This window comes from Pseudomonas sp. H1h, assembly GCF_000633255.1.
In the GTDB taxonomy this organism is placed as follows: Bacteria; Pseudomonadota; Gammaproteobacteria; order Pseudomonadales; family Pseudomonadaceae; genus Aquipseudomonas.
The window spans coordinates 115,343-170,886 of the sequence record NZ_AYMJ01000001.1; the positions used below are offsets into that span (position 1 = coordinate 115,343).

Here is a 55,544-nt window from a genome sequence, read left to right on the forward strand (position 1 = left end):
CTGCGCAGTGGCAGCGGAGTGAAGCGCAGATTCGGGCAGGCGGCGACGGTGAAGCTCCGGTCGAGTTCGATACGGTTCCAGTTCAACCCGCCGTTCCAGTGGGTGAGCATCTTGAACAGCGGGAAACCGGTGCTCAGGTCTTCGTGAACCATGTCCGTGCACCAGACCTGATGCGGGCAGCCTTCGCGCAGGCTGAGCAGGCCAGTGGTGTGGTCGATCTGGCTGTCCATCAGAATGATCGCGCTGATGCCGGTGTCACGCAGGGCGCGGCCCGGTTGCATCGGGGCGAAGCTCTGCAGTTGCGCGCGGATGTCCGGTGAGGCGTTGCACAGCACCCAGTTCACGCCGTCGTCGGAAATCGCGATGGACGACTGGGTGCGGGCCTTGGCATTCAGGCTGCCGTCGCGAAAGCCTGCGCAATTGACGCAGTTGCAGTTCCACTGCGGAAAACCGCCACCGGCGGCCGAACCCAGAATCTGGACGAACATGAACGCTCCCATCTTTCAACGCTGAAAATAAAACGCCCCGGCGAGCCGAGGCGTTGCACTGCAAGTCTGCGTAGGCAGAACTCAGCGGCTGGCGAAGTACATGGTGACTTCGAAGCCGATACGCAGGTCGGTGTAAGCCGGTTTGGTCCAAGCCATGAGGTGACTCCTTCAAGTGGGTGATGCGGTGGATGGGATAGCGCTGTCCATAGTTATAGTCCACGGCAGCGCAGGGATGTTCCAAATAGTTAGGCTGCTATGTTACTCAAAATTTCCAGATGATTGCCCGTGAATCTTTGAGAAAGCTCCTTGCAGCCTGAGTAATGATCATTTTGCCGCTTGCCACGGTGCGCCCGGTGACGCGCTGCTGGCCAGACAGTGCCAGCCGCCCTCGGCGCCGTTCAAGCGTTGTACTGCCGCCAGCAGTGCCGGGCGCTCCAATTGCCCGATGGCTGCGATCAGTTGCGCCAGATAATCCGACGAGTGGCCAGCGAGTCTGGCCTGCCATAGCAAATCGGCGGCGTCCCTGGCGGACAGATTGTTTTCGTTGAATTGTTCTGCGAGTGACTGGCGCAGTTGCTTGAAACTGTGGTCATCCAGACGTTCGATCAGCCCCGCAATGCTGGCGAGAAACTGCTGGATAGCGTCGAGCAACACCACTGGCGCGGCATCGGGCGATTGCACACCAAACAGCAATCCAGTCTGGCCGTGTATCTGCCGCAAGGCGCTGAACACCGCATAACCCAACTGCAACTCGACCCGCAGGCGCTGATAGAACGGGGTCTGGCACAGCTGCGAGAGCAATCGCCAGGCGGCCTCGTCGGCGATCTCGCGGCTCGCGGTCGGGCAGAACAGCAGCAACGCATGTTCGCTGGAGGCTGTGTCGATGTGGCTCCATACGTGTCGAGCATTGCTGGCGGGCGATACCGGGATTTGCTTGTCCGGGATGCCGGGAATGCGGCTCAGGGCCAGGCCCATGGCGGACTGCGTCTGTGCGCTAAGGCCCAGAGCCAGTCCGTCCCAGCGAGAAGTTGTCCACAGCTGTTGGGCGTCGTCCGATTGCGCCGCCGCTGGCAGGCAATGTTCCGGCAAGGCCTTGAGCAACTGGCGGATCGGTATCAACGCTGCTTCTGGCTCAGCGCTCGGAGAATCGGCGTCGACTTGCGCCAGACATTTCAGCGCATGTTCCAGGACGCTTGGCATCGGTTCTTGCAGCCCAGTCAGTTTCAGCAGCCATTGCGTGCCGCTGGCACTGAGCGACAACTCGATCCCGGCTTGGCGTGCGTCCTCCCGGATTTCCCGCAGACTGCGTTGCAGCTTGCCGTGCAGGTCGGTTGTTGCCGCCGCTTCCAACTGCCAGCGCAGGTAAATCGCCCCTTCATCACCGTTGTCCGCCAAGGCCTGGCTGAACTGCATCGGCGAGCGTTCGCGGCGGCTGCGTGAGCGATCCTGGGCAAATGTGCGCAGGCCTCGATGGGCGCTGGTTTGACCGCGAATCAGCCCGGCATTGGCCAGTGGTTCGCTCGATCCGAGGAAGGGATTGGCGGCAGGCAGATGCCAGTGCGCGCTGAAGTTATCCACAACACCCATGTCGCGCAGGATCTGCTTGAGGGCGACGACGCCGTTTTCCGACAAGCCGTGTTCGAGCTGTTCGCTGTCGAGGCGTGCCAATTGCAACGCGCCGCTGACGTGCTGCTGACGCTCCAGCAGGTTGGCGTACTCCTCGCGCAGCGCTGCCCAGTCCTGCTGTGCGGCGAAGAAGCTCAGCCAATCCAGCACCTGTTGGCCAATAGCCTTCAGCGATTCGGCGGGGGCAGCGAATTGCAGATGCAGCAAGGCTTGCCCGGCAAACTGGTACAGCGGTGTAGCTTTCAGGCTGTCCGCGAGATGTTGTTGGCGCAGATAGGCGAGCAGGCCGCCGGGTTTGGCGCTGTTCAGCCAATGACAGAGAAACGCCAGCGCTTCGACGCAGGTGTCGGGCAGCGCTTCGAAGGCAAACAGCAGATTGCAGTGCTGCCCACCGATCTGTTGATAACTTGTTACTTGCAGTGGCTGGGTTGCGGCTTGCACAACGTTATCCCCAACCGGCAGCGCCGCAGCGAACTGCTGCGCCAGTGTGCGCAGCGCTTCAAGGCTTTGCGGCCCGACCACACTCAAGGTCATTTGCCCGCTGCGATAGAAGCGCTGATGGAAATCCTTCAACGCCTGCTGAAACCCCGTTTGCTCAACCTTCAGGCTGTCGCGATTGCCCGCATGAAAGCCACGCAACGGGTGCGTCGCCGGCAAAACCTCGTACAAGGAAAGTGCCTGCTGCGCGGTGGGATCCTGCGACCACGCGACAAATTCTGCGTCCAGTACTTCGCGTTCACGCAACTGATCGTCCGGATTCATACGCGGCTGGGCGAGCATGTCTGACAGACGCTCAAGCCCGGCGCCGAAAGCCGAGGTCGGCAGTTCAAAGAAGAAATCGGTCGTGCGCTCGCGGGTGCTGGCATTCACCTGGCCGCCATGACTTTGCACGTAGGCCATCAGTGCCTGATCGGCAGGAAACCGCTCGGTACCGAGAAACAGTAAATGCTCGAGGAAATGCGCCAGTCCCGGCCACTCCAGCGGCACGTCATGACTACCGGCGGCCACCCGCAACGCGGCGGCACTGCGCTTCAAACCAGGCACATGACGCAGGGTCACGCGCAAGCCGTTGGCCAGGGTTTCAGTGTGAGGGCGGGGGTGAGTCGGCGCAGGCATGGGCACTTCCAGAACAGTGAAGTGCCAATGCTAGCGGATTGCGTGGGGTCAGCGCTTGTTCAGTGCGTTGTAAAGCTCCGGGCGGCGGTCACTGAGGTAGCGATTGGCGGCGCGAGAATCGACCATCAACTGACGATCCAGCTCGCCGACGATCAGCGCTTCATCAAGGCCGGCCTGGGCGATACGACTGCCGTCCGGCGCGGCGATGCTGCTTTGCCCGCAATAGTGGATCTCGCCTTCATGCCCGCAATAGTTGGCATAGGCCACGTAGCACTGGTTTTCGAAGGCACGCGAACGCACGGTGACGTCGGCGACAAAATCGAACGGAATCATGTTCGCCGTCGGCACCAGAATCAGCTCGGCGCCGGCCAGCGCCAGACGTCGCGCGTTCTCCGGAAACTCCAGGTCGTAGCAGATCAGGAAACCGAGCTTCCAGCCGTTGAGCTCGACCAGCGGAAAATCGTCTTCGCCCGGGCTGAACATTGAGTGATCCAGATCGCCGAACAGATGCGTCTTGCGGTAATTGCACAGGCGCTCGCCGTGCGCATCGATTAACTGCACGGCGTTGTAGATCTGCCCGTCGGCGGTGCGCTCCGGATAACCGTAGGCAATCGCCAGTCCGGCGGATTTGGCAATTCGACCGATCTGTTGCGCCCATTCGCCGTTGTAGACCTCGGCCAATGTGCTAACTGCCTCGGCGCCGATGTTGTAGCCGGTCAGAAACATCTCCGGCAGCACCAGCAGGTCGGCGCCCTTGGCCTCCATCGCCACTTGGTGCAGGCGTTGCAGGTTGGCGGCGGGGTCCAGAGGCAGCGGTGGACATTGGTAAAGGACTACACGCATCGGGGATTCCTCTTACTCGGGCAGGGCGATAGGGCCGATGTCTTTGAACACATCACCCGGGCCCGGGTTCGCTTTATGTGTCGACCCGCCGAAGTGCTTCATGATGCCCCACACCGCGTTGAGCGAGGTCTGCACCGCGCCTTCGACCCACGCCGGCGTCCACGACACGTCGTCACCGGCGATGAAAATCCCGCGCTGCTCGGCTGGCATGTCGTCCTGCATGAAGTGCGCGTACATGCGCTGGTTGTAGCGATAGTGACCGGGCAGGGCACCCTTGAACGCCCCGAGGAAGTACGGGTCGGCTTCCCACGACACGGTGATCGGATCGCCAATGATCCGTGCGGCGATGTCGACTTTCGGGTAGATTTTCTTCAGCGCATTCAACGCCAGCTCTACGCGTTTTTCCACCGGGTGCGGCAGCATCTTCAGCGCGTCGCTCATCCACGAGTACGACAGGCAGATCACGCCCGGCTTGTCGTCGCCGTTATCGAACAGATAGGTGCCACGGGTCAGGCGATCGGTGAGGGTCATGCTCATCAGGTCGCGGCCGGTTTCCGGGTCCTTGTCCTTCCAGAACGGTCGGTCGACCATCACGAAGGTTTTCGACGACTGCATGTAGCGGGTGCGGTCCAGCGCCATCCACATCTTCTGCGAGAACAGGGTTTCATCGCATTCGATCTGGGTGGTCAGCAGCCAGCTCTGGCAGGTAGTCAGCACAGCGGCGTATTCGCGAGTGTCGCCGTTGTTGTCGGTGACGGCGAAACGGCCGTCCGGCGCGTGGGCGATTTTCTTCACGCCGGAACGCGGTGCGCCCCGGTGCAGGGATTTCAGGCTGGTGCCTTCAGGCCAGTGCACGCAGCGCTCCGGCACATGCCGCCAGATGCCTTGCGGCACTTGTTCCACACCGCCGACTACCAAGTGCTGGTGATCGTCGCAGTTGGTCATCACCACGCGGAAGATTTCCAGCATCGAGTTGGGGAAGTCCGAGTCCCAGCCGCCGGTGCCGAAACCGACCTGACCAAACACTTCGCGGTGATGGAACGACAGCTTGGCAAAGGCCTCGGACGTGGCAACGAAGTCGTAGAACGTGCGGTCATCCCACAGCGGCACGAGCTTGTTCCATAGTGCCTTGAGGCGTGGCACATCGCGGTCGCGGATTGCTTGCTGGATATCGGCGAACTGCGAGCCGGCCTCCAGCGCATCCGCCCAGGCGTCAGCCACTTCCTGGAACAGTGCAGGAAGATCCTTCAGGCTTTGTGCGTAATGGGTTTTGCCTTCCAGGTCGATCACGGTGCTGCCGGAGGCCGGCGTCAGCGGGTTCGGGAAGGGTTTGGTCTCGAGGCCGAGCTTGTCGACGTAGTGGTAGAACGCGGTGGAGGACACCGGGAAACGCATGCCGCCCAGTTCCGCGACGATCCCGTCAGTGCCGTTGAATGCTTGCGAACGCAGACGCCCGCCGAGCTTCGACGCCTCGTAAACCACCGGTTTCAGGCCGAGCTTCATCAGTTCGTACGCGGCCACCAAGCCAGCGATACCGGCGCCGACAATCGCCACTTCAGCGCCGTGATGGTGTTCAGGGATGCTGCCGAGACCGGCCGGGTGTTCGATCCAGTCGTCGAAAGCGAAAGGAAAGTCCGGACCGAAAATGGTGACTGGTTTCTTACCGTCTGCAGGATGGCGATTGTTCTTGTTCATGGCTGACCTTGCTGGCGACCCGACGCCGAATGCGCGTCTGAGTATAGGAAAAGATGCCAGCCATTCTAGGGAGCGTAGAACACGTTAATAAGACGCAAAGTGTCGTCGTTTTGCCAATTAACTGATCAATATGACGATTGATGACTGCACACCGACCAAAATGTAGGCGCGAGCCTGCTCCCACAGTGGATTTGTAGCTGGCGCAGATTCTGTGCGTGATCCGGTCAAAAGTGGGAGCGGGCTTGCTCGCGAAAGCGTCTCGTCAGTCGCCATCAACAGTGACTGATCCACCGCCTTCGCGAGCAAGCCCGCTCCCACAATGGATTTGTAGCTGGCGAAGATTCTGTGCACGACCTGGTCAAAAGTGGGAGCGGGCTTGCTCGCGAAGAGGCCCTATCCGCCAACCGAAATGCCACGACTAACATTCAAACCGGCTGCCCGCGATCAATCTTGCTACTCAAAATAATCGAAGTAGTGGTCTTCTCCACCCCATCCACCCCGCCAATCTGATCCAGCAACTGATCCAGCTGTTCCGGCGAGTCGGTGCGCAACCACGCCACGTAATCAAATTCGCCACTCACCGCACACAACTGCTGGACCTGCGCCATCGCACTCAAACGGCGCAGCACTTCCTTGCCGGAGCGCGGCTGCACCTTGATCCCGACATACGCCTGCAACCCGCCATCGACCACCCGCTGCCCCAGCCGCACGCCATAGCCGGTGATCACCTTGGCCTTTTCCAGTCGCGCCAGCCGCGACGTGACAGTGGTGCGCGCAATGCCCAACTGCCGGGCGAGCATTGCCACGCTCTCGCGGGCGTTGATTTGCAGGGCGGCGATCAACTGGCGGTCGATTTCATCGAGCACGGGCGGGCGGATGTCTGGCAAGGGCGGGGCTCCATGGGGCGCGGGTCTTTGGGCGAGCATGTTACAGCGTCAGCCGGCTGGATATGGAAGCCCCTTATCGTAGTCGGGATGAAACGCAGAAACGAAAAAGCCGCGCATTTGCGCGGCTTTCGAATTTGGTGGGCCCACACGGACTTGAACCGTGGACCAAAGGATTATGAGCCCGAGTTAGATTACCCATTCTATTGGGTGGAACCAGCAGTTTCAATGGTTCCAGGATGTGTCTGTGTATATGTGCTGAATACAAAACTGCGTGAATTGGACGGGCGTTGGACGGACAGACGCTGTCCCATTTAGCAAGTAGAACGCTGCCGCAGCCACACTGATCAAACTCAGCAGTGTTGTGCCTGAGAGCATCATCACCCTTAAAGGGTTTGACGTTGCGTAGCTGACGTCAGCGTGTATTTTCAGGTCTTTTACAAGGTTCTCTGCCTTCGACTCGTTGTCTACGATGAGCTGCGTGCAGCTTCCCACCAGCAGGCTGCTCCAGAGGAGAGGACGCGTCGTGTGATGTTTAGAAAGCATCTGGAACGACGTTCGGAAAGCTCTTATACGGTCATAGATGAACGCTACGTCGCCAGCTAGAGCGACCCCCAACAAACCGATTTTTTCGGCATTTGCCTCGAAAATTGGGCTGGACTGATCGGGCATTTCAGCCAATTGCATTGGCTGCCCCTCATCCAGGGATGCTTTCATTCCGTTCAGTCCGGATCGCAGAATCAGTAGCGACGATATTATTGAACCGAGTTCACCAGCCAATGCCGCTGCTATAGCCTTGCTGTCTCTGAATCTACGGTAATCCTCAACGGTGAAATGCCCAAAAAATCCCACCAGAACAGCCGAAGTGAACGCAATCAGTGCCGGCGCAATGTTATCCATAGACCCAGATCCTTTTTATTCAGTTTTGTGAAATTCAAAGAATTGAGTGCAGCCCTTGTCGTTCGTGGCTTTGAGGACGTTCAATCCGGATCCGCAATCGCCCAACTTTGTCTTCACGCAATCTCATCGTTTTTGAAAAAACCCTGAAAATTATGGTTTTCAAGGTTTTTGCTCAATGAAACCAGCACCGCGCATAGCGCGCGTCTGCTGATCATTTTGCACCCCGTCGAGTCATGGCGCTGCATTTTCCTACAAATCGTTGCACAGGATGAAAAGGCGGTGAGCCTACCAAAGCGTATACCCGGCTTATGCTGCAAGCCCGTTTGCATCACCTTCGGTATTGCACAAAAAAAGGACACAAGGCCCGTCGGCGGGAGGGGGATAAGTGCTTTTCCGTGAGGTTTTTTCTTGCCAACGGATTTTTCCAATCGCTCGCCTGCCTGCCATCAGTCGGCCTTCTGGTGCGGGTCAGAAACCTAACCGATACACTGTTCATGCATACAGTAAATTTGATTATGCAGGTGTGACGCAATGAACAGCGATTACGGTGAAATGGAAGCGACGAAGTTTTCGGCGTTGGCAAGTTGGCAAACAATGCTTCGCGATGAAGTTGCACTGCTGGCTATGCCTGGAGCGCACCACAAGGCGCTGCTCAGGCAAGCCAGAGCCTTGCACCAGGACCAGTTGATCGATGCAGATGTTCTCAGCGACTTACTGGAGTTCGCGGACGCGGCACTGGCTTACGCTGTGGAATCACTTCTCGACATCAAAACCGACGAATAAGGGGCAATTCATGCGTGTACTTGTCACACCTATGCGGTTGCGCGGTGTTGCGCTCGATGCCAAAGAGCGGCGTCGTTACCCGGCGATTCGAGGCAATGTAATGGTGAACTCAACAGTCTGTGCACAACTGGGCCGGGCCACCAACATGGCCCGCGTTGACGTGGGAATGCCGCTCGATCCTGACCCTTTGCCACCTTTGCTCGATGCCACCCTTGCAGGGATGGCAGTGACTGGGTTTGTTCTGAGCGGCATCGAGTACATCGATGGCTGCGCCTATGCACAATCTTGGTGGTGTCGTGAGGGGTAACGAGATGTTTCAACTTTGATACAGCAATTCGTTTCGGGGAGAATGCTTGCCGCAAAATGCCACAAGGCCAAGGATCTCAAATGGAAGTCACCCAAATCGCAGCGCTGATCGTCAACCGACTTGACGAGCTCAGCGCCGATATTCAACAGCAATGGAATAACCCCGAGGGCACCCACACGCGCCACTTCGTCGTAGACAGCCTACTCACAGCCGAGATGGCGCAGAACATCTACGATGCGTTTCCACGCAATGCAGACGGGTTTTTCGACCGCCAATCGTTCCGTGAAAAGAAAAAAACACTCACGGATCTGGCGGACTATCCACAGATCCTCAGCGCCATCACTTACGCGATGCAGCACGAGTCGGTCGTAGCCAAAGTAGCGCACCTGGTTGGAATGGAAGACATCGTGCCAGACCCGAGCCTTTACGCTGGTGGCCTGTCGATGATGTTTAAAGACGACTTCCTAAACCCGCATATCGACAATAGCCACGACGGCGCACGCAATCTGTATCGCCGCCTGAACCTGCTCTACTACGTGTCGCCGAATTGGGCACTTGAAAACGGCGGTAATTTTGAGCTGTGGGATTCGAAGGTCAAGAAACAGAAAACCATCGTTTCCCAGTTCAACCGGCTGGTGGTGATGGATACGAATAAATACTCATGGCATTCCGTGAGCGGGGTTCGCGCTGAAACGCCGCGCTGCTGCGTATCCAACTACTACTTTTCGGGAACCTCCCCAGACGACCATGAGTACTTTCATGTGACGTCATTCAGCGGGCGCCCCGAAGAACCAGGCCGGCGTTTGCTGGGCATTGTGGACAATCAGCTGCGCAATACAGTGTCGAAAGTTTTGCGCGTTGGCCGGGGTAAAAAACTGGTCAACAAAGCCCAGGAGTAACCCGGGCAGTTCACCCACACGCAAAAAGCCCGCCTATTCGCGGGCTTTTCACTTCCTGAGTCAAAGCGTGATCGGTTTCAGTTTCAATGCTTGCTGTTTGGCGCTGGTGGAACCTGCTGTAAATGCTGCAGCGTTGTTCGGCGGTGGGCTCGACGCGTGGACGTGACTGGCGATCTGAGTGTTCATCTGATCCACCAGATCGATCAGATCGCATAGCACCTGGAGCACGTTCACCGATTGCGACCCCAACCAGGTCTTAGGTGCCTGCATATGCTGGCTGATCCCAGCCACGCTTTTGCGCAATCCTTGGATCCTCTCCTGCATGTCGCCACCCACCGTGGCGTTGTGCTTCTGCGCCACCACCAGGTTGAGGTCACGACCGGTGGCCAGGTGCAAATCGTCCACGGCCGCCAGGCTTGCGGATCCGCCCGACAGCAGCTTGAGCGCACCCAAAGCTTCGATCTTTTTCACACCGCCTACCGTCTCGGTCGAATGGTCGTCTACCGTACTGGTGTGAATCTGGAAGCGCTCGGTGTTGTCCATGGCCTCCACTTCGCGCTCGATCGCCAGGTCCTGAATCTTGCCGTCAGTCTTCCGCAACCAGTTACCACCTGCGTCGACGCGTTGTTGCACAGCGTCACTGTGCTGCCAAACCTGGTCGCCCTTGGGTACTTTTGGCAAAGTCAGGCCGTGCGGCAGGATGGTTTGAATGTAGGGTTTGTGTGGCAGGCCATAGGCGAAGCACACAACCACGCTGGTGCCTTCCTCCGGAAAGGCGAAAAAACCCATCTCGTCACCACCCACTGGCATGGGTAGCGGAACGCCGGACAACACCGGGAGTGTCGTATCGATTTCGCCGTCCGGCCCCATCACCTGCAGGTCAACTGAGAAACGCGGTCGGAAGTCATCACACAGCCCAGCATTGGCCGGTGCGTCGGCCACAGCCACGACCTTGGCGAATCGCGGCAAGTGATAGCCGCCGGTGAGTTCAGGAAATTGGCGTTCTACGCTGCGCTTTATTGCGTCGTCCATTTGATGGCCATCTGTGTGCCGGCCAACGTCACGTTCGTGATCCGTTCGCCCTCGTTGATTGATACGCCTGGTCGCAGGCCTGGCAACGCGGCGATCATTGCGCTCTGGCTGCCTTGGTAACCATCGAAAAGGTTAACTGGCAGTTGTAGCGGCGATCGAGCGCCGAAGAAGCTGTCAGCCCAGGCGCCCACGTAGATCTCGCCGTCACCCTGTTGCTGCCAGATAAAATCTTTGACCCCGAACACCCGTGCCATGCTGTCCATCGCCTGGTAACCAGCGGCCAGGTTGTAGAAAAACGGTGTTTTGACCCGGGTATAGGCCTGATCCGGAACCCGAAAGCGCAGGCCGGTCTTGCTGCCGATGTCGGCCAGCACCGCACGCAGATCTACATGACGCAGGTTCATAGGCAACGGGTTGGCCAGAACCGCGGCTAATTCGCGACACAGCAAAACTTGCTCGATGCCGTTCGTGGCAGTGCAACGCTCGACGTAGCCAATGAAATGACGCTGCAGCACCGCTTCGTTGTAGCCGATATCGAACGTGACCAAACCTTTAACGGGAACGCCCGCCTTGATCGTGAACGTGGCGCGGCCCGGACTCTTGAGATCCAGACGGACATCGTCGTTGACCAGCGGTAAGTCAACGCCGCCGATTGTCAGCACCTTATGCAGTTTCATGCTCATGCCGCACCGCCCAGATAGGTGTCCACCTTCTTGAGCACCGCTTCAAAGCCGGTCAACTCTTCGGGTGCACCCGACGCCCCCGATCCGCTACCAGCCACGCCATCGCCAGGCGCTGACTGAGTCGTCACCCCGTTGCCGGCGCGACGGTTCTCGACCTTCTCTGGATTGGACAGCTTTTCGCTCAGGGTGAACTGGACGATCCACTGGGCCAGGGTGTCGTCTTCCCGGGCGCTGACCCCATCGGAGAACGTCACCTGCCGGATGCCAAAGGCCTTGGCCGTATCGTTGACGATCCGGTAGGTCTGGAGTTGGCCACCGCCTGCAGTCGCCTCGGCCAGTCGCATGATCGTGCGCAGGTTGTCGAGCGACTTGTATGGGATCGTCAGCGCTACGGTCAGTGTCTTGGGCTTAAATCCCTTGTGCGACTTGTCGGTGCCCGACGTCTGGCCACCCAGATCGTCGGCCTCGATCTTGAGATTGGCCGTCAGCTTCATGCGATGACCGATAATCTGCTCGCCATTGAGTAGCAATGTCATAGGCCCACCAGCTCCCGGACAAAGGTCAGGCTTTCCGCCGATCCGACCAGAAGTGCACCGGCGCACAGCGGCCACTCATGCCCCGGCGCTTCGCCTTCAAGTAGCTCGCGGCGTAGCTGACCAGCGTCACCTGGTCCCAACATCCGGGACTGTATCGATACGTCGTCTGCGCTGTTGGTGAACTGGGCCTTGAGATCGGCCAACTGTTGATCGCGCTCCTGGGCCTGCGCTTTTTTCCGAATCTGCAGGTTGGCAAGGTCGACCATCGGTGAGCTGTCGGCGGCATACCCTTCGAGCATCGCCAGCTGGCCCGCCATGGATTGGCTGGCCAGCTTGGTGATCGGGCAGCGTTGCAACGGCAGCTGACTCCAGAGCGGCATCTGTCCCGCGATCGGCATGACCCACTTTTCCACCTCAAGCCTGGCCAGGTGTTCAGCACGACGTTCGGCGCGCACGAGGTCTGGCATAGGCAGCACAACGTTGAACCGTCCCAACGTCGCCGCAAGCTGATCCAGACGCGTGGCGAGGAAGATCAGTACCAAGGCGCTTTGCTGACCTTCAGGGCGGACAGCGTCGGTGGTGTCGGTCAGCTTGTCTGCCAGCAACTGCAGCAGGTTCGGCGCGGACAGAAAACGCTGGTGACCACCGCTGCCCTGGCCAACCCCGTGCTGGAACGGCGTCACGACGATGCAGGCCGGCACATTCTCGAACTGGTCGGCCAATGCTGTGCGACCGGCGCTGATCGCCGCTTGTGCTGCGCCGCCGATCGGCCCCGGGCTGGTGGTCGCGATGTTGGCCAGTTTCGCGACTCGCTCTCCCGTACTAAGCATTTCGCTCTGAATTAGATTACGGGCGCCGTCCATCTGGTCCATCCATTGCGTGGCTTGCGCTGGCCAGCGCAGTTTGATTGGTGCCCAGTCATTCATCAGAAAGCACCGCGCCAATCCAGACCGGCATGTCAGGCCGGGTCGACTCCATTGGATAGCCATCGACTTGCGGCCACTCACGCACGGCTCGGCGCCACTGCAGCAGCTCTGCGAACCGCTCCGACGTGATCGGAAGGGCTTGGCCAAGGTCGCGGGCATCCCGGTATTCAGAAACGACGTTCTCGGATGCCTTGAGCTTCGTATCGATCCACAGCCTGGCCAAAACAGCCGGATCCGACTCGACAACGATGTCCTCGGCGTAGTCCACAAAGTCCCCTCCGTTGCCTAGGTACTCGCCGACCGCCTCGAAAAGCGGCGCGTTGTAATCGTGAGTAACGTGGCAACGATTGCCTGCTACGGTCACAACATAGGAACCGTCTTTCTTGACGGCCACTTCGCTGAACAGTGCAACCACTGCAGACGGATCTTCAATCACTGATTCGTTTTCGTGCGCAGGAATGGCTGCTGGTGGGTTTTCCAATTGTTCGTTCAAGGTGCGTATCTCCACGCAAAACCGTAAATAGTTGCGCCGCCAGTGAAAGAAATCACGGTGCCTCCTGCAGCCTGTCCGCTCTTACCCACAACACCTTGGCCGGCTGAGTAGTAGTGCATCAGCGAGTAGCACCAGGTGCCGCCAGGCGGAAGCTGCACAGAGGTGCCAGTCAACTGCACAGCCAGAAAATTGTTGGAGTCGGGGCGATAGAAATTGCTTTCGTTCCAAAGAATTCCCATGTCGGTGGAATCGACCTGAGCACGAATCCCTGCGCTGTCGGTAGACCAGCCCAGCCGAATGGTGCTGGAACCTTGTCTGTAACCACTGCCCTGCTGCACGGGCGTGAAGCCCAGTCGCCGCTGCAGGTAGTGAATCGCGCCGTCAGTCCGGCGTCGGAAATAGGGGTACTCTGGGTTGTCACTGGCAAACCCGGCATAGGTCAGCGAATCGCCTACTACGCGAGCGTCAAGATACGAGTTCACTTGTCCGGCGGTGTAACAATCGGTGATGCCATAACCGCCAAGCGTGGTGGCCTTGTTGGCCTTGCTGTTCGGATCAAAGTTATTCTGACCCCAGATCACCCCAAGGTCATTGCCATCAACTGCCATGCGTATAGCAGTACCCGACCAACCAATATTCAGTCGATTGCCTAGTTGATTAGGCCCGCCGCCTTGTTTGATAAACGAGCTGTTGGCTTCGGTTTTTGTGAAGGCGTCAGTGATTCCATAACCGGCAAGGGTGTTTGCCCAATTCGCTTTGCTGCTCGGGTTAAAGTTCGATTCACACCAGACCAGACCAAGATCCGTTGCGTCGACAGTTGCAACAAGGCCTCGACTCGACCAGCCGATATAAACGCTGTTGGTGAGTTGATTGAGTCCACCTCCCTGTTTGACGAAAGCAGCGTTGGCGGCAGATTTGGTGAACGCATCGTTGATGCCGTAACCCACAAGTGTCGTCGGGTTATCGCCCCACAGGACAAGGCCTTTTTGGTTGATGCCGACTCTCGTGTAGGTGCCGGCAGCGGCGCCACTGTCTGCCAGGGTCAGGGTGATATCCGCGTCGGCAGAACCGTCAAAGGTGGCGCTACCGGAGGCCGCTCCTTTAAAGCGAAAGGTGCGTGCAGTGGCCAACTGTGCTGCTTTGCCGGCAATCGACGTTCCCTTGATGATTGCGTCGATGGAGAGCCACAACCAAGCACGGACGGTGGTGACCATTTTGGTAGTGGCCAACACCGAACTGCTGTTGCTCGCCTCATCGTCTGAAATCGCGTTGGGGATTTTGTCTAGTCCGACATCCGCTTTCGTCGTGGCCCGCGCACGCAGGTTCGGATAGTCACCGGTTCGAGCAGCCAGGTGCTTGATCAGCTCGCCGGCGATCGGCTCCACCGGACGCAGATCCGTGATCGAAGTCGAAGTCGGCAGGTCTGCCAGCGGCACCAGATAGTGGCGACCGCCGGCACTGTCGGTGTAATCCGTTTTACCGGGGCCGAACACAACCTGGAAAGTGCCGACCACGTCGCTCAGTTCACGCTGAAGGACGACATCGAGCCAGGCATTGTTTGGAACGGACGGCACCGCCACCGGATGCGCGGCAGAACGCTCCAGGCGTATGCCTTCCACATAGGCCAGCCCGGGTTTGAGCTGGTACGCGCTGCCGACCTTTTCCAGTGCCAAGCCATTGCCGAAAAAACAGGCGCGCCCAAACACGTCGCGGTTGCTGCGGCGCTGACGCTCATCGATGCCTTTGAGGCGTGCGGTGAAGTCGTGCTGCCAGGTGCTGGCATCAATCTTGATGCCCGTCAGTTGCTGCGCTCCGTCGAACACCACCAGAAAGTTGCGCGTGACGTTGTTGCCGATCTGCTCGGGCAGAATGTTTTTGCGCTTTTGTTGGACTGGCACGTAGGCGACCGACAGCAAAACACCCTCGCTGCTCTCAAGGCCGATCCAGTTCCAATCGAAGTCGCCGACGTCCGTGCCCATCATCAGGCTGTAAACGACCTGGTTGGGGTTGACGTACCCGTCTTGGGTGACCGGCCAGGTGTAAACGATCTGGCCGGCAGGTGGTTTGCCGGCTGCGCGATTGACTGGCCCGTTGGGATTCAACCCGGGCACGTTGGCCAGCACAAAGTTGGTGATCTTGAGTGGTTGGCTGGCCGCCTGTTTTTGGGCAATAAGGCTTTCGCCGGCCAGTGTGATACTTGCAGCCATGAATGCTCCTACAGGCTGGCAACCAGCGTTTGCTGGTCGTCGTTGAACTCGACCAGGGCAATACGCAACTGCACTGGGGTGATGGTGACGAAGTCATAGCGCCTGCAGGTGCGGCCGTACTGACGGATCAGCACGCGCAACAGGTCAGGGTTTTCGGATAGCTGCGAGTCGCTAAGGGTCAACAGAACGACGTCCCAGTCACGATCGGGCATGCGCTCGCTGATCTCGATGTAGCCAACGCCCAGGCGCACCAGGATGCGTTTCAGGCCGGCAGTGCTGCCGGCGTCCACCGAGTTGATAAAGGCATGCTTCACGCGCAGGCGGAACAGGCTCTCGGGCTCGCCGTTGAAGCGCGTCACGTCCCGTTGCCAGGCCCACAGTTCAAGAATGGAGAGGTGGCAGGTGTCAGCGTCGAACTGCAGGTAGGGCCAGCGCAGCCACTCGGCAGCCTGTTCCCACCAGAGCTGGGCGGTGGCCACCAGCTTGGTCAGTTCCAGCCCTTCGAGCCAGAACGGCAATTTGAGCTTGATCATTGCAGTACCACCGACAGGGTGCTGATCCGAGGGATGTCCAAGGCCGACACGATGTCGCTATTGGTGAATCGTAACGAACTGATATTTGGAAACTGGGCGTGCAGTTCTTCGGTCAGCCGGCTGAAGCTGAAGCGAGACTGCGGAAAAGTGCGCGTCGGTGCGTAGTCACTCTGTGTGCTTTCGCGGAATGCAGCGCGGATGAACAGCCCGATCTCAGCCTGCAGCGTCTGCAGCTGTAGCGCGGTCAGATTGGGCACATGCCAGACCGTGAGGCCAATCGCGTGCAGCGTCTCCGGCATGGCCTTCGCCAGCAGATCATCGCCGTGGCCGTGGTTGCCGCCGTCACGGATGTGCGTGTTGATCTGCTCCAAGAACGTATCGGCTGGCACGCCGGCGTCGAACAGCACGAAGGCATTGGCACTGCCTGGCCCACGCGGTGCGCCGTGTTCAAAGTAGACACCGTCCGCCGCAACCCCAGGAAACCCGGTGATGATTGCCCGGTACACCGCATCGGTATGCCACTGGTTAACGGCTGAGAACTGGTTGCGCACGCGCAGGCGCAACTGGTCGTCATGCTCGGAATCCGCACCGGGCGTCTTCAGCCAGTCGGTGTTGTTCACCACCTGGACGATGCCGGGAACTGATTGGGGCAGCACGGCGTAATAACCCGGCGCCAGGTTATAGCCGCTTCCGGCGCCAACAGCCTTGACCGGCACCACCAGTTGGCTCTGGCCCTCTTCAAAGCTGCGCGGCTCGCTTGTGACCAACTGATAGATATGACCGTTGAGGGTCGGTGATTGGACGACAGTGCCGATCGGCACTTCCAGTTCGCCGCCGGTATTGGCGCGGAAAAACAGCAGTTCTCCGATCGCCACTGTGGCGGCCTTGCGCTCGATGTTCACCGCCCAGGCCAGCATGTCCAGCCACTGCTTGCCGGCAGTCTTAACGAAGAAGTTCGGCAGCACCGTGCCACTGACGAATTCCAGCAGCCACAACACCGGCTTGGTGACCAGAGCCGTGATGATCCGCCAGAACGGGCTGTAAGCGCTGGTGTTGCTCAACGTGCTGCCTTGCTCGACGGCCAGTTTTTCCCAGGCCTGCTTGAGCTGCGCCTCAGTAGTTGGCACGCCGGAATCACTTAGTGCCTTTTGGAAGTCGACGGTCACAGGGTGATCTCCAGTAGGCCGAATTTCACGGTCGTGGCGGTGACCAGGTACACACCTGGCTTGCTCTGAACGATCTGCGCAGTGCCAGGCACCAGGCGTTCGTCCGCTTCCACCAGCAGCTCCATTTGCTGAATGCAGTCGCGTTGACGTAGCCGGTCACGCTCGGCCACCAACGTGATCAGCAAACCGCTTTCCCGGATCAGATGCGCGATGTCCTGTGCGATCGAGGCGCGATCAGTCACCAACAGTGGCTGGCGGGCTGGGTCGAGTACCAGGTCGTTGTTCATAATCAAAAGATCCACGTACTCACTCATCAGCCGCCCACCGCCATGGCCATCATGTTTTCCAGCTCCAGCGGGGTCATAGGCTTGGAGGTATTGATATTCAATGTCTCGACATGGGTGCCGGGGCGCTGGTTGGGGTTCATGGCGTTGCTCTGGTTCTGGAAGCTTTGCATCAGTCCTCCTTTCGGGACGGCCTCGGGTTTGGTGGGGCTGATCGACGTATTGGCGTTGATCGCCTTGCGAGCTTCGATGCCTTTGTCCGTCTTGGCGGGCAGTTCGATGACCTTCTCGACGCGCGCCGGCAGTACGCTTTTGGGCTGCATTGAAAACGCCAGATCAGCGGATGCCGGCGGCAGCATGATCGGCTCGGCCTGGTTGATCTGAGGGGCAGGCATCTGCAACGGTTTAAAGGGCAACACGTTGGGTTGGGGCAGCTGCGCCTGGGGCGCCATTGCGTTCAGCATCGGCGTGACCGGTGCCGATGCCTTCGGTGCTGCAGCCATCACCAGCGGCGGCGCCTGGATCGGCGCCTGGGGCGGACTCATCAATTGCGGCAGCAGCGGCGCGTCGACCAGCGGAGCCGTGATAGAAGGCAATTCCGGCGCCACCGGCATGTCGCCAAAAGCCGCGTCGATCTGCACACCCGGAATCTTGTTCAGAATTTCAATCAAGCCATTGATGGCCTGTTTAAAGATGTTGACGATGCCGTCCCACGCAGCCTTGGCCATGCCGGACCAGCCGCCCATCGAACCGAACCAGTCAGACAGGGAGGTCAGCTGTTCGCTGATCCACTGAAACGCAGCGGTGTTCATCAGCGCCGCGCAAAGCTCGTCCCAGTACACGACAGCCGCGACCACGGCAGCGACCAACAAAACGATACCGGCCACGATCAGCAGCACCGGGTTGGCCAGCATGGCGGCGTTGACCAGCCAGATCGCGCCCTGCCACAGCAACATGCCAACTCGAACCAGGCCCATCCAGGTGTAAAGCACCACCAGACCTGCAGCGAAGGCCGCGACCAGAACGGTATGGAACAGGAACATGGCAATGGACTTGAAGCCCTGCCAGTTGAGCAGCTTCCAGACCGTAAGCATCCCCAGCCAGACCATCTTGCTGGCCCCGACAACAAGGGTCAGCAACGACATGGCGGCGATGAAGCCAAAGACGATCAGCGTTGTAATGCCGATGATCCGCGTTATGTTCGGGAACAGCTGCGTCCAGCGGGTCAAGGTTCTGGCAATACCCACCAGACGATCCATCAACGGGGTCAAGGTCGGAATCAGCGATTGACCGAACGCGATGCGCAGGGCTTCGACGGCTTTGCCAAACTGCTGCCAAGGGTCGACCATTTCCTTGGCCATCTTTTCGGCGTTCTCCAGACCTCGGATCTGGCCCAGCTCGCTGATGCCGTTGCGCAGCCGGTCGGTGTCCTTGGCCAGTGCGCCGATCACCTGGGCACCTTCACCGCCGAACGCTTCCATTAACTTGGTGCCGGCGGCGGCGCTGGTCAGATCGCCATACTTGGCGGTCAGCTTGTCTAGGATCTGGATCATCGGCAGCGCATTGCCAGCGGCATCGGTGAACGTGAGGCCAGTTTTCTCAGCAGCTGCGCCCATATTTTCAAAGAACGCCTTGTAGCGCCCGCCGGCGTCACCGCCTTCCATGGTGCTGGACAGCGTACCGATCACCGCCATCTGCTCGGCCACACTCACACCGGCCTGAGTGGCAATCGCGCCTACTTCCTTGAACGCGTCCTTGAGCTGGGCGCCGTCTGTTCGGAACAGCTTCACCGCAAGCGCCGTTTGCCCGGTCAACTGCTCGACCCATTCGACTTTGCCCATCTTGTCGGCTTCGGTCTTGAACAAGTTGTACATGGTGCCCAGGTACGCGCCGGTGGTTTCCGCATCGGACTTCGTGACCTTGGCCAGCAGGTTGCTGGAACTGGTGATGGCGGCCAACTGACCGCCGACCAGCCCCTTAATGGCTCCATCGATGACGCGTGATGAGGCGACAAATTCGGCGGCGCTGGCCGCGTAATCGATCGAGAATTCCAGGGCGGTGCGGTTCAGGGACGCCAGCGCGTCCTCGGCAGTCCCGAGGGCGCGCATGTCGCCCAGTGCCCGATTGACCTCCAGCGCCGGTTCCAGGGATTCGGTGATGGCCACGCCTGCGCCCACCATGCCGGCCAAGCCTGCACCCATCTGAATGATGTTCTGCTGACTCTGGGCGGCAAGGTCGCTAAAGCTGGTTTTCACCTTGCCCAGGGGGGCGCTGACCTTGTCGGTCAGATTGAGGATGAAAGCCAGGCGAGCGGAACGGTCAGCCATCGGGGTTATCCGTTAAAGGCAGTGGAAATGCCATTGGCGACGGCAATTTCCATGCGTCTCCAATGTTCGTCTTCCAGCCACTTGGCGCTGCCCATACTCTCGATCGTGGGTTCAGCGCCAGGCAGCCAGCGTTGGGTCAAGGCCAGTAGCTGGCCTAGCCCGTCTTCGGTCAGGCCTTCGGCGTAGGCGAGGGCTTTTTTACGATCACTTGAACGTCTGGCGAGTACTCTTCAAGTAACGCACCAGCCATGGTCATGGTGGTGACCGGGTTTTCCAGCAATTGCTTGAGCGCGGTTTTGTCTTCCTGCTTTACGGTGCCCATCAGCAGGTTATGGGCCGGGGCGACCTTGTTGGCCTGTGTCGTGGCGTTGAAGTACTTGGTGACGTCCTGGGGCGTCAGGGAGAAGGTGAATTCCAAGTTGCCCATTTCCAGGGTGATGCTGCGGTTTACTTCGCTCATGTCGGTGTTTCCGTAAGGTTGAGTTGCAAAAGGTCAGTGTTGTGCCGGCGCTCGCTGGCACACGCCAAGGGCGTATTGCTGCAATCCGAGGATCATTTGCCGGCTTAGGGCGTGCTGATCTCGGAGGGTGAAATAATCCGGTCGAGCGTCTGCTGCGAGTTCGGCGGTTCCTGCATCAGCCACGCGGGTGGTGCTGGAGGTGGCGGGCACAGAGCCGGTAGCGGAACAGGTGGCGCGGATCCGCAACCGCTGAGCACCGTCGTCAACAGCGCGGCGCAGACGCCGGTTTTCATCGCGTACATGGGTCAATTCCTTGGTGTTTCGTTGATCGATCGCGTCCCGCTCGCCGAGCATCTCGCCAGTGATTCGAGCCACTTCTCGCAGGCGGACAACCTCCGATTTCAGGCCTTTAAGGTCTTTCAGCGCTTCGTCGCGTTGATCTACAACGCGGATGAACCAATACAAGGGCACCAGGGCGGTAATCAGCATCACGATCAGAGCGAGCCGGAACGGTGAAAGAGTCATTTCAGGCATAGCTCCATCTCGGCCAACCGGCGGTTGTGCAGACCACGGACAAAGGTCTTGCGACCATCCGCCCCCGTCACATAAGCCCACACCGGCGTCTTGCCGTCGGGTGCCCAGGCCAAAGCCTTGCAGCCCTCAGTAATGTGGCCTGCGTTGATCAGGCCCACGGCACGGCTCGAGCACGTCGTCGGCACTCCGAAGTTGTGGCCATGACTGCTCAAGGCGTCGAACGTGTTCTGCCCGATCGCCTGATTGGTCATGCAGTCGGCCAGGCTCAGTTGGCCCTTGGCGATGACCAGGACTTCAACCTCGGCGCAACGCGCATCGGACCAGTAGTCACCGACCACAACCGGATCCGGGCTGGTATGGCGGGTGATGCCTTTGCAGACAGTCGGCAATCCACCGGCCAGTTTGTCGGCATACACCACGTTCTGGCCGTTGCCTTCCCAGTCGCCCAGGAACGCGGTCAACGTGCCGCTGCAGAGCACCAAAACGCCGGCGACGATCTTGTTGCGCAGGCTCATACTTTGGCCTTCCAATCACGCAGCATCTGGCGGTACTTAGGGACCAGCAGCAGGATCTGCAGCACCATGTAAAAAGCGGTCAGCATGTAGGCCACTGCCGACCAGTCGACAGCACCCGTCGCACCAGTGGCGGCGACGCCGATGGCAGGCGACGCCTTGACCACGGCAATGGCGGTGTCCTGAGCAGCCTGATTCGTGCTCATCAGCGAAATCCTTTTTCGGTCAGGGTTTGGCAAGGGACGCAACGGGTCATGCCGCCCAGTGCCTGGCGCGCTGGCGGGATCTCCTTATCGCAATCCTCGCAATGGGTGAGGCTTGGCCCGCTCGCTCGCGGCTTGGCCAACTGGGCCGCAATGGCTTGGTCGCGTTGTCGCTGCTCCAGAGCCTGCGCACGATCGAACGGGCAGACCATTACGTCAGGCCTTCGATTTCAGCAGCAGCCAGGTACGGCACACCGTTGATCTTGATGAAGTCCGGACTGGTGACGTCGAAAGGCACCTTGTGAGTGTTCTTCGCGCCGCCCTTGGGATCGATACTCAGCAGGCTGGAGACGCGAACCTTGCAACCGAACGCCTCGATGCGCAGTTCCTCTTCGCCGGCTTTGGCGAAAAACACGATGTCGAACGGCTCCAGCTCACGGAAACTGCCGGATGTCTTCGCCTGCTCGATCAGCAGATTGAAGTTGGTGGTGTCCAGCTCCAGTTCGCCCGCTGCAGCGACATCGCCATCAACATGGCCGTTGGGCACGCCCTTGGTCTGGGCCACGGTGCTGTTGTCCGTGATGTCCAGGGTGCCGGCCTCTACGTGAACGAGCAGATCGCCCAGGTTCACGTCGAAGTTCTTACCGCCAATTTTTGCGGCCATGGGGTTACTCCGAATCCGTTACGGAAAGATCGAGCGCGATGTTTGCGGTCAGGTCTTTCGGGCAGTTGAGGGGGCGCAGCTTGAGGTAGGCCACGACAGAGGTTTTGCTTGTCCAGGTCAGCACGATGTCGCCGTCCTTGGGCTGCTCGATCTCGCCCGGGAACACCTGACCGGCGAACTTGGTGGACTTGGCCATCGCACGCAGCGGGGCCATGAGCTTGGAGGTGGTAGTCGCCATGCTGTTGGCCGAACTGTTCAGGCTCCGATCGCCCACATAGCGAATCAGTAGGATCCGCACGCGGCGGGCAGCCTTGTCCACGACACGCAGGTTTTCGATCACTTGGAAGTCACTGCCCGGGGCGTCCAGCAGATTGCCGTCACCCCAGAAGGTGCCGGGATAGTCCGGGTAGGTCTGCGGCACCGACAGGCGCGCTGCGTCCAGTTGGGTCAGTACGGCTGACGTCAGTGCTACGCCGTCCAGATCCTTGGGCTCAGCGCCCAGGCCCACTAATGCTCCAGTCGCTACGCGCATCGGCGTATCGGCCACGCTCACGGAAGCGTTGGCCAGACGACCGGCCAGAACCCCCAGGTTGTTGCCATGCAGTTGTGGTACCGGCAGAACCCGAGGCGCAGCCAGGCCGTCGACAATGGCTTTCTGCTCTACGACGTAGGCGCTCCAGGTCAACTGCGGGGCAATGCCGGCAGTGGCAGCCATTACAAAGATGCGGCGGCCCAGTTTGTTGCTCAACTCCGTGGCCGCAACGTGCATTGCTGACAGCTCGGCCTGGGTGGTCGACGGCTTGACGACTACCACCGCTTCGAAGGAATAGCTGCGGGTCGCACTCTCCAGCGCCTGTTGCCAGGTGATGTCATCCGCGATCGGAGCGGCCACGCAAGCCCAGCGATCGCCGCCGTTCGCACGCGCCGCCAGGATTTGGGTTTTCAGGTCGCTGACCGGAACGCCAAGCTGGATGTCCAGATCGCTCTGGGTATCCAGCGGGAGCAACTTGCCGACGTTCTTGGCGGCGGGACCGATGAACAGGAAATAGCGTTCGATCTCGGTCACGGCACCCTGGCCGAGGTTGAGATTGTTAACGCTGACTTTGCCGAGTGCCATAAAGCGGTGCCTCGTTAGCGGGGGGAATTAAGGATTTGTTGCAGCACCAGATTCACCAGCTGGCTGGTTTCACTGTCGCTGGCACCGAGAAACTGACGTGCAGGTAGCCGGATGTCCCAGCTTCGCGCGCCGGCAGATTCGGCTGGTTGGTCGTCCAGGACGCGGATCAACAATCCCGCCCGGGCGTAGTTCAGGTGTTGCTGAATCCAGGCCACAGATGGGCGTGTCAGCGTCTTTTTGCCGGTCTGGCGGGTTTTAAAGCCCAACCGACGCAGGCTCTTGGCCTGCTTTACAGTGGCTGCGGTGCCGGGAGGGACCTTGTTCCACTCACGCATCTGCGCGGCGGTGCGCCGTTCGGATACGCCGTTGTGTTGCTGCGAGGCAACCCAGCGGGTCAGGGTGTTACGCCAGCCCAGTTCGGCCTCGTTTCCGCTCAGGCGGGTGACATCGAGCAGCTTGCCCAGTCCCACCTCCATCTTTTTCTTGCCCTTGGACGTGTCCTTGCGGGCTTCAAACGGTGTGCCGTCCAGGTTCTGCTGGTTGCGGATGCGCTGGCGGCTCAGGCTGCGCACGCGCTTGGCCACGTTGTTCAGCAGGCGCTTGCGCTTGGGCGTAGGCAACTCCATCAAAGCCAGCAGATCCTGGGCTTCGAGCATGCCGCGAATGTCCAGATCAAAGGCCATGGCCGGTCACCTCGCCGGTTTCCGCAACCCACAGTTCGAATGGCACGAATGACCAGGTCTTTCCGAAGGCCTCGATCTCGCCTTCTAGATCCTCGGCCAGGTACTGGGCTTCGGTGAACTGAAGCTTGATGTCGACGTCGGCCAGATCGTTGTCGAGCATGACCACGTCGAACACGACATTGGGCAGACCGTCACGGTCTTGGTCGTGGGTTTCCAGCCAACTGCCCACCAAGGCAAACAGGCGCGCAGGGTGATCCGCGAAACGCTCGATCGTGATTGTCGCGCCGTAGTTCATGTCACCCATGTGCATGCCCTGGGTGTCGGGCTTCCAGACCAGTTCGACTTGCACCTGGTCGGTCCAGCTGTCGAGCTGTTCCGGAGCCACCAACTGGCGTTCCAGCAGGTACTGGGTCAATGCCCTGAGCTTGATCACAGCAGCACCGCCGTAATGCGGCCACGGCCCTGCAACGCACGCACCGCCTGTTGGCTGAAAGCCAGAAACGTGTCTTCACGCTCGGGCGCTTCCTTGGCGGTGTTCTCGGCGCTCTCGCGGCGGGTCACGGTGGCGAACTGCTGCAAGGCGCTGGCCTTGGCGCGGCAATACACGGCGCGCTTGTACAGCTTGGCTTTGAATGCACGTTCCGGCAGCAGCATCGGATCGGCTGTTTTCACGGTAACGATGCCCGCTGCCAGCCAGCTGGTTTTGAGCTTGGCCAGGTCGATATTGACCTCGGCCATAGCGATAAACAGGGCGTCGGTCAGCAGGTCGCCCAGGAACTCCGCCGGCAGGCGATAGCCCTTCTGGAACTCGGCCACGGAGAGGTTCGGCCAGAAGCCGTCGTTCTCGATCGCCTGTTCCACGATGGTGGTGGGTTTCCCGGAAAAGCTCATTGCTGACCGCTCAAATTAGGGCGGGGAGACTGTTTTTCGTGGGGCTGGCCATGAATGGCAGACACACGTCCACAGTTCCCCGCTGGGGGGGTAGTCGGTTATTGGGCGCCGTTGGTGGCGGGTGTTTGTTTGGCGATCGCCTTGCGGCATTTCGCAATGCGCGTCTCGTTGCCGGCCTTCGCGTACAGCTCGGTTGAACGCTCCAGATGCCAGAGCGCCGTTTCCCACTGCTCGGCCTCCATGGCGCGCATGCCGATCAATTTGTGGTACTTGCTCGGGATCTGTTCGGGCAGATCCCATTCGCCGTCGACACGCGGCAGCAGATTGGTCAGGTACGGCTCTGGGCTGCGCTCCGCGTTGTATTCACGGAAAGCCCAGTCGATCACCGCGTCGGCGACGAAGGTCTGCACGTCACGCTTGAAGCGCTCCGGCATTTCCTGCCCCTGCTCAATAGCAAAGTCCGCCAGTTCCAGACCGTCTTCGAACTGCTCGGTGTCGAATAGCCAGACCATCACCTGCACCAGGACCGGATTCGGCATCACCAGGCCCGAGTCCATATAACGCTGGATAAAGTCCTGGTACTTGGGCAGCAGTTCCTCACGCTTGAGTGCCTGACGGCCGGCCAGCCCCTTGATCGCGCTCAGACGCTCCAGGTCTTGAGCCAGCGCGGCTTCCTGCAGCTGCAGATGCTTTTTGGCATTGGCCGGACTGCTCAAAGCTTCCGCCGGCGAATACGCCAGCGGTGCAGCGGCTGCAGCGATCACTGCAGCGCTCCCCAGGGCCAAGGTGCGGCGCTTATGAGCAAGGGCCAGGCTCACTTCACCAGCTCCACGTTTTCGGTCAGCGCGATCTTTTCCAGCTGCTCGATCACGTAGCCCTCGTTACGGCTGTTGTAATCCTCGACGCGGGAGCGTTTCGGGTTGTCCACGGTTTGCTTGCGCCAGCTCGTGTCCTGGAAGTACAGCGACAGGTTGTCCCAACTGGTGACCAGCACACCGTTGACCGGGAAGAACGGCACGCTAAAGCTCGGCAGACCGCCGTAGGTGGCGATGACCTGGGCGTCCTCGATGCGCTCTTTCTCGGTCGGCGTGTCGCCCTGTTTGGCGTACAGCTTCGCTTTGTCAGCGGCCAGCAGGTCGGTGCCGATGATCGCCACCAGGTCGCCGCCATCGCGCAGGCGTTCGTCCACCATCTGCTTGGTGTCATGCACCAGCGCGTCCAGGTTCTCGTAATCACCATTCGGCCCCATGGTGACCTTGCCCGGGGTCTTGCCTTCCTTGAGTACCTGTTGCGGCGCCTGTTCGCGCAGTTGCTGCAGCCAGCCTTTGTTCACGTCCTGCAGCATCGGATAGGCGCCGATGTCGGTCTGCGCTGCCGCGTGGGTGCCGTGGAAACCGACCATGATGCGATCCAGGGCGATTTGCTTCTGAACGGCATCGGAATAGCGTTTGTGGAAGTCCGGGAACTTGGCCCAGGCATCGATCTTCGCGTAGGGCAGGCCCACGTCCGATTCGGTCGACGACAGTTCGTAGGTGCTGTCATCGAGCGCGGATGCATCTTTCGCTTCGCGGTCGGTGGTCTTGGTGTTGGTGCGACCAGTGACCGGGCCGGACACTCCAAGGAAAACCTTTTGACCCTTGATCTCGCTCACGCCGATGACGTTGATACGCGAGAGGAAGTCCGATTTTGCCGTGATGGCGTCGTTAAGCTCTTGAGCTACCGACGGTTCCACACTGAACTGTTTGCTGGCCAGGTCGACGCCGTAGGTCTCGGCGAGGGCAAGCTGCAGCTCGGCATACATTTTCGCGCCATAGGCGCTCAGGGAGTGAGCAGCCATGGTCAGAGTACCCGTGGTTTGGATTTGTCAGCCGCGCCATGTACACGCGGAAGGTTGCGACGGGTGCCGGTGTTCTGCAGCGCGTCAAACTGCTTTTGCAGCTTGGCAAAACTTTCAGCCAGCGCGTGATTGCCATTCTTCCGGCGGCTCAGTTGCTTCTCTTCTTCGGCGGTAGAGATGATGTCGTCGACGGCAGACTGCACGTCATCGATCGGCTGCTGTTCTGGCTCCGGCGGAGCCTCTGCAAAGCTGTCGACCAGTGCCTGCAGACCAGCGGTCACGATCAACTGCTGCTCAATCAGGGCTTGAATCGCCTTGGCTGTAGCTTCATCCATTGGGGGTTTGCTCTCGGTTGGGGTTTGCGGGGATTCGGGGGCTTCTTCGATGCCGAAGCGCTTGAGCAGCCCTGCGAACAACGCGACGAACTTATTGGCCTCGCCGTCGGGCTTGCTGTCATTGAGGGGGCCAAGCTCAACGGATGCGGCGTAGTACGCGCTTCGGGACGATTTGTTAGAGAAGTAGAGTTCTTGAGTACCAAGGCTGGCCGGCTGGTCAGTTACCCCGAGACCCGTCAGATATGCCTTGCCGGTCTGGGCAAAATTCGGGGTGATTTCGATACTGGTGAACAGCTTTTCGCCCTGGTCGTTGAGCCACAGCAGTTTGTTGTTGGGCTTCAACTGCGCTTCAAGCGCGACTTGACCAGGCGCCAAGTCGTCAGCGTCTTCAATGAGGCGAACCGCAAAGACGGTGCCGTGGGAGCCTGGCCAACGCTCGTGGTCGCACCAAATGACGGCGGTGTAAGTAGCTGGTTTGTACGTTTCAGCGATATCGCGCAGTTCCTGGGGAAGGATCTCGCGACCATCGACGGTCGGGCCGCTGGTGGCGACTCGTTTCCAGAACGAAACAAGGGAACGGGGCATGAGTGTTGACTGCGCTCAATCGTTGAATGAGCCGCCACGATAGGGAGGCGTTTACTACCAAACAAACGGTTCAAATTCGAACTTCTCCTATTTGTCAAAAGTAGGAGGTTTGCGGAATTTTCCATCGCGTTTGTGAGCTTTTCGCCGCATAGACTGCGGCCCATGAACTACCCGACCGAAGTCAAAGAAGCTGCAAAACGCCTTTATCTGCGCCGCTGTTCGGTGAAGGAAATTCAGGCGCACTTGAAGCTGCCAAACATCCGCATCGTCTACTACTGGATCCGCCAGGGATGCTGGGACGAGATGTTGACGGATGAAGAACCGTTGAGCGCCGTCAGCCGGCGAATCACTCTGATCCTGGAGAAGGTCGAGACCCTTTCAAAGGGCGAACTCGACGAGCTGGAGCGCCTGACCACCCTGCGCGAACGCCTGATAAAGCAATCGGCCAAACCGGCGCCGGCGGCGCCGTTAGACAGTCCGGACGAGTCTCGCGAACGTCAGCCTGGTCAACGCCGTGAGCGTGGCGAGGGCGGCGGCAAGAAGCGCGAAAAGAAGGCCAAGAACGACATCAGCGGTCTGACCGAAGTGGACTTCCTGGATAAGTTCATCTCGAAAATGTACGGCTACCAGAAAGAGCTGTTCGAGGCGAAACAGAACCCGCTGACCCGCCGTGTCCGGAACATTCTGAAGAGCCGTCAGGTCGGTCTGACCTACTACTTCGCCGGCGAAGCGTTCATGGACGCCGTGTTGAGCGGTGACAACCAGGTGTTTCTGTCAGCCAGCCGATCGCAGTCGGAGATCTTCCGCAGCTACATCATCCAGTTTGCCCAGCAGTGGTTCGGCATCGAGCTGACCGGCAACCCGATCACCCTGAGCAACGGCGCCGAGCTGCGTTTTCTCAGCACCAACAGCAGCACCGCCCAGGGCTACCACGGGCACGTCTACGTGGACGAATACTTCTGGATCCGCGACTTCGAAAAACTCAGCACCGTGGCGAGCGCCATGGGCACCCACAAAAAATGGCGCAAAACCTACTTTTCGACGCCCAGCGCGGTATCGCATCAGGCGTATCCGTTCTGGTCGGGCGACGAATTCCGCAACAGCAAGCGCGGCAAAAAAGCTGGCGGCGAATGGCCGAGTGAAGCGGCCTACACGCAGGGCGCGCTGTGTCCGGACGGCCAGTGGCGCAAGACGATCACCCTGGACGATGCGATCGCCGGCGGCTGCGATCTGTTCGACCTGGAGCAGTTGCAGCTGGAGTACGACGAAGACAAGTTCCAGCAGCTGTTCTACTGCAAATTCATCGACAGCACCCAAAGCGCGTTCAGCCTCAAGGATCTGGAGCGTTGCTACTCGGATCTGTCGTTGTGGGAGGACTACAACCCGGATCTGGATCGCCCGTTCGGCAACAGCCCGGTCTGGCTGGGCTACGACCCGAGCCGCACCCGCGACGACGCCACCTGCGTGGTCATTGCGCCGCCGCTCGAACCCGGGGCGAAGTTCCGGATACTAGAAAAGCACAGCTGGCGGGGGCACTCGTTCACCTACCAGGCCGCGCAGGTCAAGAAGCTGACCGAGCGCTTCAATGTGCAGCACATCGGTATCGATGTCACCGGCGTGGGTTACGGCGTGTTCGATCTGGTGCGCGACTTCTACGCCAAGGCGACACCGATTCATTACAGCCTGGAAGCGAAAAACGCCTTGGTATTGAAAGCCCAGGACACGATTCAAGGCAGTCGTATCGAGTGGGACGCCGGCTGGACGGACATCGCCCAGGCGTTCTTGACCATCAAGCGCGGCGCCACCAACAGCGGCCAGATCACTTACAGCGCATCTCGCACCGAGGCCACCGGACACGCCGACATTGCCTGGGCGGTGATGCACGCCCTGTCCAACGAACCTTTGAACACCAACAAGCGGCGCCGTAGCCGCTACGTCACGAGTAACCAGAGCAGCCATGGCCAACCGCAAACGCAGAAAGCACCACGTAGCCCAACCACAGCAACAGCCGATGCGCTCGTTTACGTTCGGGGAGCCGGAGCAGGTGTTGTCCGGCAACATCGGCGAGTACGTGGGCGTGTTCCCCAGCGACGACGGCAAGATCTACAAGCCCCCGGTATCACGGGCTGGGCTGGCCAAGCTGCTGCGTGCCAACGCTCACCATGGCGCCATTCCGAAGTTCAAGCGCAACCTGTTGCTGCGTGAGTTCATCGCCTCAGATGGCTGCAGTACGGAAACGATGGGCCGTGCAGGCCTCGACTACATGGTGTTCGGTGAAGCCTACTTCTACAACGACACCAATGCATTCGGCCAGGTGCTGGAGCTGCAGCACCTCCCGGCCATAAACATGCGCGTTAAAGTGGATGGAGGCTATGTGATGCTTCTGCCGGACAACAAGGAAATGGAGTTCGAACAGCACGAGATCTCCCACGTCCTGGACTACGACGTGGAACAGAACATCTATGGGATTCCGGACTACCTGGGCGGTCTACAGGCGTTGCTGCTGAATGAGGCCGCGACCCTCTTCCGCCGTCGCTACTACAGCAACGGCGCGCACGCCGGTTACATCTTCTACACCAACGACCCCGACCTGACCGAAGAGGACGAAGACGAGTTGCGCGCCCAGATCAGCGCCAGCAAGGGCGTGGGCAACTTCCGCTCGATGTTCGTCAACATCCCCAACGGCAAAGAAAACGCTATTCAGATCATCCCGGTCGGCGACTTTCAGGCGAAAGACGAGCTGGAAAAGGTGAAGAACATCACCCGAAACGATGTCATTGCGGCCTGGCGGATGAACCCCGCACTGGCCGGTATCATCCCGGAGAACACCGGCGGTTTTGGCGACATTGAAAAGATCGATCGCGTGTACACCAGCAACGAGATTCGCCCTATCTGCCAGCTGTTCGATCAGTTGAATGATTCACTACGCGCGGATCGGCGATTCGGATGGCGTGATCCAGCAGAACCTGGCACAGCGAACTGAGGTTGCATCACGTAGAATAGTGTATGTACATACACCGTCGGGGAAGGGGCGCAATGCGGATCATTTGTAGAGATTGTGGGGGTAAGGCTCGGATTAGCTCGCGGGAGAACATGAACGTGGAATATGCAAAGCTGTACTGCCAATGTCTCAACGCACGTTGCGGGCATACGTTCGTGATGAGCCTTACCTATTCACACCCTTTACGTCCCTCTGCCCAGTCGGTCGACCAGTTGATTTTCGACCGACTAAGGACAATGCCGATTGCTCAGCAGCAACAGTTATTCGATCAGCTTAATTCATTGCCTGTCTGATTAAATAACTCCGAGAGTTCTTTTGAGCACTCCAATAATCGGCCATGGCTCCAAGTCATGGTCGCTACAACACCACCGCTTTCCTCTTCGTTCAGTGGTCGAGCACCAACTGAGACGCTTAATGACATTATTACTTTTGCGACTTCTTCTAAGATGTCCCGTGTGTTGATGATTATGCGCTCGTCCATTACTTCGGCTCCATGCTGGGCGGATCAATTGCGGCGCACTTTACGAATTTAAAAAATAGATTGTCAAATAGTATTTTGGTGGCTTTTTGAACTATCTGTCCTACCCAAAAGCTAGCGCAATTCCCTCTGGAACCCTCATTGGAGGCCCGGAAGAAGGGGCCTTTTGTGACATTGCAAAAGGCCATTAGTTCAAGTGGGCATGCATGACTTTATAGATTCGTGTATGCGACGCTACATAAGGCTGATGCGTGCTCAGTCGCTTCTCAAGCAGTGTTTGTTAGTTGATATTGGCTGTTGTCGGTTATGTATAGCTAAACTCTTGCGGCGTTTTACTGTAATTTGATTTTTTGTGTCGTGGACTGTGGCTAGGCTGATCTGCATGAAAGTGTGTTTTCATGTATGTCAAGAAACAATATTATCAGTGTTCTAAAGTGACTTTGAACGCAAACAAAAGGGCGCCGTAGCGCCCTTCTGAGTCAGCAGGTCAGTGCGGTTTTTAGCCGCTAAAATTATTACGATTTATTGCAAGGCAAAGGGAGGGTTACAACACCATAGCGGCGAAGTCCTTGCGGATCTTCGAAGGCGGCAACTACAAGTCCCTCTGGCAAGCGGATCTGTGCGATACCGTTCCCTGTGTTGTGGTGGAGTAGGGCGGTAGCTTCCACCATATGAAAGCTGACTGGTAGCTCTGCCTGTTTTCGAGCGTCGTCATACTCTTTCTCGCTAACTGCGACAAACTGGCCGTCGATCAGCATGGCTCGGCCTCCAGCGTGCTGATGCGCTTGAGCAATTGGCTGATCAACTGGCTCTGCTGTTGCGCCAACTGTTCGTAGGCGAGCGATTGCTGCAGGCGAGAAATGATTTCCCCATTCATGCTGCGATTGTTGGTCCTAGCGGTCGCCGCAATTTCAGGACGCAATCCTTCCGGTAGGCGGACCACGAATTTGTCTTGCTCGCGAGAATCACTCATTTGGTAGTTCCTTTCTGTATTTGTGTGGCCGGTTTTGCGAGTAGCTGTGCGATAACGTCTGCGTCACGATCGGACAGGTCGCCAAGGGTGTGTGCCCTTGCCGTAAGGCTTTCAAGCCGTTGTCGGGCGTCAGGGGTTTTGTGAACCACGTACCCGATAAGGGCAGCGCCTATAACCGCCGTAGCCAACAATTGGCGAGGGGGGATAAAGGTACTGCTGCCTCGCTTTGGCTGTGTGATAGCCTTGCTTCCGCTGCTGCTTGGGTGCTGTGCTTGCATGGTGTTGCTCCTTTTGTGGTGGTTGGTGTCGGGGAGGTGCGAACTCCTCGACACCGTCTCTCTCACGCTTGCCGCAATTGGCTTGCTGTGAATACCGGGCGCTGTTCACAGCGCACTTCAAACAATCCCAGGTCATGGCCATCAACGTCGCGCATATGCACGACCGTGACGAACGTCGGCGTGTCTTCCGGGTGATCCCTCCAATGTGCGGCTGCTGCAAGCTCGGCCAAGTCTTCGGGGGAGCGTTGGTCGACATAGCTGGTCGGTAACGGCAGTTCGCCGGGCAGGTGGTTGGCAACGTAGCGAATGATCACGACTGTCCTCTCCTTAAGCCTGGCGTACTAGGTGAACCGCAAAGTCCGATGGGATCCCCGAATGAATACCCTGTGCTTCCAGATCCATCGCAGCTTTGATTTGAAACTGCGTGCAGTCGTCTGCCAGGAAATGCTTGTCGCCTGCCATGGCTTTGGCCGCAATTTGATTGACGAAGTACGGCGTTGTGCATTGTTCGCCCACGATGATTGGCGCCTCGATCCCCTGCTTTTTCAGTTCGGCTTGAATGGCTCGTAACTGGGTAGTTTTGCCGGTGCCTTGGGTGCCGGTGATGACTTGTACTTGCATGGTGTTGCTCCTTGTTTTACTGGTTGAGTCAGGCCGCGCCAGATGAAATGTCGCGTGTGCCCCGTCGTACCTCGGAACATCCGGAACAATTAAAAGTTAATGACCGGGAACCCTCGGTTTACGGGGCTCTCAGCGCGGCTTTGCGGTGGAACGGATAACCGGAACATTGCGGAACGCCAATTTCGAAAAAAACGCTGTAGCCCTTGGTGCAAAAGGCTTTGCGGGTTGTTCCAGCAATCGCCCATGGCGGAACACTTCCGGAACACCGATTGGAAAGTTGTTCCGGTGTGTTCCGGTTTGTTCCGGTCTGTGGTGGTGGGCTGATGCTGTTTATCTATCTGTTTTTTATAGATATTTTTCTTATAGATATTTATGTTCCAGATGTTCCTGCCAGTCAGTGGCCACACACGCATTTGCACAAAACTAGGGGTGTCCCCCCACGCACCTGGTTTAACTCCTACGACGTTTTTCACGATTTGCTCCCCTTCCGGAACAACCAGCAGTTGAGCGAGCGTTTCTCGATGACCGATCGGACTTTGCGGGTTTCGATGAACGTGTGGGTGGAGCTGAGCGGCAAAGCGCGGTGCAATTGGGTCGCGTGAATGACTTCTTGGCCAGCCAAACGGCAAGCGTTGTGGAAGTGTTCGATGTTGATCGCGATCAGATCTTTGTCTGCACTGTGATTGAGCGTTTCCTGCGTGACATCGCGATCCCCATCCTTGTCGCTGATGAACATCGTCCGCTCGTTCAGGTAGTGATAGATCTGCCAGAAGCGCCCGGCTGTTGGGTTCTCAGTGCTGACGCGCTGCTGGCGGTCAATCGCGCGCCGTTCGATGTGTTTGATCAGTTGGTCGAGGGTGTCGTCGCTCCACTCGGGAAACAGCGCCTGAGTGGCTTTGGCTGCTGCCATCATCTGTGCGTGACACAGCACAATCCGCTGATGCTGGATTGCCGTATTGGCTTGTAGGCATTGTTCGTACTCCGCAAAGGCATCGAAGTAGCGCCGAAGCCATTCCGACTCTTGCCCTATGCAATGGCCTAGATACCCCGCCAAGTGCTCCACTGGCAGACTATTCAGGCGTACGGCCAGGACTTTTAACGCTGGGGTGTGGTGTGCCCTAGTTGCGTGGTAGTGGCTGATACGCGTCAGGATCGGCTCCGAGCCTTCCACACTGGCGTTCTGTGCGATGCACAGAGCGGCGAGGAAAACCAGGCTGTCGGTGTCGTTGCTCGAGGACTTCACGCCAACCGTTCGCAACGTAGCGTTGTGGTCGAACAATTGTTTCCAGATTTCCCAGTTGTACTGACTGACGACCGTGCGGCCTTGCGCGTCGACAGACTGGCTGTCCGATTCGATCAGCACTACTGGCAAATTGCTCACTTGCGACAGGGCGCGGGTCAAACCAATCGCACTGGCGCCGGTACTGTTGGGCTTGATGCCCTCATAGTTGGATCGGCCGAACAGGCGCCACAGAAACCTGAGCAAACTAGATTTACCTGCACCGGCGTCACCGGTCAGTTCCAGAAACGGCCACGACTCTTGCTTGCTGCGGATCTGCTGAACAAACAGTGTTGCGGTCCACCACGATAACGCCGCCAGTCCATTCAAATGGTGCACGGCGAAAAAGTCGGAAAACCAGCTTGGGTCGAATGGGTTACCGCGAGCGATCACCAGGCTGTTGAGTGAGGTTTTCAGGCCGGTCTTGCCCACCTCCAGATAACCGTGATCATTGGCGAGATACTCTCGGCCTTTGTGGTAGCCGAACTTCTGATAGCAGTAGGTCTTGCTCGCCGCGTCATACCCAACGAAGGGCAGCGATCGGACGGTAAGCGCATTGTCCAGCCACTTACTGCGCAGCATGGCCAGCACCTTTTCACCGCCTTCGAAGTTGCCGCCCGGTGTGCGCTCCAGCAAAGATTTGGCGAAGCTGCGGGGATCCCCAATGGAGTTAGGCGCTAGCGGCTCCTTGCAGTTCTGTGCGGAGTTAGGAAAGTTGAATTGAAAAAAGAACTGCTGGTCGCCGGTGATGGCGTCTCGCTGGATGTACTCAAAGTGCGGAACGCAGTTGGCCACTTGCTTCATGTCGCAATGCTTTTCGAACTTCGGCCAGTGGCCGTTCACGTTATCGCCGTCCAGATCCTTGTTCAGTTCGTCGGTGTTGATCTTGGCGGAGTAGAGACGATTCTGAAATTCGACCAGGAAGAAGCTGCGCGGCCGTTTGAGGTAAAGAAGAAACGCTTTTTTGGCGGCGCTGACCGCCACGAACAAGCGGCCCTGGTAGCAGGCTTCCCGCATGAAGTCGTCATTCAGTTGGCCATCACGGTAAACATCGTCCCAATCGCGATCTGCGCCGGCGAGCGCTACCCATGCCTTTTCTTCTTTGGCGTGCAACTGACTGCGGTATTTCGGAATGACTGAGTGACCGGCGGCGTCGTCGTCCAGAGCGATGACCCAGCGGACTTTCTTACCCTTGTGTTCCTCGATCAGATTCCAAGGAAAGTTATTGGCTGAGATTGAGGCGACGGCCTTGTAGCCGGCAAGGAACAAGGCGATCGCGTGGAAGATGCCTTCAACGATATAAACGGTATCGTTTGGCTCGATGGTCATTCCTGGCGGGACCCAGCATCCGCCCTTGTAGTCCATCCCCTTTTTGATCCCGGCTTTATCTCCCTCGTTCGCCTTGACCATGGTGACGTCAATGATGCGTTCCCAATGACCATTGCATAGCGGAAACCGGACAGTGTCAGCCCATTGGCCGTCCTTCATCGGACGACGGCCTTGTTCATACCAGCCCGTCATCTTGCTGATATCAAAGCCGCGATTACGCTGTAGGTAAGCGTCGGCCGTCGCGTTTGGATTCAGCTCGGTACGAGGGAATCGCTCACTGAGGTTTTCGAATAGGTGGCTGTAGCGTTCTCGGGTTTTTTCCTCGAATTGGCAATGGTTCAAGCGATTGCACTTGAGCTGATATGGCTGCTTTCGAGCGATGTACAGGGTGCGTTCCCCACACCCAGGACAAACACCTTTTTGAAAGTAGGTTTTGCCGATGTCTTTGAAGTCCAGGTCGTTGTCACGCTCCAGAGCTTCGACCACTTCCAAGCGGTAGATATCTTCGAATTGCATTTCCAGCCCCTCAGCGCTTTGCCGATGCGGACATAACACGCTCTGCCTGCTGAGCCGCTTCGATGGCCAAGGCGAGCATGTTGATCAGCACCGCTTCTTTGGAACCTTCGGCCTTTTCACGAATGAGGATCCGGCCGCGCTCGATGTCGTTCCGGATAGCTCGTTCCGACTGGCCGGAGCGCCGGGCCAGTTCTCTGACAGTGGTGTAGGGCGTGTCGATCGTGATCTGCATTTGATAAGCTCCGTGGGTATATATGCAGCAGATATGTATCTGCATCCACAGAATATGTATGTACATACACAAAATCAAGGGGTCCTCATGGATTTAGGAAGCAAGCTCAAGGAAGTGCGGCTGACAGAGCGACTGACACAAACTGAAATTTGTGAACTCACCGGCGTCAAAATGGATACTTGGAAGGGCTATGAGTACGGCCGGAGCAAGTCCGTTAGCTCGATCGAGCTGCTAAAGGTCACCATGCATCCAAGGTTCAAAAAGTATGCGCTGTGGCTGGTGACTGATGAGGTCGCACCTGAGGCGGGCCAGATAAGCCCTGTGATCGGTCAGTGATGCCGGATTCGACGCCATGCCGATAAAGAAACTCGCTGATGGCCGTTATGAGGTCGACTGCCGTCCAGACGGTAGCTACGGCTACAGGACCCGTCGGATTTTCCCCACCAAAAACGAAGCGACCCACTATCACAGCAAAGTCATGGGGGACGCGGCGTCGGGGAGGGCGGTAAAGCCTTCCAAGCACGACGGCCGATCGATGCTCGATCTGGTTAATCGCTGGTATGTCGTCCATGGGCAAAACCTGAAGACCGGCAAACAACGCCTGGCGTTATTGGTCAGCATGGTCAATCGAATGGGGAACCCGAAGGCGCATAAATTCACGTCAGCCCACTTTGCGCAGTACCGCGCCGAACGTGCTGAGGGGAAGCATTCCAGGACGACGCCAGGCACTGGTTACTCCAAGGGCGGCGCGGATCCGAAGCCCATCAGCGCAAACATGTTGAATCATGAGCTGACGTATTTGCGTGCTGTATTCAACGAGCTGGCCAGGCTGGGGGAGTGGGACGCCGACAACCCGCTTGGCAAAGTGCGCAAACTGAAGTTCGATGAAACGGAGATGGCCTACCTGCTGGCCGAACAAATTCAGCAATTGTTGGGCGACCTGGCTACGCGGGATTCAGACGCCGGGTTGATAGCTGAAGTGTGTCTGGCCACCGGTGCGAGATGGGGCGAGGCGGAGACGTTACAGCCGCGCCAGGTGCGTAATCGGATGGTGCATTACAGCCGGACGAAATCCAGCAAGAACCGATCGGTGCCAATCTCGAAACGGCTTGAGGAACGGTTGAAAGCCGCACTGCCTTTCAGACCTTGCTACATCACCTTTCGGCGAAGCGTCGACGCGATCGGGTTAGAGCTGCCTGATGGTCAGATGACGCACGTCCTTCGGCATACATTCGCATCACACTACATGATGAATGGCGGGGACATCCTGACGCTTCAAAAAGTGCTTGGGCATGCGACGTTAGCTATGACTCAAAAGTATGCTCACTTCAGCCCAGGACACTTGGCCGAGGTCGTCAATCTGAATCCGCTGGCCAGCCTCTTGGAAACGAAACAAGCGGTCGCCGAGGTAGCGTAAACGTCCGTCCAAAACTGGAATTGGACGAATTTTGGACGGAACGCATTTTGTGCAAATCAGCCGGCTGATTTTTTCAGGTGCCAAAAACGACAAAAGCCGCGCAGTGCGCGGCTTTGAAGATGGTGGGCCCACACGGACTTGAACCGTGGACCAAAGGATTATGAGTCCTCTGCTCTAACCAACTGAGCTATAGGCCCTCAGTAGGTCGCGGATTATAGCGACGGTTTCTCGGCTGTGCTATCCGAATAATCCGATACGGTAATACGCAGAAACGTTGCGGCGAATTCTTCTGGCGGCAGCGGCAGGCTGACGATGTAGCCCTGGATCTGTTCGCAGCCCTCGGCGGCGAGGAATTGCTGTTGGGCCTGGGTTTCCACACCTTCGGCAATCACGGTGAATTGCATGCTCCGGCCAAGGGCGATGATGGCCCGCACAATCGCTGCGTCGTGGGGGTCATCGGGCAGGCCGCGGACGAATGACTGGTCGATCTTGAGGATGTCCAGCGGCAGGCGTTTGAGGTAACTGAGCGAGGAATAGCCGGTACCGAAGTCGTCGATCGCCAGTTGTACACCCAGGTGTTTGAGCTGGTGTAGCACCGCCAGTGCTTCTTCGGCCTGGCTCATGATGAAGTTTTCGGTAATTTCCAGTTGCAGTAAATCTGGCTGCAAACGGTTTTCCCGGAGCAATTGTTCGATGCGCCCGAGCAGGTTCGGCTGGCGCAGCTGCGCGCCGGCGAGGTTGACTGACAACGGGCCGAGGCTTTCGTAGATCTGGTTCCATTCGAACATCTGCCGGCAGGCGGTTTCGAGCACCCAGTCGCCGATCTGCAGGATCATGCCGTTCTCTTCGGCCAGCGGGATGAAGTGCTCCGGCGGTACTTCGCCGAAGGTCGGGTGACGCCAGCGAATCAGCGCTTCGGCGCCCACCAGACGATGGTCGTCGAGGCTGATCTTCGGTTGGTAGTAGAGGAACAGTTCGTCGCGTTCGATGGCGCGGCGCAGTTCGTGTTCCAGCGCCACACGCTCGCTGGCCTGTGCGGTGAGGTCGCGGGTGTAGCTTTCGACGCGGTTGCGGCCCTTGGCCTTGGAGCGGTACATCGCCGCGTCGGCGTTTTTCACCAGCGTGGCGACGTCGCAGCCGTCCCGTGGATACAGGCTGGTGCCGATGCTGGCGCTGATGAAGAACTCGTGTTCGCCGGCCTGAAACGGTGCGCCGAAGCAATTGAGCAGTTTGGTGGCGATGTGGTCGGCGTCGCTGGCCTGTTGCAGGCCCGGCAGCAGGATAATGAATTCATCGCCGCCCAGGCGTGCGACGGTATCGATGTCGCGCAATTGTTCTTTCAAGCGCACGGCAATGCCCTTGAGTAGCAGGTCGCCGACCGGGTGGCCGAGGCTGTCGTTGATGTGCTTGAAGCGGTCCAGATCAAGGAACAGCACAGCGCCCTGACTGCCATTTTCCTGCTGGCTGTTCAGCGCGGTGAGCAGACGACTTTCAAACAGGGTGCGATTCGGCAGGCCGGTGAGCGGGTCATGATGTGCCTGGTAATCGAGCTTGGCCTGCGCGTGTTTGAGGCTGGAGATATCGGCAAACACCGCGACGAAGTGGGTGATGAACTTGTCGCGGTTGCGCACGGCGCTGATGGTCAGCCAGCTCGGGTACAACTCGCCGTTCTTGCGCCGGTTGGAAATCTCGCCCTGCCAGTGACCCTCGTCGGTCAACTGGTGCCACATCGCCGCATAAAACGCGCTGTCGTGCAGGCCCGAGGCGAGCAGGCGCGGGGTGTGGCCGAGGGCTTCGCTTTCGCTGTAGCCGGTGATTTCGGTGAAGGCGCGGTTGACCGCGCTGATGTGCTGCTGGGTGTCGGTGATCAGCACGCCCTCGGCGGTGCTCTCGAACACGGTGGCCGCCTGCTGCAGTTTTTCTTGCATCAGATGCCGCTCGGTGATGTCCCGGGCGATGGTCAGCATGCAGTCTTCTTCGCCGATCGGCAGCGGTCGGCTGGACACTTCACACAGGCGGATCTGCCCGTCGCTGCGGCGGATGTGGCAGGTGAAATCGCGCACGAAACCGTCGCGGTGCAGCAGGTCGAGCATCTGCTTGCGTTCATTGAGGTTGACCCAGATCCCCAGGTCCAGTGCCGAGCGGTCCACCGACATCGCGCTGTTGAAACCGGTGATGCGGCTGAAACCCTCATTGACCTCCAACAGCAGGCCGTCGCTCTGGCGCGACAGCAGCAGGCCGTCCGGCGAGGCGTGGAAGGCCTTGGCGAACTTCTCTTCGGAGGTTTGCAGCTGCTGCTGGGTTTCCTTCAGCTGGGTGATGTCGCGCACCACCACCACCAGCGCCGGGGTGGTGTCGAGGTCGAACGGTTCGGCGGAGATCAGGCCAGTGAACACCTGGCCGTTGTTGCGGCGAAAGGGCATCTCCAGATTGCGGATGCTGCCTGCCTGCAAGCGCTGCAGCAGCCCCGGCCCGACCCCGGGAATTCCCCAGATGTTGAGTTCGGTGGCGGTTTGACCGACGACCTCTTCGGCTTTCAGGCCGATTTGTTCTTCAAAGGCTTCGTTGACTTCCAGCAGGCAGCCGTCGGACAGTCGCGCGATCACCAGAATGTCCGGGCATTGCTGGAATACCGAGGCGAATTTCTGCTCCGACAGCCGCAGCGCCTCCTCGGTACGCTTGGTCTCGCTGATGTCGATCATCAGTCCGCGCATCACCGGCTCATGCCCGTGTTCAATCAGGCTGACGATGTCACGCACCCACAGGCAGCGCCCGTCAGCGGTGATCACCCGATAGTCGAGGGTGTGATCACGCCCTTCGCGCACCGCGTCATCGCAGATGGCCTGCGCGCGGGTGAGGTCGGCGGGGTGGATGATGTTGCGCCAGAAACCCGGGATCAACCAATGCGCCTGTGGATAACCGAGCAAATCCTCGGCATGGGGCGAAACATAGCTGTAGGTGAAGTCGCTCATGCGCGCTTCCCAGGCGATGGCAGACAGGCTCTCCACCAGGCCGCGGTAGTGGTATTCGCTGCTGCGCAATTCCTGTTCGAGGTCGACGCGTCGAGCGATTTCCGAGCTGAGGCGGCGGTTGATACGAATGACCACCACCAGGATGATCACCAGCAACAAAAGACCTGGCAGGCCGTAAATCAGCAGGTCCGACCAGAATGTCCGATGGTCCAGGACATTGCCGACCCAATGTTCCTGAATGCTGCTGATTTCCTCCGGGCTCATGTCCGCCAGGACTTTGTCCAGAATGCCCACCAGCATTTTGTTGTCACGGGGCACGCCCATGGCCAACTGGTAGCGATACGGGGTTTCGCCGCTCACGTATAAACCGTCGAGTTTGAGCTGGCGCAGGCTCCAGACGCTGGACGCGAGGTCGCCGACCACAGCGTCTACCTCATCGGTGGCCAGCGCCTGGAGTGCCGAGCTGACATTGGGCATGGCCACCAGATTCAGGTCGGGATGGTGGGTGCGCAGGAGTTCGTGGGGGGCGTAGTTCTCCACTACGGCGATCTTCAGGCCGTACAGGTCTTCGATTTTGCGGGGTTGTGCGCCGCCGATGTGGGCGAGGATCACAATCGGGAAGTCGAGATAGGGGCGAGTGAACGACAGATAGTTCTGGCGCTCGGGCGTGGACATGATCCCCGGCAGCAGATCAATCTTGCCGGCTTTCACTTGCGCCAGCACTTCGGTCCAGCTCGACGGTTCGATCGGGGTGAGTTTGACTGCCAGACGCTGGCGGATCACGTCGATGTAATCAGCGGCCAGGCCTTGATAGCGGTTCTGTTCATCGCGGAACTCGAACGGCGGCCACGAGGCATCGACACCCAGGCGCAAGTCCGGGTGAGCCGCGAGCCAGCTACGTTCTTCATCGGTCAGAGTCAGCGCGTTAGCCGTTGCGGTCCAGATCATCAGTGACAGCAAGAAAAGCACGGGCGCCAGTCTGGGCATAACCGTCTCGTTAGGGCACGGGATTCATAGTTTCGAGTGTAGACGGGGTATGCGGAGGAGGGGCGGTGCGGGGGATTTAATCTGCCCTGTAAACAAAACCCCCGGCCTGGGCCGGGGGTTCTGGTATCACTCGTCGAGGAAGGAGCGCAGATGCTCGCTTCGCGTCGGGTGGCGCAGCTTGCGCAGCGCCTTGGCTTCGATCTGACGGATCCGCTCACGCGTTACGTCAAACTGTTTGCCCACTTCTTCGAGTGTGTGGTCGGTGTTCATGTCGATACCGAAACGCATGCGCAGTACCTTGGCTTCACGGGCAGTGAGGCCGGACAGCACTTCGCGAGTCGCTTCTTTAAGGCTCTCAACGGTCGCAACATCGATTGGCGACTGCATGGTCGAGTCTTCGATGAAGTCGCCCAGATGGGAGTCTTCATCATCACCGATCGGGGTTTCCATGGAGATCGGCTCTTTAGCGATCTTCAACACCTTGCGGATCTTGTCCTCAGGCATTTCCATGCGTTCGCCCAGCTCTTCCGGGGTCGGTTCGCGACCCATTTCCTGCAGCATCTGGCGGGAAATGCGGTTGAGCTTGTTGATCGTCTCGATCATGTGCACCGGAATACGGATGGTGCGGGCCTGGTCGGCGATCGAGCGAGTGATCGCCTGACGGATCCACCAGGTGGCATAAGTCGAGAACTTGTAACCACGACGGTATTCGAACTTGTCCACCGCTTTCATCAGACCGATGTTGCCTTCCTGGATCAGATCGAGGAATTGCAGGCCGCGGTTGGTGTACTTCTTGGCGATCGAGATCACCAGACGCAAGTTGGCTTCAACCATCTCTTTCTTCGCGCGGCGGGCCTTGGCCTCACCGATCGACATGCGACGGTTGATGTCCTTGATTTCTGCGATGGTCAGACCGGTTTCGGTTTCCAGCGCGATCAGTTTCTGCTGGCAACGGATGATGTCCGGCTGCACGCGACCAATGGCTTCGGCGTATTTGCTCTTGCCTTTGGCCAGGGCGTCGGACCAGCTTTCGTCGACTTCGTTGCCCGGGAACTGACGCAGGAAATCGGCGCGTGGCATACGTGCATCACGTACGCACAGTTGCATGATCGCGCGCTCTTGCTGACGCAGACGATCCAGGGCGCTGCGAACACGCTCGACCAGGGCTTCGAATTGCTTCGGCACCAGTTTGATCGGCATGAACAGCTCGGCCAGGGCCAGCAACTCGGCAACCGTTGCCTTGTTGTGACGACCGTGCTTTTTCAGGGCCTTGCGGGTGATTTCCATCTGATCGGCCACAGCGCCAAAACGCTGGGCTGCGATGACCGGATCCGGACCGCTTTCGGCTTCTTCTTCGTCATCCGAAGATTCGGCGTCATCGTCTTCGGTCTCGTCGTCAGCCTTGGCGGCTTTCGCGTCGATCGGCGGCGGCACCTCGGCAGCCGGCGGCGCAATGCCGTCGTCCGGGTCGATGTAACCGCTCAGAACGTCGGACAGGCGACCACCCTCGGTGGTAACGCGAGTGTACTCGGAGAGAATGTGGTCAACCGTGCCAGGGAAGTGCGCGATAGCGCTCATCACTTCACGGATGCCCTCTTCGATACGCTTGGCGATTTCGATTTCGCCTTCACGAGTCAGAAGCTCAACCGTACCCATTTCACGCATGTACATGCGCACTGGGTCAGTGGTGCGACCGATATCGGTCTCCACCGCTGCCAACGCAGCGGCTGCTTCTTCCGCAGCGGCCTCGTCGGTATCGGCGTCGGCCAACATAAGGGCGTCCGCATCCGGAGCACTCTCGTGTACGGGGATCCCCATGTCGTTAATCATGCGGATGATGTCTTCCACCTGCTCCGGATCTGAAATATCCTCGGGCAGGTGGTCGTTGACCTCGGCGTAAGTCAGATACTTCTGCTCACGACCCAGTTTGATCAACTCAATAATACGAGACTGCTGTTGCGCTTTTCCGGACATAACACCCTATCCACTGAAGGTCTTGGCGGGCAAAAAACAAGCCGAGGATTATACCTGAGCTATGACCTCACGCGCCAGTTGAGGTCGGGTTTGATGCGGAAACATTGCGACTTAGAAGGTCGCGCAGTTGATTTTTCTCTTCGATGCTCAGTTCGCTTTGACGCGCTTTCCTGAGCAACTGTTCCAGATTTCGCTCGCGTTGGCGGGCTGACAAGCTAGTAATGGTGTCGAAAAACTGTTGTTCAAGGTTTTCTCCATCAATCAGCCACTCCTTTTCCGCGAGTGCTTTAAGCAAGCGACCCTGTTCAGTGCCGTGCCATCGCGCGATCAACTGAAATGAGTTTAGCTTGGGATTCTTCTGTACGGCTTCGAGCAGCGCCACAAGCAACTGGGCGTTGGTCTGATTTTCGTCCGCAATGTGCCCGGCGTCCTCGACGCGTTCGGCCAGTTGCGGGTGATGAAGCAGGGTGCGCAGGGCGGTCAGGGTCGGTGATTCGACGCCAATTGGCGTCCGCGGGCGTTGTTGATCGCGATCGCCGCCACGTTTGCCGTTCTTGTCCCACTTCTTGCCGCCGGCGCCGGGTTTCTTCGGCGTCCACTCCTGCTGCGGCACATACATGTCCTGTGCCTGCGGCTGATGGTAGTCGCTGTAGTCCGGCATTGCGTCGTAATCAATGCCCGGATCGTACGCCGGCGGCGCTTCCTGCGGCGCACTTTGCGCGAGCTGACTGACGGTTTCGTTGCTCAGGCCGGTGATTTCGGTCAGGCGCTGACGCATCAGAATGCGCAGGTTGGCCCCGGGCACTTTATCGATCAATGGTGCGGCGAGGGTGGCCATGTGAGCCTTGCCCTCAAGAGAGCGCGGATCGGCTTCTTCGGTCAGTTGCTGAAAGAAATAGTCCGCCAACGGCTGCGCATGCTGGTTGATTCGAGCCTTGAAGGCATCAGTGCCTTCGGCGCGCACCAAGGTGTCCGGGTCTTCGCCTTCGGGCAGAAACAGGAATCGCGCACGACGCCCGTCCTGCAAGCTCGACAGTGTGGCCTCCAGCGCGCGCCAGGCGGCGTTGCGGCCGGCCTGGTCGCCGTCGAAGCAGAACAGCACGTTCGGCACTACGCGAAACAGGCGTTTCAAATGTTCTTCGCTGGTCGCGGTACCCAGCGTTGCGACGGCATTTTTCAAGCCTTGCTGGGCGAGAGCGATGACGTCCATGTAGCCTTCGACGACGATGATTTCATCGAGGTTGCGGTTGTTCTTGCGTGCTTCATAGAGGCCGTAGAGCTCCTGGCCTTTATGGAAGACCGGGGTTTCCGGCGAGTTCAGGTATTTCGGCTTGTCGTCGCCGAGTACCCGGCCACCGAAAGCGATGATCCGGCCGCGCGTGTCACGGATCGGGAACATCACGCGATCGCGGAAGCGGTCATAGCGTTTGCCGGTTTCGGCGTTCTCGATCAACAGGCCTGCGTCGATCATGGCCTTCTGTTGCAGGGTATCGCTGCTCAAGTGTTTGAACAGATTGTCCCAGCCCGGCGGCGCGAAACCTAGGCCGAAGTCCCGGGCGATCTCGCCGGTCAGGCCGCGGCCCTTGAGGTAATCCACGGCGGCCTTGCGCGCAGGATGGCTCTTGAGCGCCTGCCGGTAAAAGTCGGCGGCGGCGGTCAGTAGCGGGTACAGCGGCGAATCGGTCGGTTGCCGCGGTTTGTGCGGGCGGCCGCTTTCTTCGCGGGGGATTTCCATTCCGGCGGCTTTGGCCAGATCTTCGACGGCCTGGGGGAAGTCCAGGTTGTCGTGGTCCATGAGAAAGCCCAAGGCGTTGCCACCGGCACCACAACCGAAGCAGTAATAGAACTGCTTGTCGGGGCTGACGCTGAACGACGGGGTTTTCTCTTTATGGAACGGGCAGCAGGCGGTGTAGTTCTTGCCGGCCTTTTTCAGTTGCACACGCGAGCTGACCACGTCGACGATGTCGGTGCGGTTCAGGAGGTCGTCAATAAAGCTCTGGGGAATCAGCCCGGCCATGGCGTTCTCGTCTGTGCTGTAATGAGTCCGATGCGAAGGGCGGCTGGACGCAGGTCTTGAGTGAGGCGCGCGCAATGGGCGGCTCGACCGGGGTCGGTTGCGTGATCGCTGTCGGGAAGTGTATCTGCCGAAAATCCACTGACGTTAGTGCTCATCAGTTTTCGACTATTTGAAAGTGTTGCGCTGAATCCGCTGACGGCCGGTCAAGGGCCTCGGATAGCTCAATAAAGCGGGCACGCATGCAGGTGCCTTGGGCTGATCGTCGTGAGAGGAATCAGTGGGTGTGCTCGTCAGTAGCCTTGAAAGGCTCGTCAGAAAGACGTGCACCGCTGGCAAAAAAGCCAGGCCTGACGCGGTGAAGCAGTTTTGTCTCGGTCGCATCTGCGGCTTCGACGGTGAAGCATCAAGCGTTTTACGCAAATGCCATTAGCCCGGCTGAGGGCCGGGCTTAGGCAAGAAGCTTGCTACGAACGTCTGCGTATTAGTACAGACGAACGGCGCGGCGCTGTTCGCGCTGAACTTTCTTGGCGTGACGCTTAACAGCGGCTGCTGCTTTGCGCTTACGCTCAGAAGTTGGCTTCTCGTAAAATTCGCGGCTACGAACTTCAGCCAGTACACCGGCTTTTTCGCAGGAGCGCTTGAAACGACGCAGAGCTACGTCGAAGGGTTCGTTCTCTTTAACTTTGACGGCTGGCATCCAGAGCTACCTTCATTCATTACCGGGGTCAACATCCTCGCGGCAAAAGAGCACTTGAAGACGTCGGTTTTTAAGGGTTGCGGATGTTAACCCCTCATCGCTCGGAATGCAAAGCCTCTGATCGAAAACCGCTGGTCGGGGCATCACGCGGCGACTATTATGCGCGCCTTCGAATTCAGCCTAAACAAGGCGCAAACCCATGCTAGTACTGGGATTAGAAACTTCCTGCGACGAAACCGGCGTCGCATTATATGACAGTGAGCGCGGCCTGCTGGCCGACGCGCTATTCAGTCAGATCGACCTGCACCGTGCCTATGGCGGTGTGGTACCGGAGCTGGCCTCGCGTGACCACGTCAAACGCATGCTGCCCTTGATTCGTCAGGTGTTGGCTGAAGCCGACTGCGTGCCGACCGAGATCGATGCTATCGCCTATACCGCAGGTCCTGGACTGGTCGGGGCGCTGCTGGTCGGTGCTTCTTGCGCCCAGGCGCTGGCGTTTGCCTGGGGTATTCCGGCGCTCGGTGTGCACCACATGGAAGGTCATTTACTGGCGCCGATGCTGGAGCCAAAACCGCCAGAATTCCCGTTCGTCGCTTTGTTGGTTTCCGGTGGTCATACCCAGCTGGTTCAGGTCGATGGCATTGGCCAATACAGCCTGCTCGGAGAGACCCTCGACGATGCCGCCGGCGAAGCGTTCGACAAGACTGCAAAAATGATGGGTCTCAATTATCCGGGCGGACCGGAAATCGCCAAGTTGGCGGAGAAGGGCGTTGCAGGACGTTTTACTTTCCCGCGTCCGATGTGTGATCGCCCGGGTCTGGATTTCAGCTTCAGCGGTCTGAAGACCTTCGCTCTTAACACCTGGCAGCAATGCGTCACCGCCGGGGACGACAGCGAGCAAGCCCGTTGCGACATCGCGCTGGCGTTCCAGCAGGCGGTGGTGGAGACTTTGACCATCAAGTGCAAACGCGCCCTGAAACAGGCCGGCATGAAGCGTCTGGTGATCGCTGGCGGCGTCAGCGCCAACAAGGCGTTGCGTGTTTCGCTGGAAAAGATGCTCGGCGATATGAAGGGCGATGTGTTCTACGCCCGTCCCGAGTTCTGCACCGACAATGGCGCGATGATCGCGTTTGCCGGTTGCCAGCGTCTGCAGGCTGGTCAGCAGGAAAGCCTGGCGATCAGCGTGCAGGCGCGCTGGCCGATGGAGCAGCTGTCGGCGTTGTGATGAGCGGCGCTCATGAGCGGTATTTAAAAATGCCGTTCGCGCCCGGCAAACAGGTCGCGTAGATTGCCGCGGTGGCGCCAGACGATCAGTAGCGTCAACGCGCTCATTGGCAGCAGCGCTTCCGGTTCCTGCCAAGCCAGCAATGGCAGGGTCAGGGGCGTGGCGATCAATGCCGCCAGCGAGCTGGTACGGGTCAGGTAGAACGTCAGCAGCCAGGCGCATACCGCCAACAGCGCGGCGGGCGGATACAGGCCCAGCAGCATGCCGGCAGCCGTGGCAACGCCTTTGCCGCCGCGAAAACGGAAATACAGCGGGAACAGGTGACCGATCACGGCGCACACGCCGATCCAGGCCTGATCCTGCAGCGAAAGGCCCATGGCCGCTGCGATCAGCACCGGCAACAGGCCTTTGCACAGATCACCGAGCAGGGTCAGGATCGCAAGTTTGCGGCCGGCCAGGCGCAGCATGTTGGTGGCGCCGGCATTACCCGAGCCACTCATTCGCGGGTCCGGGTTTCCGGTCAGGCGGCTGAGCAAAATGGCGAAGGACAGCGAGCCGAGCAGGTAGGCGAGAGTCGCCAGTAACCAAAACATGCTAACTATTCCGGGCGAGGACGCCCTGATTCTAACGGCGCATTGCGCCCTTGTCGTGCAGCGGAGAAAAGTGCTTGGACAGAGTGTTTATCGAGGGCCTGGAAGTCGACACCGTGATCGGTGCCTACGACTGGGAGCGCGGCATCCGACAGTGTCTGCGTCTTGATCTGAGCTTCGCCTGGGACAATCGCCCGGCCGCGGCTGGTGACGACCTGACGCTGGCGCTCGATTACGCCAGCGTTTCTACGCGCATCCAGGCCTTTGCCGAGCAGGCGCAATTTCAGTTGGTCGAGACCTTCGCCGAGCGATTGGTCGAAGTGCTGATGGCCGAATTCAAGATCACCTGGGTTCGTCTGAAACTGACCAAGCCAGGCGCCGTGCCGGCAGCCAAGGGTGGTGTGGGTGTGGAGATCGAGCGCGGATGTCGCTGACTCAGGTTTACCTTGGGCTCGGTAGCAATATCGAGCGTGATACCCATTTGCGCGCCGGGCTCGACGCTTTGGCGACATTCCTCGTGGATATCCGCTGTTCGGCGGTGTTCGAGAGCCAGCCGGTGGGGATCAAAAGCGGGCCGTTCTTCAACTTCGTGGTCTCGGCGTTTACCGATCTGCCGTTGATGGAGCTGGATCGGCGCCTGAAATACATCGAGGCCGATAACGGTCGCTATGCACCGGACCGCAAGGGTTTGCCGCTGGATATCGACGTGCTGTTGTACGGCGACCTGACGGGTAACTTTGACGGTTTGATCCTGCCGCGTGCCGAAATTCTGAAAAATGCTTTTGTGCTGTGGCCGCTGTCGCTGATTGCGCCGGATCGGGTGCATCCGGGTGTGGGAAAAAGCTTCGCGACGTTGTGGGCCGAGGCGCAGATTGATCAGGTGTTGGCGCCGGTCGGGTTTGAATGGCGCGGGCAGCAACTCACGCCTTCGGATCTTCGTTGAGTTGACTGCCGCCTTCGCCAGCAAGCCCGCTCCCACATTTGGAATGTATTTCCCTTGTGGGAGCAGGCTTGCTCGCGAAGCTTTTCAGGCTGACGCCGTGTCTTTATAGGTCTTCAGCGCTTTCAGTCGCTCGCGCTTCAGCGCTTCGCCCAGTTCCGGCCCTCTGAATCCCTTCTCCAGCAACGGCTGTACCGCGACTTCCCGTGCTACTTTCGCCGCGCCGCGCAAATAATCTGCCTGTGGATAACTGCGCTGTTCCAGTCCCTTGCGGCCGCGAGCATCCATCTCGCACGCGACGATGAACTCCTCAAAGCGCTGCGGACGGCGATAAACGTCGAAGCTCTGCAGTAACTCCAGCAAGGTCGACGCCTTCAGTTCCAGGGCGCGGTGGCCGTGCGTGTGATATTGGCCGACCAGCAGTGCCAGGTCCTGACAATCTTTCGGTGCCTTGAAACGTTCGTTGACCGCTTTGATCAGCTTCAGCCCTTTGTGTTCATGCGCGATGTGCCGTGGCCACTCTTCCTCCGGAGTCAGGCCTTTGCCGAGGTCATGCAGCAGGCAGGCCCAGCGCACGGTCAGCGGCTGTTGGTGCTGCGCCGCTTGTTCGAGCACGCTCAGGGTGTGGATGCCGCTGTCGATTTCCGGGTGATGGGCCTCCGGCTGCGGTACGCCGAACAGTGCGTCTACCTCTGGCATCAAGACCTTCAGTGCGCCGCAGTCGCGCAATGTCTGGATGAATACGTGTGGCTGATCTTCCATCAATGCCCGGGAAATCTCCTTCCAGCTGCGTTCGGCGGTCAGGGCTTCAAGTTCGCCGGATTCGCTGAGCTGACGCATCAGTTCGAGGGTCTCCGGAGCGACGGTAAACCCCAGCGCGGCGTAGCGAGCGGCAAAGCGCGCTACACGCAATACCCTAAGGGGATCTTCGGCAAACGCCGGGGAAACATGGCGCAGAATTCGATTTTCGAGGTCGCGCTGGCCATGATAGGGATCCGTCAGATTCTGCTGGCCGTCCTCGGCCATCGCATTGATCGTCAGGTCGCGGCGAATGAGGTCTTCTTCAAGGGTGACTTCGGGGCTGGCGTGAAAAGTGAAGCCGCCATAACCACGGCCGCTTTTACGCTCGGTGCGGGCGAGGGCGTATTCTTCGCCGGTCCCGGGATGAAGGAATACCGGAAAATCTGCGCCGACCGGGCGAAATCCCTTGGTGAGCATCTCTTCTGTCGTGGCACCGACCACCACCCAATCGATATCGGTAACCGGTAGCCCGAGCAAGCGGTCGCGTACCGCGCCGCCGACCTTGTAAATCTGCATAAAAAACCTCCGTTGGCCCGACAGAATAACCCTTGCGCCGGACTTTCGGAGGCCAAAACCGGATCAAAGATGAATCACGGCCAGATCAAGCCTGCCGTAATCCCCTTCGCTGTGTTCACTGCGTGGCGGTACGTGGTGGGTTTTCATGATCTGGTCGCCTTGCAGGGTTTCCAGGTGAATGTCGAAGCCCCACAACCGGTGCAGATGTTTCAGTACCTCGTCGGTGGAGTCGCCCAGTGGTTTGCGGTCGTGCTGCTGATGGCGCAGGGTCAGGGAACGGTCGCCGCGCCGGTCGATGCTGTAGATCTGCACGTTTGGTTCACGATTGCCGAGGTTGTACTGTGCGGCCAGGGTTTCACGGATGATCCGGTAACCGGTTTCGTCATGGATCGCCGGTACCAGCAAGTCGTCCTTCTGGTCGTCATCGAGGATGCTGAACAACTTCAGATCGCGGATCACTTTCGGTGACAGGTACTGCAGGATGAAGCTCTCATCCTTGAAGCTGCTCATGGCGAACTTGATGGTCGAAAGCCAGTCCGTGCCGGCAATGTCCGGGAACCAGCGGCGGTCTTCCTCGGTAGGTTCTTCGCACATGCGCCGGATATCGCGGTACATCGCAAAGCCCAGTGCGTAAGGGTTGATGCCGCTGTAATAGGGGCTGTCGAAGCCTGGCTGAAACACCACGCTGGTGTGCGAGGTGAGGAATTCCATCATGAAGCCGTCAGTCACCAGGCCTTCGTCGTACAGATCGTTCATCAACGTGTAGTGCCAGAACGTTGCCCAGCCTTCGTTCATCACCTGGGTCTGGCGCTGTGGATAGAAATACTGGGCAATCTTGCGCACGATCCGCACGATTTCCCGCTGCCACGGCTCCAGCAGCGGGGCGTGTTTCTCGATGAAATACAGGATGTTTTCCTGCGGTTCGGCCGGGAAGCGTGCGTTGTCCTTGTCGCTGTATTTGTCCGCACCTTTGGGAATGGTGCGCCACAGATCGTTGATCTGTTTCTGCATGTGCTCTTCGCGGTCCTTTTGCCGCCGGCGTTCTTCCTCGGCGGATATCGGATACGGGCGTTTGTAGCGGTCGACGCCGTAGTTCATCAGGGCGTGGCAGGAGTCGAGCAGGTCCTCTACGGCATCGATGCCGTGGCGTTCCTCGCACTGCATGATGTACTGCTTGGCGAACACCAGGTAATCGATGATCGAACTGGCATCGGTCCAGGTGCGGAACAGATAGTTGCCCTTGAAGAAGCTGTTGTGGCCGTAGCACGCGTGAGCCACCACCAGCGCCTGCATGCAGATGGTGTTTTCTTCCATCAGGTAGGCAATGCACGGGTCCGAATTGATCACGATCTCGTAGGCCAGCCCCATCTGCCCGCGACTGTAGGATTTCTCGGTGCTGAGGAAGTGTTTGCCGTAGGACCAGTGGTGATACCCCAGCGGCATGCCGACCGAAGCATAGGCATCCATCATCTGTTCGGCGGTGATCACTTCGATCTGGTTGGGATAGGTATCCAGGGCGTAGCGATCGGCGAGCCGGCTGATCTCGCGGTCGTAGGCCTGAATCAGCTCGAATGTCCATTCGGAGCCGGTGGAAATGGGTTGGCGTTTCTGCTCTTTGGCGGTCATGTCACTAACCTGCGCTGGAAGAGTTCACGGAAGACCGGATAAATATCCCCGGCCGAGACCAGCTGCTGCTGGGCAAACGTGTCGGAAAAGGCTTCGGCGATGCGTTCGTATTCGTACCAGAGGGCCTGGTGTTCGCGCGGGGTGATCTCCACATAAGTGTAGTACTGCACAAACGGCATGATCTGATTGATCAGTATGTCGCGGCAGATCGGCGAGTCATCGTTCCAGTTGTCGCCGTCGGAAGCCTGAGCGGCGTAGATGTTCCACTCGTTGCTCGGATAGCGCTCGGCCATGATCTCCTGCATCAGTTTCAACGCGCTGGAAACGATGGTGCCGCCGGTTTCCCGCGAATAGAAGAACTCCTCTTCGTCCACTTCCCGGGCGCTGGTGTGGTGACGGATGAAGACTACGTCGATCTTGTCGTAGTTACGCTTCAAGAACAGATACAACAGGATGAAAAAGCGCTTGGCAATGTCCTTGGTGGCCTGGGTCATGGAGCCGGAAACGTCCATCAGGCAGAACATCACTGCCTTGGAGCTGGGGTTGGGTTGCTTGATCAGCAGGTTGTACTTGAGGTCGAACGTGTCGAGGAACGGCACGCGATGGATGCGTGCGCTGAGTTTCTCGATTTCGGCTTCGAGTTCCTGAATATCGCCGAAGTTGTCCGGCTCTTCGCGTTTGAGTCGCGCCAGTTCCTCTTTGGCTTCGCGCAGCTTGGCGCGGCTGCTGCCGGACAGCGCAATGCGCCGGGCATGAGCCGAGCGCAGGGTTCGGATAATGTTGATCCGCGAGGGATTGCCTTCGTTGCTGATCCCGGCGCGCACGGTCTTGAAGGTGTCGGTGCCGCTGAGGTTACGTTTCACCAGATTAGGGAGTTCAAGGTCTTCGAACATGAATTCGAGGAATTCTTCCTGGGTGATCTGGAAGACGAATTCGTCCATGCCCTCGCCGGAGTTGCCAGCCTTGCCCGGCCCGCGTCCGCCACCACCCCCCGGTGGCCTGGCGATGTGCTCGCCGGCGGTGAATTCCTTGTTGCCGGGGTGAACCACGGTCTGCTTGCCGCCGCGCCCGTGGTGAAGCACCGGTTCGTCGATGTCGCGACCGGGAATGCTGATCTGTTCGCCGTGCTCCATGTCAGTGATGGAGCGCCGGCTGACCGCCTCTTCGACGGCCTTCTTGATGTGATCACGGTAACGCCGCAGGAAACGCTGGCGGTTCACCGTGCTCTTGTTCTTGCCATTGAGGCGTCGGTCGATCACATAGCTCATAGGAGGCCCTCCGGGCAGCTTCAAGTTGTGAGCTGCGAGCTGCAAGTAGAAGCACAGCGTTCACGCTTTTCCCTGCAGCTCGTAGCTTGAGGCTTGTAGCTGTTTTACTGCGATTTCCGGACCCGTAGGTACCATTCGGACAGCAGTCGTACCTGTTTGTCGGTGTAGCCGCGCTCGACCATTCGAGTAACGAAGTCGTTGTGTTTCTGTTGATCCTCTTTGCTGGCCTTGGCATTGAAGCTGATGACTGGCAGCAGGTCTTCGGTGTTCGAGAACATTTTCTTCTCGATGACCACCCGCAGTTTTTCGTAGCTGAGCCAGGTCGGGTTCTTGCCGTTGTTGTTGGCCCGGGCGCGCAGCACGAAGTTGACGATTTCGTTGCGGAAATCCTTCGGATTGCTGATGCCGGCCGGTTTCTCGATTTTTTCCAGTTCCTCGTTCAACGCGACGCGGTTGAGGATCTCGCCGGTTTCCGGATCGCGGTATTCCTGATCCTGAATCCAGAAGTCCGCGTACAGCACGTAGCGGTCGAAGATGTTTTGACCGTATTCGCTGTAAGACTCCAGGTATGCGGTCTGGATTTCCTTGCCAATGAATTCGATATAACGCGGTGCCAGGTACTCCTTGAGATAGCGCAGATAACGCTCGCGGGTCTCGGCCTGGAATTGTTCCTGTTCGATCTGCTGTTCCAGCACATAGAGCAGGTGCACCGGGTTGGCGGCGATTTCATGCGGATCGAAGTTGAACACTTTGGACAGGATCTTGAACGCAAAGCGGGTCGACAGGCCGTTCATGCCCTCGTCGACGCCGGCCGAGTCGCGGTATTCCTGAATCGATTTGGCTTTCGGATCGGTGTCCTTGAGGTTTTCCCCGTCGTAGACGCGCATCTTCGAATAGATGTTGGAGTTTTCCGGCTCCTTGAGGCGTGACAGCACAGTGAACTGCGCCAGCATCTTCAGTGTGTCGGGCGCGCAGTGGGCCTTGGCCAGGGAGCTGTTGAACAGCAGCTTGTCGTAAATCTTCACCTCGTCGCTGACCCGCAGGCAGTACGGTACTTTGACGATGTAGATCCGGTCGATGAAGGCTTCGTTGTTCTTGTTGTTGCGGAAGGTGTGCCACTCCGATTCGTTGGAGTGGGCGAGCAGAATCCCGGTGAACGGAATGGCGCCAAGACCTTCGGTACTGTTGTAGTTGCCTTCCTGAGTGGCGGTCAGCAACGGGTGCAGCACCTTGATCGGTGCCTTGAACATTTCGACGAATTCCATCAGGCCCTGGTTGGCCCGGCACAGCGCACCGGAGTAGCTGTAGGCGTCGGCGTCGTTCTGTGGGTATTCCTCGAGTTTGCGGATGTCGACCTTGCCGACCAGAGCGGAAATGTCCTGGTTGTTCTCGTCGCCCGGTTCGGTCTTGGCCACGGCGATCTGGTTGAGGATCGACGGGTACAGCTTGACCACGCGGAACTGGCTGATATCGCCGCCAAATTCGGCCAGGCGCTTGGTTGCCCAAGGCGACATGATGGTGTTCAGGTAGCGCCGTGGGATGCCGAAGTCTTCCTCGAGGATCGCGCCATCTTCGGTGGCGTTGAACAGACCCAGGGGTGATTCGAATACCGGCGAGCCCTTGATCGCGTAGAAGGGCACTTTTTCCATCAACTGTTTCAGCTTCTCGGCCAGCGACGATTTACCGCCACCGACGGGGCCGAGCAGATAGAGGATCTGTTTCTTCTCTTCCAGACCTTGGGCGGCATGGCGGAAATACGAGACGATCTGGTCGATGCATTCTTCCATCCCGTGGAAGTCTTCAAAGGCCGGATAGCGACGAATCACCTTGTTGGAGAAGATCCGCGACAGCCGTGAGTTGGTCGACGTGTCGAGCAGCTCGGGTTCGCCAATTGCCATCAATAGACGCTCGGCGGCGGAAACGTAAGCGCTGCGGTCCTTTTTGCACAGCTCCAGGTACTCCTGCAGCGAGAGTTCTTCCTGGCGTGTGGACTCGAAGCGTTGTTGGAAGTGGCTAAAGATACTCATGACGTCACCTCGCTCGATACGTGGAGCCGACGCCGGATCACTCAGTCGATGCTGGCAAGCAGCCGCGGTGGCCGCTTGTTTACCCCCCAGAACACTTTCGCGGTCGACAACCTTGAAAGTCACTCCCGATGACCCGTGCGCCGGTGTACCGGCTCTCCCCTGTTTTGGATGGCCTGGGCTTAAGGATAGTTGGGAATTCGGGAGGTAAAGGCGAGATACGCAATTAGTTGT

Annotated in this window: 58 protein-coding genes and 1 tRNA gene (1 of these 59 cut by a window edge); 11 read left to right on the top strand and 48 right to left on the bottom strand. The window is 58.7% G+C overall.

All coding sequences use genetic code 11. The annotated features are described in order from the left end of the window. The 7 genes from pqqB to U862_RS0100505 form a co-directional block, all read right to left on the bottom strand. Positions 1 to 488, bottom strand: partial view of a pyrroloquinoline quinone biosynthesis protein PqqB gene (pqqB, locus tag U862_RS0100480; protein ID WP_025108599.1) — the 5' portion only. Its footprint begins 424 nt before the window's first position; 488 of the gene's 912 nt are visible here — the first part of the coding sequence; it begins with the start codon at positions 486 to 488; its stop codon lies beyond the left edge, outside the window. An 81-nt stretch (positions 489 to 569) separates the two neighbouring features. Continuing rightward, the gene (pqqA, locus tag U862_RS29300; RefSeq protein ID WP_003444522.1) at positions 570 to 644 is read right to left on the bottom strand and encodes a pyrroloquinoline quinone precursor peptide PqqA; all 75 of its coding nucleotides are present in this window, start codon (positions 642 to 644) and stop codon (positions 570 to 572) included. A gap of 168 nt (positions 645 to 812) precedes the next feature. Continuing rightward, positions 813 to 3,230, bottom strand: coding sequence for a pyrroloquinoline quinone biosynthesis protein PqqF (pqqF, locus tag U862_RS0100485; protein ID WP_025108600.1), 2,418 nt, complete (start codon positions 3,228 to 3,230; stop codon positions 813 to 815). Positions 3,231 to 3,278: 48 nt separating this feature from the next. Then, on the bottom strand, positions 3,279 to 4,073 hold the full coding sequence (locus tag U862_RS0100490; protein ID WP_025108601.1) for a carbon-nitrogen hydrolase family protein: 795 nt from the start codon (positions 4,071 to 4,073) through the stop codon (positions 3,279 to 3,281). 12 nt (positions 4,074 to 4,085) lie between these two features. After that, the gene (locus U862_RS0100495; RefSeq protein WP_025108602.1) at positions 4,086 to 5,768 is read right to left on the bottom strand and encodes an NAD(P)/FAD-dependent oxidoreductase; all 1,683 of its coding nucleotides are present in this window, start codon (positions 5,766 to 5,768) and stop codon (positions 4,086 to 4,088) included. A 425-nt stretch (positions 5,769 to 6,193) separates the two neighbouring features. Further along, complete coding sequence (locus U862_RS0100500; protein ID WP_025108603.1) at positions 6,194 to 6,655, bottom strand: Lrp/AsnC family transcriptional regulator; 462 nt, start codon at positions 6,653 to 6,655, stop codon at positions 6,194 to 6,196. A gap of 222 nt (positions 6,656 to 6,877) precedes the next feature. Beyond that, entirely contained in the window at positions 6,878 to 7,552 is a 675-nt protein-coding gene (locus U862_RS0100505; RefSeq protein WP_025108604.1) for a hypothetical protein, read from the bottom strand. Positions 7,553 to 8,083: 531 nt separating this feature from the next. Between U862_RS0100505 and U862_RS0100510 the strand changes: the two genes are divergently transcribed. The 3 genes from U862_RS0100510 to U862_RS0100515 all read left to right on the top strand — a co-directional run bounded on the left by U862_RS0100510 (position 8,084) and on the right by U862_RS0100515 (position 9,541). Then, a complete protein-coding gene (locus U862_RS0100510) occupies positions 8,084 to 8,335 on the top strand; it encodes a hypothetical protein (RefSeq protein ID WP_025108605.1) in 252 nt (83 codons plus the stop codon). A 10-nt stretch (positions 8,336 to 8,345) separates the two neighbouring features. Next, entirely contained in the window at positions 8,346 to 8,642 is a 297-nt protein-coding gene (locus U862_RS29305; protein WP_081794828.1) for a hypothetical protein, read from the top strand. Positions 8,643 to 8,722: 80 nt separating this feature from the next. Further along, positions 8,723 to 9,541 carry a 2OG-Fe(II) oxygenase gene (locus U862_RS0100515; protein ID WP_025108606.1) on the top strand — a complete coding sequence of 273 codons (819 nt, stop codon included), beginning with the start codon at positions 8,723 to 8,725 and terminating at the stop codon, positions 9,539 to 9,541. 60 nt (positions 9,542 to 9,601) lie between these two features. On the opposite strand, the gene U862_RS0100520 is transcribed toward U862_RS0100515, so the two are convergent. The 24 genes from U862_RS0100520 to U862_RS0100630 all read right to left on the bottom strand — a co-directional run bounded on the left by U862_RS0100520 (position 9,602) and on the right by U862_RS0100630 (position 27,549). Beyond that, positions 9,602 to 10,573, bottom strand: a complete 972-nt coding sequence (locus U862_RS0100520; protein WP_025108607.1) for a hypothetical protein — start codon at positions 10,571 to 10,573, stop codon at positions 9,602 to 9,604. Continuing rightward, positions 10,558 to 11,256, bottom strand: coding sequence for a hypothetical protein (locus tag U862_RS0100525; protein ID WP_025108608.1), 699 nt, complete (start codon positions 11,254 to 11,256; stop codon positions 10,558 to 10,560). Before U862_RS0100525 ends, U862_RS0100520 begins: the two co-directional genes overlap by 16 nt. Then, the gene (locus U862_RS0100530; protein ID WP_025108609.1) at positions 11,253 to 11,792 is read right to left on the bottom strand and encodes a hypothetical protein; all 540 of its coding nucleotides are present in this window, start codon (positions 11,790 to 11,792) and stop codon (positions 11,253 to 11,255) included. Before U862_RS0100530 ends, U862_RS0100525 begins: the two co-directional genes overlap by 4 nt. Beyond that, entirely contained in the window at positions 11,789 to 12,718 is a 930-nt protein-coding gene (locus U862_RS0100535; protein WP_025108610.1) for a hypothetical protein, read from the bottom strand. Before U862_RS0100535 ends, U862_RS0100530 begins: the two co-directional genes overlap by 4 nt. After that, complete coding sequence (locus U862_RS0100540; RefSeq protein ID WP_025108611.1) at positions 12,711 to 13,211, bottom strand: hypothetical protein; 501 nt, start codon at positions 13,209 to 13,211, stop codon at positions 12,711 to 12,713. Before U862_RS0100540 ends, U862_RS0100535 begins: the two co-directional genes overlap by 8 nt. Beyond that, complete coding sequence (locus tag U862_RS0100545) at positions 13,208 to 15,418, bottom strand: phage tail protein (RefSeq protein ID WP_025108612.1); 2,211 nt, start codon at positions 15,416 to 15,418, stop codon at positions 13,208 to 13,210. Before U862_RS0100545 ends, U862_RS0100540 begins: the two co-directional genes overlap by 4 nt. A gap of 8 nt (positions 15,419 to 15,426) precedes the next feature. Then, a complete protein-coding gene (locus U862_RS0100550) occupies positions 15,427 to 15,951 on the bottom strand; it encodes a phage tail protein (protein ID WP_025108613.1) in 525 nt (174 codons plus the stop codon). Next, positions 15,948 to 17,117 carry a baseplate J/gp47 family protein gene (locus U862_RS0100555; RefSeq protein ID WP_025108614.1) on the bottom strand — a complete coding sequence of 390 codons (1,170 nt, stop codon included), beginning with the start codon at positions 17,115 to 17,117 and terminating at the stop codon, positions 15,948 to 15,950. The genes U862_RS0100550 and U862_RS0100555 overlap by 4 nt, the downstream gene beginning before the upstream one ends. Beyond that, positions 17,114 to 17,431, bottom strand: coding sequence for a DUF2590 family protein (locus U862_RS0100560; RefSeq protein WP_025108615.1), 318 nt, complete (start codon positions 17,429 to 17,431; stop codon positions 17,114 to 17,116). Before U862_RS0100560 ends, U862_RS0100555 begins: the two co-directional genes overlap by 4 nt. Then, on the bottom strand, positions 17,431 to 19,728 hold the full coding sequence (locus tag U862_RS0100565) for a phage tail tape measure protein (protein ID WP_025108616.1): 2,298 nt from the start codon (positions 19,726 to 19,728) through the stop codon (positions 17,431 to 17,433). Before U862_RS0100565 ends, U862_RS0100560 begins: the two co-directional genes overlap by 1 nt. Positions 19,729 to 19,733: 5 nt before the next feature. Beyond that, positions 19,734 to 19,874: a hypothetical protein gene (locus U862_RS31345; protein WP_371262548.1), complete on the bottom strand. Its 141-nt coding sequence runs from the start codon at positions 19,872 to 19,874 to the stop codon at positions 19,734 to 19,736. Positions 19,875 to 19,897: 23 nt separating this feature from the next. Further along, a complete protein-coding gene (locus tag U862_RS0100570) occupies positions 19,898 to 20,188 on the bottom strand; it encodes a putative phage tail assembly chaperone (protein WP_025108617.1) in 291 nt (96 codons plus the stop codon). Positions 20,189 to 20,221: 33 nt separating this feature from the next. Next, positions 20,222 to 20,713, bottom strand: coding sequence for a lysis system i-spanin subunit Rz (locus tag U862_RS0100575; protein ID WP_025108618.1), 492 nt, complete (start codon positions 20,711 to 20,713; stop codon positions 20,222 to 20,224). Further along, entirely contained in the window at positions 20,710 to 21,237 is a 528-nt protein-coding gene (locus tag U862_RS0100580) for a lysozyme (protein WP_025108619.1), read from the bottom strand. Before U862_RS0100580 ends, U862_RS0100575 begins: the two co-directional genes overlap by 4 nt. Then, positions 21,234 to 21,440: a hypothetical protein gene (locus U862_RS0100585; protein ID WP_025108620.1), complete on the bottom strand. Its 207-nt coding sequence runs from the start codon at positions 21,438 to 21,440 to the stop codon at positions 21,234 to 21,236. The genes U862_RS0100580 and U862_RS0100585 overlap by 4 nt, the downstream gene beginning before the upstream one ends. Continuing rightward, positions 21,440 to 21,649 carry a TraR/DksA family transcriptional regulator gene (locus U862_RS0100590; RefSeq protein WP_025108621.1) on the bottom strand — a complete coding sequence of 70 codons (210 nt, stop codon included), beginning with the start codon at positions 21,647 to 21,649 and terminating at the stop codon, positions 21,440 to 21,442. The genes U862_RS0100585 and U862_RS0100590 overlap by 1 nt, the downstream gene beginning before the upstream one ends. Then, positions 21,649 to 22,101 (bottom strand): phage protein, encoded by a 453-nt coding sequence (locus tag U862_RS0100595; protein ID WP_025108622.1) that lies wholly within the window; start codon positions 22,099 to 22,101, stop codon positions 21,649 to 21,651. The genes U862_RS0100590 and U862_RS0100595 overlap by 1 nt, the downstream gene beginning before the upstream one ends. Before the next feature lie 4 nt (positions 22,102 to 22,105). Beyond that, on the bottom strand, positions 22,106 to 23,218 hold the full coding sequence (locus U862_RS0100600) for a DUF2586 domain-containing protein (RefSeq protein ID WP_025108623.1): 1,113 nt from the start codon (positions 23,216 to 23,218) through the stop codon (positions 22,106 to 22,108). 14 nt (positions 23,219 to 23,232) lie between these two features. Further along, entirely contained in the window at positions 23,233 to 23,901 is a 669-nt protein-coding gene (locus U862_RS0100605) for a phage virion morphogenesis protein (protein ID WP_025108624.1), read from the bottom strand. Continuing rightward, a complete protein-coding gene (locus U862_RS0100610; protein WP_025108625.1) occupies positions 23,891 to 24,334 on the bottom strand; it encodes a phage tail protein in 444 nt (147 codons plus the stop codon). Before U862_RS0100610 ends, U862_RS0100605 begins: the two co-directional genes overlap by 11 nt. After that, positions 24,331 to 24,792 (bottom strand): head completion/stabilization protein, encoded by a 462-nt coding sequence (locus U862_RS0100615; RefSeq protein WP_025108626.1) that lies wholly within the window; start codon positions 24,790 to 24,792, stop codon positions 24,331 to 24,333. Before U862_RS0100615 ends, U862_RS0100610 begins: the two co-directional genes overlap by 4 nt. A 98-nt stretch (positions 24,793 to 24,890) precedes the next feature. Beyond that, the gene (gene gpM, locus U862_RS0100620; RefSeq protein ID WP_025108627.1) at positions 24,891 to 25,610 is read right to left on the bottom strand and encodes a phage terminase small subunit; all 720 of its coding nucleotides are present in this window, start codon (positions 25,608 to 25,610) and stop codon (positions 24,891 to 24,893) included. Beyond that, positions 25,607 to 26,629 carry a phage major capsid protein, P2 family gene (locus tag U862_RS0100625; RefSeq protein WP_049827971.1) on the bottom strand — a complete coding sequence of 341 codons (1,023 nt, stop codon included), beginning with the start codon at positions 26,627 to 26,629 and terminating at the stop codon, positions 25,607 to 25,609. Before U862_RS0100625 ends, gpM begins: the two co-directional genes overlap by 4 nt. Positions 26,630 to 26,631: 2 nt before the next feature. Continuing rightward, positions 26,632 to 27,549, bottom strand: a complete 918-nt coding sequence (locus U862_RS0100630) for a GPO family capsid scaffolding protein (protein ID WP_025108629.1) — start codon at positions 27,547 to 27,549, stop codon at positions 26,632 to 26,634. 162 nt (positions 27,550 to 27,711) lie between these two features. Here U862_RS0100630 and U862_RS0100635 point away from each other — a divergent pair, with 162 nt between their 5' ends. Genes U862_RS0100635 through U862_RS29310 form a run of 3 tightly spaced genes read left to right on the top strand, consistent with a single transcriptional unit; the run spans position 27,712 to position 30,843 of the window. Beyond that, positions 27,712 to 29,754 (top strand): terminase large subunit domain-containing protein, encoded by a 2,043-nt coding sequence (locus U862_RS0100635; RefSeq protein ID WP_025108630.1) that lies wholly within the window; start codon positions 27,712 to 27,714, stop codon positions 29,752 to 29,754. After that, a complete protein-coding gene (locus U862_RS0100640; protein ID WP_029977372.1) occupies positions 29,693 to 30,532 on the top strand; it encodes a phage portal protein in 840 nt (279 codons plus the stop codon). Before U862_RS0100635 ends, U862_RS0100640 begins: the two co-directional genes overlap by 62 nt. Positions 30,533 to 30,585: 53 nt before the next feature. After that, on the top strand, positions 30,586 to 30,843 hold the full coding sequence (locus U862_RS29310) for an ogr/Delta-like zinc finger family protein (protein ID WP_081794829.1): 258 nt from the start codon (positions 30,586 to 30,588) through the stop codon (positions 30,841 to 30,843). Here the strand turns inward: U862_RS29310 and U862_RS30720 are convergent. The 7 genes from U862_RS30720 to U862_RS0100680 form a co-directional block, all read right to left on the bottom strand. Then, the gene (locus U862_RS30720; protein WP_025108632.1) at positions 30,819 to 31,031 is read right to left on the bottom strand and encodes a hypothetical protein; all 213 of its coding nucleotides are present in this window, start codon (positions 31,029 to 31,031) and stop codon (positions 30,819 to 30,821) included. The genes U862_RS29310 and U862_RS30720 overlap by 25 nt on opposite strands. Before the next feature lie 512 nt (positions 31,032 to 31,543). Further along, positions 31,544 to 31,786, bottom strand: coding sequence for a hypothetical protein (locus tag U862_RS0100650; protein ID WP_025108633.1), 243 nt, complete (start codon positions 31,784 to 31,786; stop codon positions 31,544 to 31,546). Next, complete coding sequence (locus tag U862_RS31310) at positions 31,780 to 32,001, bottom strand: Arc family DNA-binding protein (RefSeq protein WP_029977373.1); 222 nt, start codon at positions 31,999 to 32,001, stop codon at positions 31,780 to 31,782. Before U862_RS31310 ends, U862_RS0100650 begins: the two co-directional genes overlap by 7 nt. A 340-nt stretch (positions 32,002 to 32,341) precedes the next feature. Beyond that, on the bottom strand, positions 32,342 to 32,593 hold the full coding sequence (locus tag U862_RS0100665) for a hypothetical protein (RefSeq protein WP_025108635.1): 252 nt from the start codon (positions 32,591 to 32,593) through the stop codon (positions 32,342 to 32,344). Between the two features lie 13 nt (positions 32,594 to 32,606). After that, the gene (locus U862_RS0100670) at positions 32,607 to 32,900 is read right to left on the bottom strand and encodes a hypothetical protein (RefSeq protein WP_025108636.1); all 294 of its coding nucleotides are present in this window, start codon (positions 32,898 to 32,900) and stop codon (positions 32,607 to 32,609) included. 469 nt (positions 32,901 to 33,369) lie between these two features. Further along, on the bottom strand, positions 33,370 to 36,024 hold the full coding sequence (locus U862_RS0100675; RefSeq protein ID WP_025108637.1) for a toprim domain-containing protein: 2,655 nt from the start codon (positions 36,022 to 36,024) through the stop codon (positions 33,370 to 33,372). Between the two features lie 10 nt (positions 36,025 to 36,034). After that, a complete protein-coding gene (locus U862_RS0100680; RefSeq protein WP_025108638.1) occupies positions 36,035 to 36,256 on the bottom strand; it encodes a hypothetical protein in 222 nt (73 codons plus the stop codon). 87 nt (positions 36,257 to 36,343) lie between these two features. Between U862_RS0100680 and U862_RS0100685 the strand changes: the two genes are divergently transcribed. Both U862_RS0100685 and U862_RS0100690 read left to right on the top strand, forming a co-directional pair. Next, on the top strand, positions 36,344 to 36,592 hold the full coding sequence (locus U862_RS0100685; RefSeq protein ID WP_025108639.1) for a helix-turn-helix transcriptional regulator: 249 nt from the start codon (positions 36,344 to 36,346) through the stop codon (positions 36,590 to 36,592). A 16-nt stretch (positions 36,593 to 36,608) separates the two neighbouring features. Further along, the gene (locus U862_RS0100690; protein ID WP_025108640.1) at positions 36,609 to 37,673 is read left to right on the top strand and encodes a tyrosine-type recombinase/integrase; all 1,065 of its coding nucleotides are present in this window, start codon (positions 36,609 to 36,611) and stop codon (positions 37,671 to 37,673) included. 120 nt (positions 37,674 to 37,793) lie between these two features. On the opposite strand, the gene U862_RS0100695 is transcribed toward U862_RS0100690, so the two are convergent. From U862_RS0100695 to rpsU, 5 genes are all read right to left on the bottom strand, one after another. Next, positions 37,794 to 37,870, bottom strand: a tRNA-Ile gene (locus U862_RS0100695). A gap of 15 nt (positions 37,871 to 37,885) precedes the next feature. Then, positions 37,886 to 41,632 (bottom strand): bifunctional diguanylate cyclase/phosphodiesterase, encoded by a 3,747-nt coding sequence (locus U862_RS0100700; RefSeq protein ID WP_025108641.1) that lies wholly within the window; start codon positions 41,630 to 41,632, stop codon positions 37,886 to 37,888. Between the two features lie 126 nt (positions 41,633 to 41,758). After that, positions 41,759 to 43,606 carry an RNA polymerase sigma factor RpoD gene (gene rpoD, locus U862_RS0100705; protein WP_025108642.1) on the bottom strand — a complete coding sequence of 616 codons (1,848 nt, stop codon included), beginning with the start codon at positions 43,604 to 43,606 and terminating at the stop codon, positions 41,759 to 41,761. Positions 43,607 to 43,673: 67 nt separating this feature from the next. Next, the gene (gene dnaG, locus U862_RS0100710; protein ID WP_025108643.1) at positions 43,674 to 45,623 is read right to left on the bottom strand and encodes a DNA primase; all 1,950 of its coding nucleotides are present in this window, start codon (positions 45,621 to 45,623) and stop codon (positions 43,674 to 43,676) included. 481 nt (positions 45,624 to 46,104) lie between these two features. Continuing rightward, positions 46,105 to 46,320: a 30S ribosomal protein S21 gene (rpsU, locus tag U862_RS0100715; RefSeq protein ID WP_002551877.1), complete on the bottom strand. Its 216-nt coding sequence runs from the start codon at positions 46,318 to 46,320 to the stop codon at positions 46,105 to 46,107. Positions 46,321 to 46,519: 199 nt separating this feature from the next. Here rpsU and tsaD point away from each other — a divergent pair, with 199 nt between their 5' ends. Beyond that, on the top strand, positions 46,520 to 47,545 hold the full coding sequence (gene tsaD, locus U862_RS0100720) for a tRNA (adenosine(37)-N6)-threonylcarbamoyltransferase complex transferase subunit TsaD (protein WP_025108644.1): 1,026 nt from the start codon (positions 46,520 to 46,522) through the stop codon (positions 47,543 to 47,545). Positions 47,546 to 47,568: 23 nt separating this feature from the next. On the opposite strand, the gene plsY is transcribed toward tsaD, so the two are convergent. Next, entirely contained in the window at positions 47,569 to 48,138 is a 570-nt protein-coding gene (gene plsY / locus U862_RS0100725; protein WP_025108645.1) for a glycerol-3-phosphate 1-O-acyltransferase PlsY, read from the bottom strand. Between the two features lie 74 nt (positions 48,139 to 48,212). Here plsY and folB point away from each other — a divergent pair, with 74 nt between their 5' ends. Beyond that, positions 48,213 to 48,569: a dihydroneopterin aldolase gene (gene folB, locus U862_RS0100730; RefSeq protein ID WP_016772885.1), complete on the top strand. Its 357-nt coding sequence runs from the start codon at positions 48,213 to 48,215 to the stop codon at positions 48,567 to 48,569. Further along, the gene (gene folK / locus U862_RS0100735) at positions 48,560 to 49,078 is read left to right on the top strand and encodes a 2-amino-4-hydroxy-6-hydroxymethyldihydropteridine diphosphokinase (protein WP_025108646.1); all 519 of its coding nucleotides are present in this window, start codon (positions 48,560 to 48,562) and stop codon (positions 49,076 to 49,078) included. Before folB ends, folK begins: the two co-directional genes overlap by 10 nt. Before the next feature lie 84 nt (positions 49,079 to 49,162). Here the strand turns inward: folK and U862_RS0100740 are convergent, their stop codons facing one another. From U862_RS0100740 to U862_RS0100755, 4 genes are all read right to left on the bottom strand, one after another. Then, positions 49,163 to 50,392, bottom strand: a complete 1,230-nt coding sequence (locus tag U862_RS0100740) for a multifunctional CCA addition/repair protein (RefSeq protein WP_025108647.1) — start codon at positions 50,390 to 50,392, stop codon at positions 49,163 to 49,165. 63 nt (positions 50,393 to 50,455) lie between these two features. Beyond that, positions 50,456 to 52,018, bottom strand: a complete 1,563-nt coding sequence (locus tag U862_RS0100745; RefSeq protein WP_025108648.1) for a SpoVR family protein — start codon at positions 52,016 to 52,018, stop codon at positions 50,456 to 50,458. After that, positions 52,015 to 53,286, bottom strand: a complete 1,272-nt coding sequence (locus U862_RS0100750; RefSeq protein WP_003228849.1) for a YeaH/YhbH family protein — start codon at positions 53,284 to 53,286, stop codon at positions 52,015 to 52,017. Before U862_RS0100750 ends, U862_RS0100745 begins: the two co-directional genes overlap by 4 nt. A gap of 104 nt (positions 53,287 to 53,390) precedes the next feature. Further along, entirely contained in the window at positions 53,391 to 55,313 is a 1,923-nt protein-coding gene (locus tag U862_RS0100755) for a PrkA family serine protein kinase (RefSeq protein WP_003228848.1), read from the bottom strand. Positions 55,314 to 55,544: the final 231 nt, after the last annotated feature.

Excerpts from the sequence above, each read along its gene's own strand:
- tsaD (WP_025108644.1), top strand. The coding sequence starts at position 46,520 with ATGCTAGTACTGGGATTAGAAACTTCCTGCGACGAAACCGGCGTCGCA.
- U862_RS0100490 (WP_025108601.1), bottom strand. The coding sequence starts at position 4,073 with ATGCGTGTAGTCCTTTACCAATGTCCACCGCTGCCTCTGGACCCCGCC.
- U862_RS0100565 (WP_025108616.1), bottom strand. The coding sequence starts at position 19,728 with ATGGCTGACCGTTCCGCTCGCCTGGCTTTCATCCTCAATCTGACCGAC.
- U862_RS0100495 (WP_025108602.1), bottom strand. The coding sequence starts at position 5,768 with ATGAACAAGAACAATCGCCATCCTGCAGACGGTAAGAAACCAGTCACC.
- U862_RS0100510 (WP_025108605.1), top strand. The coding sequence starts at position 8,084 with ATGAACAGCGATTACGGTGAAATGGAAGCGACGAAGTTTTCGGCGTTG.
- U862_RS0100680 (WP_025108638.1), bottom strand. The coding sequence starts at position 36,256 with ATGCAGATCACGATCGACACGCCCTACACCACTGTCAGAGAACTGGCC.
- U862_RS0100630 (WP_025108629.1), bottom strand. The coding sequence starts at position 27,549 with ATGCCCCGTTCCCTTGTTTCGTTCTGGAAACGAGTCGCCACCAGCGGC.
- U862_RS0100615 (WP_025108626.1), bottom strand. The coding sequence starts at position 24,792 with ATGAGCTTTTCCGGGAAACCCACCACCATCGTGGAACAGGCGATCGAG.
- U862_RS0100560 (WP_025108615.1), bottom strand. The coding sequence starts at position 17,431 with ATGAGTGAGTACGTGGATCTTTTGATTATGAACAACGACCTGGTACTC.
- U862_RS0100585 (WP_025108620.1), bottom strand. The coding sequence starts at position 21,440 with ATGAGCACGAATCAGGCTGCTCAGGACACCGCCATTGCCGTGGTCAAG.
- U862_RS0100595 (WP_025108622.1), bottom strand. The coding sequence starts at position 22,101 with ATGGCCGCAAAAATTGGCGGTAAGAACTTCGACGTGAACCTGGGCGAT.
- U862_RS29305 (WP_081794828.1), top strand. The coding sequence starts at position 8,346 with ATGCGTGTACTTGTCACACCTATGCGGTTGCGCGGTGTTGCGCTCGAT.
- U862_RS0100690 (WP_025108640.1), top strand. The coding sequence starts at position 36,609 with ATGCCGATAAAGAAACTCGCTGATGGCCGTTATGAGGTCGACTGCCGT.
- U862_RS0100515 (WP_025108606.1), top strand. The coding sequence starts at position 8,723 with ATGGAAGTCACCCAAATCGCAGCGCTGATCGTCAACCGACTTGACGAG.
- U862_RS30720 (WP_025108632.1), bottom strand. The coding sequence starts at position 31,031 with ATGGACGAGCGCATAATCATCAACACACGGGACATCTTAGAAGAAGTC.
- U862_RS0100535 (WP_025108610.1), bottom strand. The coding sequence starts at position 12,718 with ATGAATGACTGGGCACCAATCAAACTGCGCTGGCCAGCGCAAGCCACG.
- U862_RS0100670 (WP_025108636.1), bottom strand. The coding sequence starts at position 32,900 with ATGCAAGTACAAGTCATCACCGGCACCCAAGGCACCGGCAAAACTACC.
- U862_RS0100550 (WP_025108613.1), bottom strand. The coding sequence starts at position 15,951 with ATGATCAAGCTCAAATTGCCGTTCTGGCTCGAAGGGCTGGAACTGACC.
- dnaG (WP_025108643.1), bottom strand. The coding sequence starts at position 45,623 with ATGGCCGGGCTGATTCCCCAGAGCTTTATTGACGACCTCCTGAACCGC.
- U862_RS0100625 (WP_049827971.1), bottom strand. The coding sequence starts at position 26,629 with ATGGCTGCTCACTCCCTGAGCGCCTATGGCGCGAAAATGTATGCCGAG.
- U862_RS0100520 (WP_025108607.1), bottom strand. The coding sequence starts at position 10,573 with ATGGACGACGCAATAAAGCGCAGCGTAGAACGCCAATTTCCTGAACTC.
- pqqF (WP_025108600.1), bottom strand. The coding sequence starts at position 3,230 with ATGCCTGCGCCGACTCACCCCCGCCCTCACACTGAAACCCTGGCCAAC.
- U862_RS0100650 (WP_025108633.1), bottom strand. The coding sequence starts at position 31,786 with ATGCTGATCGACGGCCAGTTTGTCGCAGTTAGCGAGAAAGAGTATGAC.
- U862_RS0100605 (WP_025108624.1), bottom strand. The coding sequence starts at position 23,901 with ATGGCCTTTGATCTGGACATTCGCGGCATGCTCGAAGCCCAGGATCTG.
- U862_RS0100530 (WP_025108609.1), bottom strand. The coding sequence starts at position 11,792 with ATGACATTGCTACTCAATGGCGAGCAGATTATCGGTCATCGCATGAAG.
- U862_RS0100685 (WP_025108639.1), top strand. The coding sequence starts at position 36,344 with ATGGATTTAGGAAGCAAGCTCAAGGAAGTGCGGCTGACAGAGCGACTG.
- U862_RS0100675 (WP_025108637.1), bottom strand. The coding sequence starts at position 36,024 with ATGCAATTCGAAGATATCTACCGCTTGGAAGTGGTCGAAGCTCTGGAG.
- U862_RS0100600 (WP_025108623.1), bottom strand. The coding sequence starts at position 23,218 with ATGGCACTCGGCAAAGTCAGCGTTAACAATCTCAACCTCGGCCAGGGT.
- U862_RS0100580 (WP_025108619.1), bottom strand. The coding sequence starts at position 21,237 with ATGAGCCTGCGCAACAAGATCGTCGCCGGCGTTTTGGTGCTCTGCAGC.
- U862_RS0100545 (WP_025108612.1), bottom strand. The coding sequence starts at position 15,418 with ATGGCTGCAAGTATCACACTGGCCGGCGAAAGCCTTATTGCCCAAAAA.
- plsY (WP_025108645.1), bottom strand. The coding sequence starts at position 48,138 with ATGTTTTGGTTACTGGCGACTCTCGCCTACCTGCTCGGCTCGCTGTCC.
- U862_RS0100745 (WP_025108648.1), bottom strand. The coding sequence starts at position 52,018 with ATGACCGCCAAAGAGCAGAAACGCCAACCCATTTCCACCGGCTCCGAA.
- rpoD (WP_025108642.1), bottom strand. The coding sequence starts at position 43,606 with ATGTCCGGAAAAGCGCAACAGCAGTCTCGTATTATTGAGTTGATCAAA.
- folK (WP_025108646.1), top strand. The coding sequence starts at position 48,560 with ATGTCGCTGACTCAGGTTTACCTTGGGCTCGGTAGCAATATCGAGCGT.
- U862_RS0100505 (WP_025108604.1), bottom strand. The coding sequence starts at position 7,552 with ATGGATAACATTGCGCCGGCACTGATTGCGTTCACTTCGGCTGTTCTG.
- U862_RS0100635 (WP_025108630.1), top strand. The coding sequence starts at position 27,712 with ATGAACTACCCGACCGAAGTCAAAGAAGCTGCAAAACGCCTTTATCTG.
- rpsU (WP_002551877.1), bottom strand. The coding sequence starts at position 46,320 with ATGCCAGCCGTCAAAGTTAAAGAGAACGAACCCTTCGACGTAGCTCTG.
- U862_RS29310 (WP_081794829.1), top strand. The coding sequence starts at position 30,586 with ATGCGGATCATTTGTAGAGATTGTGGGGGTAAGGCTCGGATTAGCTCG.
- U862_RS0100570 (WP_025108617.1), bottom strand. The coding sequence starts at position 20,188 with ATGAGCGAAGTAAACCGCAGCATCACCCTGGAAATGGGCAACTTGGAA.
- U862_RS0100575 (WP_025108618.1), bottom strand. The coding sequence starts at position 20,713 with ATGACTCTTTCACCGTTCCGGCTCGCTCTGATCGTGATGCTGATTACC.
- U862_RS0100525 (WP_025108608.1), bottom strand. The coding sequence starts at position 11,256 with ATGAGCATGAAACTGCATAAGGTGCTGACAATCGGCGGCGTTGACTTA.
- U862_RS0100700 (WP_025108641.1), bottom strand. The coding sequence starts at position 41,632 with ATGCCCAGACTGGCGCCCGTGCTTTTCTTGCTGTCACTGATGATCTGG.
- U862_RS0100590 (WP_025108621.1), bottom strand. The coding sequence starts at position 21,649 with ATGGTCTGCCCGTTCGATCGTGCGCAGGCTCTGGAGCAGCGACAACGC.
- U862_RS0100750 (WP_003228849.1), bottom strand. The coding sequence starts at position 53,286 with ATGAGCTATGTGATCGACCGACGCCTCAATGGCAAGAACAAGAGCACG.
- U862_RS0100755 (WP_003228848.1), bottom strand. The coding sequence starts at position 55,313 with ATGAGTATCTTTAGCCACTTCCAACAACGCTTCGAGTCCACACGCCAG.
- U862_RS31310 (WP_029977373.1), bottom strand. The coding sequence starts at position 32,001 with ATGAGTGATTCTCGCGAGCAAGACAAATTCGTGGTCCGCCTACCGGAA.
- U862_RS0100740 (WP_025108647.1), bottom strand. The coding sequence starts at position 50,392 with ATGCAGATTTACAAGGTCGGCGGCGCGGTACGCGACCGCTTGCTCGGG.